The organism is Bacillus cereus group sp. BfR-BA-01356, assembly GCF_022663635.1.
In the GTDB taxonomy this organism is placed as follows: domain Bacteria; phylum Bacillota; class Bacilli; order Bacillales; family Bacillaceae_G; genus Bacillus_A; species Bacillus_A cereus.
In genome coordinates this window covers 57672-115342 of sequence record NZ_JAKUFX010000003.1, presented here as the reverse complement: position 1 = coordinate 115342, position 57671 = coordinate 57672, and the positions used below count along the sequence as shown (strand labels likewise).

Here is a 57671-nt window from a genome sequence, read left to right as displayed (position 1 = left end):
CACATATATTCCAAATTACATCAAACATTTCTAAACCGATTTCTCTTTTGGCATCTTGTATTGTATCACGCTTTAATATGACTTCCGCTAATTCACCTAATTCCGCCATCGTATATATCGTACGCTCTTCAATTGTTGTATCTTGAAACCCTTTTTCTTTACTAAAATTTGATACATATCTCTGGAATTCCACAATATTCATACCTAATCTCCCCTTATCACAAATACTCTATTTTTCTATTAAACTTAAAATCAAAATTGCATTTTGTTAAATTATAACATTCAGACTATAATTTATTTATAGCCCATTAACGGAGGTATTTGCAATGACTCTCTTCGCTTCACCAACATTATTTATAGTAGCAATCATTTCATTTGCACTAGCTTATTTCATCGGAGTAAAGCAGTACACTTGGCTCTTATCAGGATTCAACGAACGCCGCGTGCCTGATAAAGTGAAACTATCAAAAATAGTAGGTCTTTATAATTTAATTGCTGGTGTCATTGCGACAATCGGTAGTGTCTTCACTACGCCTAATGTCACAATCGTTATTCCTATCATTCTAATTGGACACTTTATAATCGCGGCTTATGTAAATACACGCATGGTGCAGTGAAAAAGATCACCCAAATGGATGATCTTTTTTATAATTTATCAACATATTGCTTCGCTTCTAGTAAAGAAAACCCAAAAGCTTCTCTTACTCTCTTAACTGCTGTAACTTTTTTGCCTTCTTCTACAAGCTGGCGTAGTTCTTTATTAATTTCAGGTTCTCTTTCTATAATTCCCATTTCTTTCGTAATTAATTGTAATCTATCTTCAATTCTCTTTAAACGCGCATCATTTTTCTTTTCAATTGTAGCTAATTTTTCAGCGATATAAATGAAACCAACGGCTACTATCAGTATAACCATCCAGAATTCCATGAATGTTCCCCCTTACTAACTTTCATTTGCTTTATTCCACTGACTTATCAGCTTTAGTTATTGAAATCATTCATTCCTTACAAGGAAAGGGCAAACTAAAACTTTCTCAAAAATTAGTACTAGACATGATTTCTCCTCAAGGTTGCTCAAAATGGACTGGACTAGGTGTTTTTCTAGATGATTCAAATGAAGACTTACAAATATATTCACTTGGATGGGGCGTTGGATTTCAATGTATGATGGTTTGTTATCCATACTGCGGGAATGGTGCTGTTATTATGACTAATTCCGATTTAGGTGTTCATCAAATGGAAGGGATCATTGGTGAGGTTGTAAAAACGTTATCCTTATAATGAAAATAAAGAAGCTGTTCCTTCCAGCTTCTTTATTTATATAACATTTTTCGCAACAATTTTTATATGTTCTGGTGCGATAATCTCCGTTATACTTTCTTGGAAATCTTCCCGCAACATTTCTTCCAAATGTTCTAACTGCACTTCAACATGTGTGCATTCTAAATTATGTATATTTAATAGTGCATAATGATCTTTTTTCTTAATTACTAAATATTGATTTTCCTCTGTCACAAGCACAGAACCTAATCGTACTCCTAGTAAGCGTTGATCATCAAACTTCATAATTACTTCTCCTTCCCTCATATAAACAAAACTAAAATGAAAATAATTACATTTATGGAAAAACACGATTATTTAGACTATATCATAATTTACTAAAATAGAAATATCTTTTTCTGTTTTAATAAAAATCCCTATTTTTTCATATATTTCGATACAAAAAACTTTCTCAACATGAAATTTGAATTTTCAGTTTTTAATTCTATGAAAATCTATTATAATAAAGTTAATAAATGTTTGACCTCTCCTAATTCATGTACATATGGATGATCAGTAGTTATCGCTACTGATCTATTTTTTTGATTTCAGAAAGTACATACGCTGCATCCTTTCCTACACCACAAATAAGTGCGGAACCTCTTTGAGACTGCCACGGTAAACCGATATAATACAATCCTCCTACTGGACTTATCCCCTTCACATGATTGGGAAGTCCATTCTCATTCACTGCCTTTTCAATTTCAATCCAGTTATAATTCTGAATAAAGCCTGTTGACCATATAATACTTTCTGCACTATATGTTTCACCGTTCTGAAACATAATGTTATTTTCTGATGCACTTACTACTTTTTCCTGTAGTTGTATTGCTCCATTACGAATGAGTTCCTTACCTTCAAATCCAAAAATAGGATCTTTTCTCTTCTGAAACCATTTCCCCCTCTTGGTACTAACTTCAGCATACAATACACCCAATTTTTCTAACCAATTAAAAATACTTTTTCTAAAAAAATGTAACGGTAAAAACGTTAAAGGATGACTGATAGACATCATAACTTCATGCGTTTTTGCAAGTTCTACTGCTATTTGCATCCCTGAATTCCCACCACCTACTACTAGTACTTTTCCCTTAGGAATTTGTGATGGTGATTTATATTGTGATGAATGTATTTGAAAAACATGTGATGATAGATTTGCTGAAACTGAGGGAATAAACGGTTGCTGAAAACCACCTGTTGCGATAATAACTTTTTTCGTTTGTAAAATTTCTGTAGGAGTATATAATTCAAATATTTCTTTTTCTTTCTTTATTTTTAGAACTTCCGTTTGTAATTGTACCGGTAATTGAAAATGTCTTGCATATTTTTCTAAATAAGTTGCAATTTCATCTTTATATGGAAATTCATTTTTTTCACCTATTAACGCCATACCCGGCAAGCTACTGTAAGACCTTGGGGTAAAAAGCTGCAAAGAATCATATCGATTTCTCCATGAATCACCAACTCGTTTTCCTGCCTCAAGTAATAAAAAATTATACCCTTCTTGCTTCAAGTAATATCCCATTGTTAATCCAGCTTGACCCGCCCCAATAATAATTAGATCTTTCATTCTAATCCCTCCTCTTCTTAAACGTATGAATACTTGTTCATATATTCATACGTTTCCGTAATCATAACATTTTCTTTTTATATGATTCAATATCTACTCAAAATAAAAAAGAGCAGTTCACTGCTCTATGAACTACTCTTCATTCCATTTCTACAATTTTTCCTCGTACAGTGTAATTCTATTTGAAAACGGATCAATTACAGTTAATTCAATTGTACCCCAAGGTGTTTTTTCTATATTCGGCTTCGAATAAGCATATTCTTTACTTAATAATACAGAATGATAATCCTTTACATCATCTATTTTGATCCGAATCGCACCACCTGGTGAGGCATCACCATGATGTTCTGATAAATGTATCACAGCATCCTGTAACGAAATTTGCAAATATAATGGCATATTTTCCTCATACCGATGTTCCCAATCCAGTTTAAATCCTAAAAAACCTAAGTAAAATAGTTTTGCTTTTTCAATATCAAAAATTCTAAATATAGGTGTTATCATTTATACTCTCCTCCTATTTATAAACATCTGCTGCCAATTCTCTCAAAACATCCACGTTTACTACTTCATAGCATCCATCGTTCTTCTTTATTATCTCTTTATCACAAAAAATATTTAATGTTCGCAACAAATGCCGATAGCTCGTTCCTAACAATTCCGCTATTTCCGTTAAATTCCCACTAAATACAATTCTATTTTCATGCTGAACTGCTCGTTCCCCTGCTGCTAACATGTAACTCGCAAGTCTATTTTCAAGCGGATACAATAAATTAATTGTACTATTTTTTGAAAGTCGATTTAACTTATGTGCTAACGATCCACAAATACATCTTAAAAATTTCGCATCATGAAATAGCTGATTTCTCACTTTTCCTAATGGTAAAGCAACACAATATGAATCTGCCATTACTTGTACATTTGAAGTTATCCTTTGGGAATGAATTAACTCCACATCTCCAAGTAACTGCAAACTATCATAAAAACACAGTAATACGGATTTCCCGTTACTTAATGTGTTAAACGCTTTCGCTTTTCCTTCAACAAAGAAATATAAATAATCTATCTCTTCATTTTCTCTACAAATAAACTCATTCTTTTTAAAAAATATAAGTTCCATATATGGCTTCATATCATGACTAAAAAATGAATCAATATTATTTTTCTTCATATACTCTGCTAATTTAATAGAATTACATACTTTCTTCATAGTCCCCCACCTTTACAACTCATCCCCATTGTAATCAAAATTTTCTTCTTCCACTATGACATATGTCATAGTAATACACAATTTCAGCATGATACAGTCATTACAAATATGAAATACAAAGGGGATATTGCATTGTATAACTTTCTTTCTGTCTTTATTGGTGTGCTCATCGCCGTTATGCTTCCATTGAATGGGATTTTATCTGAGTTAATTGGCAAGTATACAGCAAGCGTGGTCATTCACCTTGTCGGTTTAATTGCAGTTATTTTCGTTTTAATCTTAAACAAACATAAAATTCATTTCGATAAAGGTATTCCGCTTTTTTTATATAGCGCTGGAGCGATTGGAGTATTCACTGTTCTTTTTAATAATATAAGTTTCTCCGTCCTTGGTGCCTCTATTACGATCGCATTAAGTTTACTCGGCCAATCCATTGCTTCCATCATTATCGATCATTTCGGCTTATTAGGAATGAAAGTTGCAAAGTTTGAAAAGAAAAAACTAGTTGGATTAGTATTTATCTCTTCTGGGATTATTATCATGACAATATATTAATGGGGGCAAAAATATGTTATATATTACTATCGCTATTTTAGCTGGTGTTTCTATCGTCGTTGCTAGAATTATTAACGCGAATTTAGCAAAGGAAATTGGAAACTGGGAAGGCACGTTTTTCAATTATATTACTGGATTATTTTTCTCTATGTTATTTTTAATTTTCAGTTCAGATTCATTGTATATCCCTATTCATAAATTGCAATCTATTCCTATCGCCGTATACTTAGGCGGATTAGTAGGCGTTATCGTTATTTCATTATCCAACTATATTACTCCTAAAATATCAGCCTTTTATTTAACATTACTCATCTTTATCGGACAATTATTTGCGGGGACTATTATTGATTTCTTCCTAACAAATGAACTCTCAATTGGTAAAGTTATCGGTGGCATTTTCGTATTAATTGGGCTCACTTACAATTTACTCATAGATCGCCCGATAAAAACTGTGAAGCATAACCAAGTTCAACTATAATACTTTACGCTTACCTATCATATATTAATAGAAAAGCTCTTCACACGAAGTAATAGAGAGGAGAAAATCCTATTAAAAAAATTATTTTATTGCTAGGTAGTGTATTGATTATTTGTGGAATTGTATGGTTTATAAACTCGGGAAAATCTATTCAAGATCTCTATACTGCAAATAAACCGAAAAAGAAAGCTACTATTATTTCAAGCTCGCGAGATCCAAATGAGCCTCCTGTTTTTTTAGGTAAACAGGAAATAAAAGATATACATGTCGAATCAATTAAAACAAAACAGGATATCTTTCTCACAAAAACAGATGAATTAAAAACATTTATTAACAGTATGAATACCGCAAAAAAAGGCAAATTAACATTGGATGAAGAAGGATCAGATTTAATAGATTGTGATATGTGGATTACTTTCGAGGATGGAACTTATAAAAAATATTTCATATGGATAGTTGATCATCACAGCAGCGAAGTGATGATTGCTCAGCAAGATACTCCTGATGATGTAAACCTTACGTACTATCAGTTAAACGAAGATAGTTCAAAAAAAGTTTATAATTTATTTAAAAAAATTATTTAAACGAAAAAGTCATGAGCACGCGAACTCATGACTTTTTGCACTATATATACTCAGGGAACACTCTACAACCCTTTTCCTGCTCTATATCATGACCAAAGAAAACAATTGGTTTCTCTTTCGCCACAACTCCTTTTAAACGTTTAATTGAAGATAAAGCTAATTCTGGATCAAATCCCGCGAACGGCACTTCATCTTCAAAATTCTCTTTCGTGTACGATGCATCAATCGTTAATAATACAGGACCGGATTTCTCCGTCTCAATGAATAGCGACTGATGGCCTGGAGAATGACCTGGCGTATACAATAATTGAACACCTGGTACCACTTCATAATCCCCTTCAATAATTTTATAGTTCAAATGCGGTAATATACATTCTTTCATATATTCTTCTCTATGAAGTGCTGCCTCATATTCCGTTCGCTGCACAATAATCGGTGTATTTGTAAAAGCACCGTTTCCTCCTGCATGATCGAAATGTAAGTGAGAACTAATAATATATAAAAGGTCGTCCGGCTCATACCCTACACGCTTTAATATATTCACGATTCTATCTTCTTCAGTCATTTTCGGTAAAATCTGTCCTTCAACAAATGTACCGTTAAAAAGCCCTTCATTATTAACTGCACTTTCTGGCATACCTGTATCTACTAAAATAGGACCTTCTTCTGTCTCCAAAAGATAACACCATACCGGCAAGTTTAATAATTTTCCCGGTGTTAACGTACTGTTAAGAGACGAATGATCCAACATACAACGACCTGCTGGGATGAAATAAAGTTTCTTTACTGTCATTATGTATCCACCTTTACATTTAGTTTGGGATAAAGTAATACAGTAAAAAATTCTTCTTTTTAGAAATAAACTCCTTCTAGACTATCAGTACAGCTTACATAAAAATGAAACATTAACACCGATTAACGCTGAAAACTTAATGAAAGTACATGCACTACTTGAAAGCGGGCACACCATTGGGAAAATCGTATTAGAGAAATTTTAATCATGATAGTGACAGATAGTATGTGAAGTTATATTAACGATTTTTCGAATATATCTATCATAACGTACAATATATCAACGATTTTTCAAATATATCTATCATAACGTACAATATATCAACGATTTTTCAAATATATCTATCATAAATCAAATTATATCGATTTATCGACAAATAACAACAATAAGAAAAGGCTGTTCCAGATGAACAGCCTTTTCTTTATTTACTTGAAATCTCTTTATTATTTTGAACGTCTAACGGAGCTCGCTTTCCTATTCCGAAAGCATAGAAACTAATTGTAACGATAGCTAAGAAAATAATACCTACAACTAATGAAATACGAGTATCATCGTTAAACCACATTCCGATTAATACCATAATTAAAAAGGCAATTGTTAAATAGTTTGTAACAGGAGCAAATGGCATTTTGAACGGATGATCTTTCATCTCTGCTCCCTTTTCTTTTCTAAAATTAATTTGACTAATTAAAATGACAAACCATGGTACCATTCCAGGAAGTACACTCGCACTATATACATATACGAATAAGTTTTTCGGTGCGATGTAACTTAAAACAACACCAACCGCCAGACCGATAATTACGCCAACTGTACCAAATAAAGGTACACCATTTCCAGAAAGTTTCGTGAAATATTTCGGTGCTTGTCCATTTACACCTAACGTATAAAGCATACGACCAGCACTATAAATACCACTATTACAACCAGACATTGCTGCTGTAATTACAACGAAGTTAATAAGTCCAGCAGCTGCCGTAATACCAACTTTCGCAAAAGTTGCTACGAACGGACTACCAATTGTACTTAATTGATCCCACGGATACACAGTTACAATAACGAAAATAGCACCAATATAGAAAATTAAGATACGCCAAATTGTACTTTGAATCGCTCTTGTAAGTGTCTTCTTTGGATTCTTCGCTTCACCAGCAGTAATACCGATTAATTCCACACCTTGGTATGCACCAACTACAAGTGATAAAGCAAAGAAGAATCCTGAGAAACCACCTGTAAAGAAACCGCCATTTGACCAAAGATTAGATATGCCAACCGCTTCTCCGCCGTTACCAATTCCAAAGAAAATAAGGCCAAATCCTGCAATAATCATTAATAGAATCGTAACGATTTTAATCATCGCAAACCAAAATTCAAATTCACCAAATGACTTAACAGAAATTAAATTAGCTGCACCAAGAATAACCATTGCAATTATACCTGGTATCCAAGCTGGTAAATCTGGGAACCAATATTGCATATACGCTCCAACCGCGATAATTTCTGACATCCCAACGATAACCCACTGGAACCAGTTACTCCACGCTGTCATATAACCAGCTAGTGGATGAATATACTTATGACCGAATGTCGCAAATGAGCCTGTACTTGGCTCCATATACAACATTTCTCCCATGGCACGCATGATGAAGAAGATGAAAATACCTGCAATTGCATAAGCAAGCATTACTGACGGACCTGTCCATTTAATTGTGCTGGCTGACCCCATAAACAAACCAACACCAATCGTTCCGCCTAAAGCAATCATTTGAATATGACGTGCTTCTAAACCTCTTTTCAATTCTTTGTTTGCCACTTCACTTCCCCCTCTTAGATGATTCATAGCCGCATTTTAACACAAGATGCTTTCCTCTAATTCCTTTCGGCCCTGAAAATGATGAAGCAAACGTCATTTTACACTAGCTTTAAAGCTATCCTAAAATCGTTTTGTGCTCCTAATAAAATTCTCAAAACCTTTCATCTTCCAATATTCTATAAATCTTAAAATTACTTACCTTATATTAATTCATTAATCTGAAAAATTCAATTATTTTTTCAATAAATTATTATACATAAGTCTGATTAATTTTTAACTAAATTAACAATAAAATACATCTATTCAATATGATTCCGGCATGTATATTATTACAATATAAATAACAGAGGAGAGCATTTCTTTCTCGGTTTCATATGTCAAATACTTCAACCTTTATAGTTGATAACGTAATTTCCCACACATTCGATTTATATACCAATGAGAAATTTAATATATTAATAAACTACTAACTTCTTTACCCCAGCCAAAATATAAAAGAGTCTCATTAAAAAATGAGACTCTTTTACAATTTCATATTTAAATCGATTTCGAAGTTTGCTTACCAAAGATAAATACCCTAGTAAACACTACCATTATAACTACAATAACCAGAAAATAAAGTGGCATCACTAGTAACGAGCCTGTATGCAGCTGACTCATTCCCAAAATTGTCATCGTTACAATTACATAGTACCCTAAACTAAACAATGCACCTGCTGTACCAATGACATCTTGAAAATCTACTAACGCTAAACTTAAACAGTTAGGTAACACTACTCCAATCCCTAATAACAATATAAACATTGCTATTAAAAATACAACCATATATATTACATTCGGATTTGATCCAATAAACGTAATAACAGATAAAAGGATAGCTCCCCCTGTCATTACGAGACAACCGATATATATAATTTTCTCTGGTTTATAAGTAGCAAGTAAACGTTTTGAAATTTTCGCTCCAACAATAGAAGCAGATGCAACAACAATTCCTAGAAATCCATACATACTAGGCGATAATTGAAAGTATTCAATAAAGATAAACGGCGCTTCTGCATAATAGCTAAATAAAACACCATTTGCTCCTCCAATTAATAGCCCATATGTTACCACTTTCGGATTTGTAATTAGCCTCTTCAAGACTGAAAACACATTTATTTTATTCGTTACTGATCCCGTCTTTGTTTCGGGAAGAGAAACAAACGTATACAGAAAAATTCCGACACTCATAACTACTAAACTTAAAAATACTATTTTAAAACCAAACATTTGATCAAGAAAGCCCCCAATTAACGGTCCTATCGCTGGTGTAAAAGCAATGACTGCCGAGATTTGAGCAAACATAACATGCCTCTTATGCCCTTCTACACTTTCACGAAGAATCGTTTGTGTCACAACGGATCCTGCACTTGCTCCAAACGCTTGAATAAAACGACTTACCAATAAAACTTCAATGGAATTTGCAATATAGCATAAGAAACTCCCAGCGCCATATATGACAATTCCAAGTAACATCGCTCGGCGACGACCAATTATATCTGATAACCACCCAATAAAAAATACACCTAACGCAAATCCAGCAAAATACACACTAAGTGTTAACTGCACCTCATTATTACTTACATGTAACGCCTTTGAAATGTCCGGTAAAGACGGTGTGTAAATCGTTTCACTAATTTGCGGAAATGCGACAAGAATAATCATTAACAAAAGTGATGGTACTGAGACTTTTTTCATTTTTCATACCCTCCTATAACTTTGAAAATCTCAGAAATAAAAAGACTTTCCTTAGCTACGGAACAGGAGGGGCCATTATAGAAATCCGGTCATAAAACAACAAAGAAAACACCTCAATTACGTATGTTAATACTTATAGGAGGGTAATATTAACATTGATTTTTAAATATACTTTTTCAATTATATTACATATTGCGTTTCTTTTACTAGTGCTCGGCCTTGGAGGATTGTTAAAAAGATAACTTGATGCAGCCACCTTTTTATGGAATAATTAGAAATAGTTTGAATTCGTAAGTTTAATTATTAAACGATAGACTAGCATATTTTAATGTCACAAGCTTACAAACAGGAGGACTTTCGTAATGATTGAAATTTTAAGGACAGTAGTAAACTTTCTAATTTCTCTATTCTCAGGAGAATTACCAATTGTATATTATGTATGGATTATTAGCCTATTCCTAATTCAAATAACCCAATCTACTCTGAACTATAAGCTTTTTAACAAGAAAGATAATTTCAGCACTTATATATCGGAAGGATTACTTGCTTTTATTATTTTATTGTTTGGAGGAATATTAGTATCTAAGTTACTTGCTTACATAATAGACGATCCTACTATTAGTATGACGAATTTAACACATTATTTTGTTTCTCTTATCATATTAACTATATTTGTCGTAATAACCTGTGTTAAAGACTCTATAGAAACATCTATAAAGAATAAAAATATCTCTCTTTTTAGCTTTTTAGTAATTTCCTTCATAACAAGTATACTTTCATTCAAGTTTTTATCACCTTTAATTGAAGGTTCTTTTTCTCTTTCTAAATCTTTTATAACTACTTTAATCATTCTAGTAACCGTATCCATTCCTCTATTAATTTCTTTAGAGGAAAAATATGCAGGTGAAGAGGAAACGGAAAATTTATAGCTTCTCATTTATATAAAAGAAAGAGGGAGCTCCCCTCTTTCTTTTATATCGTTCTATTTCACAAGACTAAATCATTCCTTTTAATATTAATCCTAAAACTGACATTATTATCGCACTAATAATAATTCGTAAAATCCAAGTTGTGTTTGTACTTATTTTTTCTAATTGCTTATTGATTGTTGCTATATCTTTCTCATTAATAGTAGTACGCGTTTCTAAAGCACGAATGTCTCTCATAATTTCTTTTTGCTCCGCCTTGAGACTGTCAATTTTAGCGTAAACATCTTCCATATATTCACACCCTCTGTTCATCTTAATAGAAAAATCTATATATATTATGAGACAACCCTCTTACCTGTGAATACATTGCGTATATCCGCGTACCAAATTATTTGTACAATCTAATTGAATTATTCACATATTTCCTATCTTCTATATAAATCAGCGTTAAGATAAATTAAAAAAGGAATCCCTTGTTTATTTAACAACAAACAAGGTGCAATCCAACATTCGGGAGCACCTACGATAATTTCTATTGTTTTCATATTTACAACTCCATATAATCAGTATGATTTTCTGAAGAAGCCACTTTTTGAACTGCTTAAAGTATACTAATATGAATACGAAATAGCTGTATTGATAAACTCTCTAGAACAATAAATATACTGGCTGAAACGGATCTATATCCAATATTTTTTCCAGTAACATGAATGGTTATTTCTGATAAATACGTTTGTATATCATTGTTTTCAAAAATTCCATCCTCAACCTTTACAATATCTGCTTCACAATCTACTTCTTTAAAAGTTTTCAATAATTTTGTTTCCAATAAACTACAATCAAAGCTCTCATCTTTTATTACGGCAAATTTAACCTTCATATCGATTTCCCCATTTTTAACAAACTAAAATCACTAAATCAATATAAATATATATTATTCTATTGAATAATTCAAAATATATGCTTCTTATAAACCATTACTAAATCCCAGTTCTAAGGCTTTATATAAAAAAGAAAACAAATAAAGTGAAACTTTAATCAGCCCTCACCAATCGGACTTTTACAAGATTAAAAAATTACTCTTTCAATTGCTAAACTAATTAATATATAATCCCTCTGTGCTCAGTAGTTCGAAATTTTTTTATTTTTAATTCATAGATTCTGAGAACTTTTTGCTTTAATATTAACAAGTCACTTCTTAAATTCTGTAATATTGGAAATAACTATATAGTGAAACAAATTAACTATTAGGAGTGCTATTGATGTTTGATATACTTCGTCTCTTAATTATTTTTTTCATTGCTATCTTTTTATTTTTCTCCATAATAATGGAGTTTAAAAAACCTCAAAAAAGTGTATTTTGGTTTTCAATTGAAGTCTTATCTCTTCTAGGGATTATAATGCTTTTTAAAGATTTTTTATCAAAAATATAACTTAATCCACGAATAATAACGTGTTTCAAATACAATACCTTTATCTTTTGAACGACCTTATCTCTTCTTAAAGATTCTTGTTTTTATCCTATTTCTTAACAAGACCTCTACCTTAAGTTGTCTTTTCTTTATAAAAAATAGCCCGCCTATTTCTGTAGGCGGACTATATCTTTATTACACCATACAAAAGTATAATTTCTTCTCCACTCAAACTTTATGTAATGATACAAATTCTAAATAAATTATTATCTTTTCTACATTCTTATTATTGATTTTTTGTTCATAAATTCGTAACACATATATATAAGTTATCATGCTAAAATTAGTTTATTCAATAGAAGTTATTCTTAATGAATCGATAATTTTTAATACCCTGTTTAAAGCCTCGCCCCCCTGCGAGGCTTTTTCCTATTTAACTAGAGTAATGGTTATCAACTGTTACTATGCTGCTACGGATCCTACTTTTAGCTATTCAGTATCAGCACACGTAAAATTCTTTCCTCCATCATTTGATTTACAAACTGTATTTATCGATTTTTCGGTTATTTTTTCACTTTCATTAGAGACTTGATCTAAATTCATTCGATATACTTGTTCCGGATTTTCTTTTGAATTTCCTTCAATATGAATTGTACGATTGAACATCTCAGCCGTGAAGCTGCTAGATGTATTTATCATTTTTACTCCATTATTTTCACCTACATAGCGTTCAACTACTCTTTCGGCTTCTTTAAGTTGTTGAGATGTAGGATACGGTATAGATTCCGCTAAAATAACTACACCTACTAAATATGTAATATACAAACCACCTGCAATCAAGATAACTTTCTTTACTGTTTTATTAATCATGCTCTAACTCCCTTTTCTTATTTCACTATTAAAATATATAATTTTCCTAATTTACATCAATTTCTTTTTAATACATAACATTCGTTTTACATTTTATAAAAAGCACCTCTCTTACTAATTTTCAATTTGATAATATCATTTTATTTATCGTTTTTCAATAAATAATTATTATTAAACGTTTTATTTTTACTGTTTTTATTTTTGATTCAATTTAAAAACAAGTGACTTATTTAAGTCCACTACATCATCAGCAAGTTTGAAAATTTGTTAATTACTAAAATAAAAAAGAGCAATTATATGTAAATCCCCCTCGTTATACCTATGTAGGTCAGTAGTTTAGCTTCAGCACTCACTCTATTCGAGAATACTTTACCAAATATTCAATCTAATGATAAAATTGACCAAATTAATATTTTAGCCCATCACTGTATCAAAAAGTACAATAAAGTGAGACTTTAATCAGTGGAGGTTTTGTTCCCCCCCACTGATTATTAGCCCTCACCTAATGTCTTTGCTTCCGCTGAATTTTGAGGTGAGGGTCTTACTGCCTGGCAAATAGCGGGATAAAGAAAAAATAGCACTCTCACGATTAAGTAAACGCGAGCTTTTTCTTCTATCTACTTACTATTTAAGGTTAATAGTTTAGTAACAAGATTTAAAAATTCGACTTAAATTCATTGATGAATGGAGAGGTTTATATGAAATTAAAAGACAAAGTGGCAATCATAACTGGTGGTGCAAGTGGAATTGGCGAATCTACTGTTCGTCTTTTTATCGAAGAAGGTGCAAAAGTAGTTATTGCTGACTTTTCTGAACGTGGAAAAGAACTATCAGATGAATTGAATGCACATGGATACAATACGTTATTTATTAAAACTGATGTAACAAAAGAGGCAGATATTAAACAGCTAATTCATGAGACAGTAAGTACATACGGTAAATTAGATATTATGTATGCCAATGCCGGCGTTGCTGATGATGCACCGGCAAACGAATTATCCTATGAAAAATGGAAAAGAACTATTGATATTAATTTGTCTGGGGTATTCCTTTCTGATAAATATTCGATTGAACAATTTCTTAAACAAGGTACAGGTGGTGTCATCGTTAACGCTGGTTCGATTCATAGTTTTGTTTCATTACCTACCCCAACAGCATACTCCTCTGCAAAAGGTGGTGTGAAACTATTAACTCAAAATTTATGTACTGCCTACGCTAAATATGGAATACGTATTAATGCGGTGTGCCCTGGTTATATTGACACCCCTTTACTGGGTAGTGTTAATCCTCAACAGAAAGAATATTTAGCTTCACTTCATCCGCAAGGCAGACTTGGAACACCAGAAGAAGTCGCTAAAGCTGTCTTATTTTTAGCAAGTGATGATGCTAGTTTTGTTAACGGTACAACACTTCTTGTTGATGGAGGCTATACTGCACGTTAATTTAAAAATTTTGAAGCACCCTAAAAAATGTATAGTCTTCAACAAGAAAAAGCGCCATCACAAGTGACGGCGCTTTTTCTATGTAAGAGCAACTAGAAGGTATCCTTCTAGCCTACTCCCATTTATAAGTCCAAAACTGTTCAAGTTGCAGCCATTTTAATGTTGCTGCATCTTTGTTTTTTATTTTTGCATGCGTGTCTTCAAGCATTGCTTCTGTTTGTGAACGGTGCGCACCTAATGCAGTTAATTTATGATCAAATACTTCACTAATGTTATTTACAACATCCGGTTCTCCTAATACTGCTTCACGATTTTTCGTAATCGCAACAGCATGAATAACTGGGCGCTCTTCTTTTGGCATACGTGATACAGCGCGAACGACAGCGCGGCCAAATGCATTATGATCTGGATGTACACCGTGCTCTGGATAAAATGTAATAATTCGAGATGGATTTACTTCTTGAATGATTGCTTCAATTTTGTCAGCAACGAAATCAACATCTTCAAATTCTAACGTTTTATCATGGAAGCCAAGCATTCTTAAATCTTTAATACCCATCGCTTCACAAGCATCTTTCAATTCTTTCTTACGGATATGTGGAATCGTTTCACGGTTAGCGAATACGTTCTTACCCATGTTACGTCCCATTTGTCCTAGAGTACCACATGCATATGTTACAGGTACTCCTTGATCTGTTAATAAGCGAATTGTTCCTCCCGCAGCATATGCTTCATCATCTGGATGCGGAAATACAACAAGTACATGTCTCTCCATAAGTTTCCCTCCTTCTTACTTAAATGGTGTTAAGCTTAACTCAAGTGCAACTGCTAGACGACCTAAATTATCATGTCCAGCTAATAATAAACGCTCTTGATCGTCTACTTCCCAGTGCGTAATACCTTCAGCATATACCCAACCGTGATCCATTTTCAGACCAACTCGGTATGGATTTGTTCCAGTTATCTTCCCGCGTTCAAAACGGATAATCGCATTTCGAATGAAAGCACCAACTGTCATCATCTTTTCATTTATGTGTGATGCATACGCTCCGTTTGTCGTTTCTAAATGAATATATACATCTTTATTTACAAAACGTTCAATTTCATTTTGAATAAGAGAACTATCTTTTACTATTTCCATCGGAATTCACCTCTTTAAACCATTTTACGCAAAAATAATGTAAATTGCTATCTCTATATTAGAGGACAACGCTCACTTTTCCTAATAATTTGCACTGTGTTTTTTATATTTTTTATATGATATGTAAAAAATACATTTTTTCCTTCACTTTGTTAAATAGTTTTCTTTCTTTTTTGAATTTGCTACAATATATTTTATCCCGTATTATTGCAGCGAGATACATTTCGACAATTGAATACATAATTTAAAGAAGGTGACATGATTGGAACAGTCAGCACATGAAGTAGCAAATTGGCAATATTATTTTGCAATTGCCGTATTTTTAATCACGTACGGATTTATTATTTCTGAGAAATTGAATCGTGCTGTAATCGCACTATTCGGTGCTGCTATTATGATTATTTTTGGAGTTGTAGATTTACATACTGCTTTCACATCACATATTCAATGGGAAACGATTACCCTTTTAATTGGGATGATGATTCTCGTACATATTACGAGTCAATCAGGCGTCTTTGAATTTGTGGCCATTAAAGCGGCAAAAGCAGCTGGCGGAAAACCGATTCGCATTTTATTATTACTATCCCTATTAACTGCTGTCGGATCAGCATTTTTGGACAATGTAACGACTGTTTTATTAATCGTTCCTGTTACATTATCCATTACACGTATTTTAAAAGTAAATCCTGTGCCTTATTTGATTTCAGAAGTGCTGTTTTCAAATATAGGCGGAACAGCAACATTAATCGGTGATCCACCTAATATTATGATTGGATCAGCAAACAAGCATTTAGACTTTAACGCCTTTTTACTTAACTTAGCTCCAATCGTAATTATTATTTCTATCGTGACACTTGGCATTATTTACTTCATGTATCGTAACAAACTAAAAACAACACCTGAACAAATCGAAAAACTAATGGCATTAAACGAAAAAGATTACATTAAAGATCAAAGCCTCCTTTTAAAATCTATTTCGATTTTAGGACTCACTATTTTAGGCTTCGTACTTCATTCGATTATTCATGTAGACGCTGCTGTTATCGCGATGACAGGCGCTACACTTCTTATGTTAATCGGCGTGAAAGAACATGATATTGAAGATGTATTTGCCCACGTTGAATGGGTTACCATTTTCTTCTTCGCCGGATTATTTGTTCTCGTTGGCGGGTTAATTGATATCGGACTTATCTCTTCACTTGCAAAAGAAGTAATCGACGTAACAAACGGTGACATCGGATTCGCAGCTATACTTATTTTATGGGTATCTGGCATCGCATCTGCGACAATCGACAACATCCCATTTGTCGCAACGATGATTCCTCTTATTCAAGACTTAGCTACAGGACTCGGACTATCTGTCGATTCTCCGCAAATCGAAGTACTCTGGTGGGCGTTATCCCTTGGAGCTTGCTTAGGAGGAAATGGAACACTAATCGGAGCATCTGCAAACGTAGTCGTTGCTGGTATTGCAAAACGTGAAGGACATGCTTTCTCTTATATGGACTTCTTAAAAATTGGTTTACCATTAACTATTGTTGCACTCTTGTTATCACATGCTTATATATATTTACGTTATTTAATGTAAAAGTTGTATTGCATGACATTATATCGTCAAATACAAAAGGTTTGCAGCATCGTGCTGCAAACCTTTTTTCATCACCAAAATATACCGATAATTGCTAACCCACCTAAAATCATACCACCAATTTGTCCGACAATTGTTGGTGATAATTGAACACCTTTTCTCACTTCAACAACTGGTCTTTCGTGCCTTAGTTGCTGCACTTCACTTTGAAGTTGGTGCACACTTCCGTGTAACTCTTTAATTAGTTCTTTTAATTCGGCGACCTCTTCATTTACTGGTTTTGCTTTTTCCAAATTCATTTTGCATGACTCCTTATAAATTCAATCAATACACTGTAAATTTTCGCCAATTACTATTATATCTCCTGCATACTACATATATAATTTCGAATGTACTTTCTAACCTTGGAGCTCTATCCATTCATCCCGCAATATCCCCATAATGATACGGTCAAAACACTTCCCATCTCTTTGAATCGCTTCTCTCATACAGCCTTCCATTTGAAAACCCATCTTTTTATACAATGCAATGGCAGGTTTATTATACGAAATTACATCGAGACCGATGCGGTGTAAATTCAATTCATAGAAAGCATACTTTAGAATAAGATGTATTGTTTCTTTCCCATATCCTTTTCCTCTATCATTCGCATCTCCTATACCAATAGCTAATAAACCTGTTCTGTTATTCCACTCTATACTATGAATCGCCACAAAACCAATTAAGCGATCTTCTTGAACTGTCCTTACCATGAAAGAAACACTATTCGATCTCCGTCCTTTTAATAGCCCATCACTTGCTATTTCATTTAAAGATTGCGGGAATGCTACATCTGTATCTACATTTCTTAAATATTCACTATCCTCTTGCCACATAGCCATTACTTCAGCATCTGTTTCTCTCATAGCTAATAATTTAATCGTTTTATTTCGAAAAAGATTCATTGTCATTTCAAACTCCCCCTTTTAAATAACAGGGATACTTATTTTAGCCTATTTATCCCCTTGTTCCATAAACTGTTTCATAAACGGGATACTTACAATAAGCACTGACATTGGCACATCTCCTCCATATTGAATTAACTTCATTGTATAATTTTTTATTTATTCTAACAATAATAGAAAGGCCCTTCAAATTTAGAGGGCCTTTCCTAATAACAAAACTATATTATTTCGTAAACATTTTCTCCGCTTCATCCATTGCCATTTTGTTTCCTAAAGCAGAATAGTCAAGCCATGGTTGATCATTGATAATGTATACATGCTTGCCTTTAACTGCTTTTAAGTCTTTCCAAATTGGCGTTTCTTGAAGTTGTTTAAATGCTGCTTTTGCTTTATCATCTCTATTTACAACAACGAAAATCGCATCTGCATCAAAGTCAGGTAATACTTCTTGTGAAATGACTTCGAAAGGGCGGTTTCCATCAATTTTCTCTACACCATTTGCAGGCTGTAACTCTAAGTCTTGGAATAAAATTGGTCCCATCGGTCTTTTCGTACTAAATACACGCAATTCTTTTGCAGTAACGCGAATTGCCATTACTTTTTCGTTATTACCTAGCTCTTTATCTATTAAACCTTTTACTCGTTTTGATTGCTCTTCGTAATCTTGAATATATTTATCTGCTTCTTTCTCACGGTTTACAAGTTTACCAACTTGTTTTAAATGCTCTCTCCACGTACCTTCATCTAAATTGAAAGAATGTGTTTTTGCAATTTTTTCGTATTTCGCTACATCTTTACCAGCATATTTTTCATCAACATAAATGTCAGTTGGCTTTAATTGAAGTAACGCTTCCATATTCGGATCTGTTACAACACCAAGCTTCTTCGTATCTTTCAACTTCTCTTTAGCGTGCGGTAAGAAATCTTTTAAATCTCCACCAATAACAGAACCTACTGGTGTAATTCCTAATGCAAGTAAATCATTTGTTAAATGAATAGACATTGAAGCAATTTTTGGATCATTACTTTTTTCCGTTTTTTTCGTTGCCTCTTCATTAGCTTTCGTTTGACCACATGCTGCTAATACTAAAATACACATCATGCTAAATAAAATAGTAAGTTTCTTTTTCATATGTTCTCCTCTTTGAAGTATTTATTTTGTTTTTGTAAGTAAATAAAGAAAATACGGTGCTCCTAAAGCTGCCACTACTACACCAGCCGGAATAGAGTTTGGCTCAAATATAGAACGACCTATCGTATCTGCTAGTACTAAAATAATCATTCCGATAATGCCAGCTAAAGGAAGAAAGTGTTGATATGTAGTACCTACTAACTTCCTTGCGATATGCGGAGCAACTAAACCGATAAAACCAATTCCTCCTGCCATCGATACACTTGTGCAAGATAATCCAACCGCTGTAGCTAAAAGTAATAACCGTTCTTTTTGAACAGAAACACCAAGTCCTGCTGCTACACTATCACCTAGTGACAATGCATTTAACGTTTTAGATTTTAGCCACGCATAAGGGGTTAGTATGAAAATCCAAGGTAATAATGCAAAGACATGAATCCAATCCCTTCCCCACACGTTACCAACTAGCCATCTAGAAGCGAATGTATACGTCTCATCATTTAACTTGAGAGAGAAAAATAACGAAATTGCACTAAAGCCAGCTGAAACTGCAATACCAACGAGAATAAGTCTAATGGGAAGTAAACCTTTTGACCGATCACTCGCAAGTAAAATAATAAGAAATGCAGCTAATACTCCTCCGCCAAATGTAAATAACGGTATTAAAATGGATGCACTCTCATTAATAGAATGAAAGAGAGTAACAAATACGATAAGACCGAAAGATGCACCTGAATGCAACCCTAAAATACCAGGATCTGCAAGTGTATTACGTGATAACCCTTGCAAAATCGCACCGGAAATACCAAGACCAATACCGGCTAACATCGTGATTATTATTCTTGGCATACGATAATCATATAGCACGGTTGCACTCTCAAAATTACCATAACCCAAAAGTGTTTCAATTACTCTAAGTGGCGCTATACTCAGTGTCCCTGTATTTAAACTAATTAAAATTACAGCGATACTTATACATCCGAAGATTGTAGTTACAGTAATAGCTCTCTTTTTATCCGTGTTAAAAAGATCTTTCACTTATAACTCCCTCCCAACTTTACGTGCTATATAGAGGAAGAACGGAACTCCAACAAGAGCTACCATAATCCCTATCGCAAGTTCCTTAGGAGGATTTACTGTTCTTGCCCCTAAATCAGCTACAACTAATAACATAGCTCCTAATAATGCTGCCATAGGAATAATGAGTCTATAATTAACACCAACTAATTTTCTAGCAATGTGTGGGATAACTAGTCCCACAAATCCAATAGAACCAACAGCTGAAACAGAAACACCTGCCAGAATAACTACTATAATCATCCCTAGTATTCTCGTTCGGTTCGTTTTCACTCCTAAATTTGTAGCAACATCATCCCCCATTGATATGAGTGAAATAGATTTCCCTAACACTATTGCAAAAATAATCGTTATAAGAATAATAGGGACTAAAAATTTCAAGTGTTCCCACTTAACCCCTGCAACACCACCAGCATACCAAAACGCTAAATCTTGGCTTAAATCATAATAAATCGCAACACCTGAACTTAATGAATGTAAAAGCGCTGCCATAACAGCTCCAGCAATCGTTAACCTCATTGGTGTTAACCCACCTGATGTTGCTGATCCAATAACAAAAATAAGTACTGTACTTAAGACTGCTCCAATAAAGGAAACAATCATTAAATAGGAATACGGCATATGCGGAAAAAAAGCAAAACTAAGTGCTACTACAAACATCGCACCTGCATTTATTCCGAGTACACCTGCATCAGCTAAAGGGTTTCGTGTTACACCTTGCATAACAGCACCAGCAACCGCAAAAGCTGCCCCTACAACTGCTGCTCCAATTACTCTCGGGAGCCTTAATTCATAAATAATTTGGTGCTGTGTTAATTTCGGATCGTAATTCAAAACCGCTGCCCACACCGTTTGTAAATGAATATCCTTTGCACCAAATGAAATGGCTAAAAATATAGATCCAATTAAACATAAAATTGTTAAGCTCATGAAACATATGAACTTAATATGTATCCAGCGGTTACTACCAGCATGTACAGTAGACTTATGTAACATGTTTCATTTCATCCTTTATATTCAGTTGTTTTTTATAATTATTTTTTATTTGTAATTATTATTGATAATAATTATCATTTTCATTTAGATATTATATCCCCACTTTTTTTAAATAGCAAACTATTTTTTCACTTCGCTAAATATTAAAATACTCATTACAATTCCCTTCCAAGACTTACAAATACACGCAAAATAGACTACTGAATTATTTTTTAAATTGTAGTATACTTATTAATTATTTTGATTTTTCTAATAAAAATCCCAAAGGTGACACAATGTTCTATATAAAACAACTACTACACTTCACTTACGAGCAAGCATTATCTTGCTTATTCCCAGTCGTTATTTTCTTAACACTAGCCCTTTCAAAAATCGTTTCTATTCCAGGGTTATATCGCTATGATTTCATACTCATCGCATGTCTTCTTATGCAGTGGATTATGTACAAGACTGGACTTGAGACGAAAGACGAATTAAAAGTAATTACTGTCTTTCACCTCATCGGCCTTTTACTAGAAATATATAAAGTTCATTTCGGTTCATGGAGTTATCCTGAAGAGGCGTATTCAAAGATTTTTGGAGTTCCGCTTTACAGCGGCTTTATGTACGCAAGTGTCGCAAGTTACATATGTCAAGCGTGGAGAAGGTTGCATTTACAAATGCATTATTGGCCGAAAGCTATTTTTACCGTGCCATTAGGAGCAATGATTTACTTCAATTTTTTTACGCATCATTTTCTATACGATTTTAGATGGTTCTTAACTTTACTTCTATTCATCGTTTTCTTTCAGACATTTGTGGAATTTTCATTACGAGGCGTTACATATAAAATACCACTCGTTCTCTCCTTTTTCCTTATCGGATTTTTCATTTGGATTGCAGAGAACATCGCAACATTTTTCGGTGCATGGCAATATCCAAATCAACGGGAAGCATGGAACCTCGTTCACTTAAGCAAAATTAGCTCATGGTTTTTATTAGTTGTTATTAGCATTATGATTGTCACGCAGCTCAAACATTTGAAGGAATCAAAAAGATAATGCTGATTATGTAAAATCAATTAGCCCATCACTCATTAGAGAGTGATGGGCTTTTTTTAGTAATATTTTTTAAACCGACCTTATCAAAGGAGTTATAATTTACAAGAGCATAAGCAGTTGCACATTATGAACCACTACTAGCAGAAGATGTTGCTGCAGATGAAGCAGCAATCGTTGCCATCATGGCTGCCTGTTGTGCTTGTATGAGGACTTCTATCATTGTTTGTAAACCTGTGTTGGTAGCTTTACTTTCCTCACCTTTCTGACTTACGAACAGTTGAATAGCAATAAGAATATTTGTATCTGTATGCCAACGGAACAATTTATCCCCCTGCAATTTTTCAATAAATGCTCGAATAGAATGAATCTCTTTTTCTCCGTCCTCGAGTAACGCTAGTAGCCCGATAGCTGGGTAATGCATCTGTTTTACTTTTACCTTTTCTTGCTTTAACAAATTCCATATATTTGTGCATTTTGCAACTAATAGTTCTTCCCTGACCTCCTTCTTTAATGAAAGAATATGACTCAAGAATTGAAGATCATTCCCTTTACGCAAACCAGCTGTCGCTAGTTTCTGATAAAGACGTTCCACTCGGTCCATAAGTGTTTCTACATGCTCTGATTGTCCTGCTAATAAAACTGCGAGCGGATAATCATTTGTACTTGTAAGAAAGAGATGATCCTTTTTCATGCGTTTATATACTTGCATCGAACGCTGAATGTGCGCGCCATGCTGTTCATCTTCTTCTGTCAAAAGCACAGCTGCTGCGAGATAAGTAAATATACTCCGGCTAAAGCCACCCGTGACCAATTGTTCATATAAATCTAAAAACGTCCGAAAAGCTTTCTTGTAATCTGTAAAGTGAATATCTAATGTTGCGGCCACTACAAAACGATGATAAGACTTTAAGTATGAAAACATCCCTACCTGATTCTTAATATAACTACTAATTTCTAAAAAACGTCCGAGATCAAACAATTTATCACTACCTGCATACATAGCAGCAATCATCATTCCTGTTCGAGAATCACTCGTTTTCCATTTTAGTTCTCCCTTTAACTGTACATATGTATGTTTATATTGCTCCAACTTTTTCTCTAATGTAATCATAGTATTCACCCCTATTTCTAGTTCTTCTCTATCATTATACGTATATTCCATATTTAGGAATACTATAATTAATAATCACCACATAAAAAATTATAAAATTCTCTAATCCTTCAAGAAGTTATACAAAAAAGGTAGATAATAATTTATCTACCTTTTTTGTATATATTATTTAACATTACAACTGTATTGCTTGTTATATGCAATTAAGACTAAAGAGCTTTAATAATACGTTCCATCGCCTTCATTTGCCCAATATGATCAGCTTCATGATAAAGCATCATACCGTAAAGCTCCCCTACTGTTTCCAATCCTAGGAATGGCTCTGGCAGTTTATTTTCAAATGCTTCTGCTGGAATTTCGTTAATACGTTTTGCTTGTTCTTTTAATTGAGCCGTTAACACTTCTAACGATGGTCCTTCTGTCGTCCATTTAGATGGTCTTGATCCATATCCAAACATACCTGGATATTCAGTTGGCAATTGTTTAAATTCTCTTCCGAACATGAAAGTCTCTGCTGCTGTTAACACGTGTCCAATATGCCAACGAATTGTATTGTTAAAACCCTCTGGCTGCGTATCCACAGTTTTATCATCTAACGTTTCCATAAATTTAAGTAACGCCCCGCGCGTTATTTCAAATTGTTTTAAACCCACTAGTCTATTCATTTTATCGTTCCCCTTCTTGATGTACAATTTATTATGAACTAAGAATGTTCAACTTATTAAAGTTTCACCTTGTTTAATCTATCAGAAACAAATAAGAAATACATCTAATATGCTTATTAAAAATAATAAAAAGGTTCACTCCTCGTAAATATAGAATTACTTACTATGTTAATAAAAGAGGAGTGTACTTGCATGTTACATATTTTAAAACAACAATATAATCTTATTAGTGCTACAAGAGAAACTCTATTTTCGTTTTTGGAAGAAATCCCAGTAGAAAAATTACATAGCACAGTTTCTAATTTCGGAAGCGGTAGCATTATAAAGACTCATATTCATGTAGCCGATTGCTATCGATACTGGCTTGGATCATTCGCATTCAAGCAAAAAAGAGCAGATTTTTCATTTGCTAGCGATTACGAAATTGAGCATGCAGATGTGGAAAAAGTTCGCGCTAGATTTAAGTTAGTAGATGAGACTGTACAACGTTTTTTAGATGAATACAATGACCGTTGGCTCGAAAATATAGCAAATGAAGTGAAATGGCAAAAAGAACCTTGGAGCACAACTCCGCTATGGCTTTTAACTCATACGGAGACGCATGAATTTCACCATAAAGGACAAATTGTATCTATGGCTCGTCACCTTGGATATACTCCTCCTGATACAGACCTTAGTTAATACATTCGTGTTCATTTAAAAGCGGAATGAGCAGCAAGAATAATAGTATGATCAAAAAACTCGTTGATACATTTTGTTGTGTATAAAACTTTTATTATTTGTTTTAGGTATACCATACCATTATAAAATTCATGTAACATCGAATTAAGATTCATATTTTTTATGTAACTCATTGAAGAAAGTTTAAGTATTTATACATTCAATTACTAACTAAAGGAGAAAATTATAATGAGATTAGAGAGCGAAAGAATTTATTTAAGGCCTCTTTGTCAGCTAGATGCTCCTATTATATTAGAAAGTACAATGGATGATGAAATAAGATATATGACTGGAACTAAGTCCACTTTTTCATTGGAGCAAATTACGAAACATATAGATCATATAAATAATGATTCAAGTCGCTATGATTTCGCTATTTGTTTACAAAGTACTGACGAGATGATTGGAGAGTTGTCGATTTTAGATATCGATGAGGAGAACAAAAGAGCAGGATTCAGAATATCAATGATTTCAATAGCATTAACAGGACAAGGCTATGGAACTGAAGCTATTAAAATAGTTTTAAGTTTTGCTTTTGAACAACTATCATTAAATCGTTTACAGTTAGAAGTATTTAGCCATAATTTACGCGGAATTAAAGCTTATGAAAAAGTTGGTTTTGTAAAAGAAGGAACCTTACGTCAATCTTTATTTTATAACGATACATACTCAGATGAAATTATTATGGCCATACTTAAAAGCGATTATATAGACAGACCTTTGTAAATGGATGTACTTAATCTATTAAACAATTTTAAAGAACCTTACCACAATAAAATGCAGTAAGGCTCTTTCTTTTTTTATATCAAATAACAGCTCTTAAAACATGTATAATCGTATCAATACCAAATAGTCTCCGCATAATTATATGCATCACTATTCGGAATGGCATGTTTCCCTTGTGCTTGTGCCTTTCTTGGATCTAAATCATATACCATTGGCGTATAGCATGATGTTTGCCCTTTATTTACAACACCATTTCCTCCAGCACTTCCGCAAGTGTATGCCTTTCCATCTGTTTTTCTAACAATCCTTGCATCAGCTTCATTATTATAAATTGCCAGGCGAGTTACAGTAACTTTCGCCCATGCTGTCTTACATGTCGTGCTAAATTTTAATTCTACATAAGAATTTGAATCAATCCACTTCTTTTCTTTCGTTACTGCGGATTGATCACAGCTATTATAATAAGGACTTTTCCCATCATATGAATGGTCTTCTGCGTATGCTTTATCATTGTTGGTCGTACTAAACACACTAGTTACGATGAGCAATGCCAGACAAAGACATGCGCTTACCTTTTTAAAAAGCTTCATAGAATTCCACTCCTTTATTAATAACGTCCAGTTTTCCCGTAGCCGTTATTAATCGTCACCGCTTCGGCATCAGCTGTATAACCAAAATCAGCAGTTAAATCAAACACCATTCCTGTATACGTACTCGTTTGTCCTGTTTTTATTGCTCCATTGCCACTATTAGAGTCTACTGATTTTTGGAATACACCATTTTTATATTTATTAATAACAGCGTAAGCATATACCCCTCCAGAAACAGAAGGAGCTGGTTGATCTAAAACAAGCTTAGACCATGCTGCATGACATTTATTACTGTAACGTAAATACACTGTCCCTACTTTTTTACTACCTTCATAAACTGCTGTAGACTTTGCATTAAATCCATCTGCATCACACGTCGTACTTCCCCCGTATACTTTCGTTGTTGCTGGATTTTTCCCGTCATAATAACTGCTTAAATCAGTAGCTGCAAATGTACTTCCTTGGAAACTAAATAATACACCTATACTTGCCGCACTTAACACGCATACTTTCATTAACTTTTTAAACATTTTAAATTCCCCCTCAAAATGATTATATATACTAAAGACAACCTATACTGCTATGTAAGCCCTCCTTTCACGCTTCCTAGATGCATCTTACAGAAACGAATAAATGTTGTAAATTCCCTTATGATTATTGGAATATACGAAGGGCTTTACTTATCCTTGTAAGAAAAAAAGTTGAGAAATACAAATTTTATAGCATCCTTTATTTAAAACATAAAAGAACCGATACTTGTTATATTCAAGCATCGGTTCTTTATACAAAATTGCCATTGTTTCTTTTATATAAAATAAATATTTCTCCACTTAATCCGTTGTAAAAAATCCCCTCGTTACATCAATAAATTGCTGCAGTGGCACTGTCATCCATTTGTCTTTATGCCAAGCGATTTGCGTATAAATCGGAGAGATTGTATTTTCTAAATGTAACTCTTTTATCGTCCCCTCTCGTATATCTTTTTCTACTACTATTGCTGGTAAAACGGCTATGCCTAAATCTGCAATAACACATTGTTTAATTGCTTCAACACTAACAAACTCAATTTTATTTGCTGGATATACATCTTCCCCGCGAAATAGCTCTTCAAATAAAGTCCGATACGAGCAGCCTAATTCTGTTAGTAAAAGTGTTTCACTCTCTAAATCTTTTATAGAAACTGAAGATTGTTCAAGTAAACGATGCCCTGGAGCAGCTACTACTTTTAATTCTTCTTTCATAAGTGGTTCCACATGTAAAACATCTTCTGTTTTACACTCATCCAAAATAAATGCAAGATCTACTTTTCCCTCCATCAATTGTTCCTTCGCATCTTTATTGGAATGTGCTGGTTTAAGTATAAGTTTTATTTTTGGGAATTGTATTTTAAACCTCTTTAATATAGAAGGCAGTCTGTATGTACATTGACTTTCTTGTGCACCAATTATTAACGTACCTGCTATTTCTTCATCATCTTTCACAGCCATTTTCGCTTCGTTACTGAGTGCAATCATCTTGTCGGCATATAGTTGAAACTTCCTACCTGCTTCAGTTAAGAAAAGACGTTTTCCTAATCTTTCAAATAACGGTGTACCAAGCTCAGCTTCTAACGTTTTAATTTGCGCTGTCACGCTCGATTGAGCAAAGTTTAATTTCTGCGCAGTTTGTGTAAAGTTCAAAGTATGTGCCGCTACTTTAAATGTAATTAACTGTTTTATTTCCATTTATCATCCCTCTTTTCAATCGATATTTCCGATTGATTCCATCGAAATAATCCTCTTTGTCTATTGATATTTGTATTGTATGATAAAGAGCATCGACAAACAATAAAATGGAGGTATTTCATATGAAAGCACTTTGTTTCGAACAGTTTGGAAGTCCAGATGTACTACAATATAAAGAAATACACGATCCAACCATAAACCCAAATGAAATTCTAGTACGCACGAAAGCAATCGGATTAAACTTCGCTGATATTTATAGACGCCGCGGCGATTATCATCTTGCTGGCAATCCGCCTTATGTATTAGGTTATGAAGGAGCTGGAATTGTTGAAAAAGTAGGAGCTGACGTTACTACTATCAACCTAGGAGACCGTATTGCATTTGCGGACGTCCCATTTGCAAATGCAGAACTAGTTGCCGTTCCATCAGAAAAAGCCATCCTACTTCCGGATTCTATTTCTTTTGAAACAGCCGCTTCTGTCTTATTACAAGGATTAACTGCACATTATTTAACGCAAGATAGCTATCAACTAAAACAAGGTGATATAGCTTTAGTACACGCTGCAGCTGGTGGCGTCGGTCAACTTCTCGTTCAAATGATTAAACTATATGGCGGAAAAGTAATTGGTTTAACGTCATCAAAAGAGAAAGCAAAGATAGCTACATTAGCTGGTGCCGATCACGTATTTTTATATACCGAAGAATGGCATACGAAAGTACTTGAAATGACTAATGGAACTGGAGTAAATATTGTATATGAATCAGTAGGTTCTACATTAGAGGAAAGTTTTAACGCTACTAAAATTGGCGGTACTGTCGTATTTTACGGAATGGCTGGTGGTAATCCTGCTCCAGTTGATCCGCGTATGCTTATGGATACTTCAAAAACTTTAACTGGCGGAGACCTTTGGAACGTGCTTACTACTTTTGAAGAACGTAAGCAGCGCTCTACTCAATTATTTGATTGGATCACTAGCGGAAAAGTAAACATCGCGAGTCCTACTACATTCGCCTTACAAGATGGTGCTCTTGCACATAAATTATTAGAGAGCAGAAAAAGTACTGGGAAGATTTTATTGATTCCATAATCGTTCCAATAAGAAAAGGAAGCTAGATTTCTCTACCTTCCTTTTCTTATATCTATTGGAGATTTAATTATATTTCAACACTTTCTTTCCCTTTTGCAACATAACTCATATCTCCAACAGACTCGACTGTGTATGTTCCATCTTGATATACAATTTTTGTCACACTAGCATTTTCCACTCCAAGTTTTGTTTTGCTACTGTCTAACATTTCTATTAAGGTAGTAATCAAAAGCCCATGAACGACAACTAAAACGTTACCGCCACCATTTCCAGCAGCTTCTTCACTAATTTTATCTATCTCTGTTTTTATACGAGTAGAAAATAATTCCCAATCTTCCGCCTGTTTCGTAGGATCTGCTACTCTAATAAGATTAATCACTTCTTGAATAGAAAACTTCATAAGTTCTTCTGGTGATGCAACGCCTGCAGCTTTTCCAACCACATCCCACATATTCTCAAGTTTTTCACCTTCAAAAATACCGAAATTTAATTCTCGCAAATCTTTTCTTTGCTCAAGTTTTAATTTTGATTGCTCACTATATTTTAATACTAAATTAGCAGTTTCAATTGCGCGGCCGCTATCACTACTATATGCATTCATAAAATGAATATCTTTTAATCCTGTTCCTAAATTTGTGGCAACTTCAACACCTTTTTCTACTAAAGGAGAATCTGCCCAACCTTGCGCGCGATGATTCGTATTTAATATTGTTTTACCGTGTCTTGTAACATATAACGTCACTACATTCTCATTGCTATCTGTTTCTCGCTTATTCATTTCATTCTCTCCCTTTACGTTTCTATATCAATTTTACCACCTCAATTATTCATTGAGCAAAATATACGTCAGTAGATCCGCTTAATAAAAAAAGCTATCTTTCTGTATATCCATACAAAAAGATAGCACCTTTTATGATTACATTTCTTAACCGGTACTCCTACTCAGCAAAAGCACTCGAATATTGTACAATTCCTTCTACACCTCGAAGGGCATTTTCTGTTAATTCCATTATCATAAATACCTCTTCAGGCACTTCAAACGGTGCATTTACATTCCACTCACTTGCTTTCTTAAAACCAAATTTCGGGTAGTACTCTGGATGTCCTAATACTACAACTGATCCGTATCCAAGTTCTTTCGCTTTTTCTAAAGCAGCCGTGATCAGTTTTCCGCCAATGCCTTTCTTCTGATGGCCCCTAGCAACTGAAACTGGTGCAAGCGCTAACGATTCTACAGAAGTTCCATCTTGTTCTATTGTAATTTTCGATAACATAATGTGACCAACTATATCTTCATCTACCGCAACAATTGATAACTCCGGAACAAACGCGTCACATTCTCTAATACGTTTTACAAGTTCATGTTCTGTTTTATCACTAAATTCTTCCTTTAAAAATGCTTCTTTTACGACTTCTTCTGTTTTTCTATAATCATTTTTTTGTTCTTGTCTAATCGTTACCATTTTAACTTATCCTCTATTCTTTCTTATTTCTTTTTGAATTTTACGCAGTGCTTTTTTCGATCCGCGCTCAATATCGTGTTGCATTTTTCTTTCTTTATAATCAACAAATAGTGTATTTAAATCGTATCCTTCTGGATATAACTCCTTCGCTGCTACTTCTAAAGTAATACGTTTTACATTTACTTCAACGAATTCACCGTTATAATATACAACAACGTTATAAAAATTATCTTTTTCCTTATAGATGATACCAAAATCATCATGATCCAATAAATTAACACGATCACCGATTTTGTACTCATAATGAGATTCTCTTTTTTCTTGTACGAATTTCGGTTTTCTAATTTTACTTTCATTCACTTTTTCTAAAGCGTACTCTTTATTTCCCATGTACTCTTTCGCCCTTTTCAGTACATGTTCTTTTACGTTCATTTTATTCGCAATCCAAAGTGCATTACTTTCTCCTGATTTTCCGATAACTAATTTATAAAGCGGCTCTAACGTTTCACTATTAAATTGCATCGCTGCATTCATAAAGTCATCATGCATTTCTGAGAATCGTTTAATTTCTCCGTAATGCGTACTCGCAACGGTAATACATCCCGCAAAGTACAACTCTTCTAAAATAGAAATTGCAAGTGCTGCACCTTCATTTGGTTCTGTACCGCTCCCTATTTCATCAAATAAAAGTAACGTATTATTATTTGACATCCTCATAATCTCAGAAAGATTTTTCATATGAGACGAAAATGTACTTAGTGCATTTTCAATACTTTGATTATCACCAATATCTACGAATACATTTTCGAAAATAGCGATTTCTGTACCTTTATCTCCTGCAATATGAAGACCTGACATTGTAGCTAATGTTAACAATCCAATTGTTTTTAACACAATTGTCTTTCCGCCCGCATTCGGCCCTGTAATAATTAAACTACGATACTCTTGACCAATTTTAAAATGTAACGGTACAACTTGCCCTGTTAAAAGCGGATGCTTACAATTCACTAAATGAATGTAGCCATGATCGTTTAACTTCGGTTCTATTCCGTCAATCGATTTACTAAACTTCGCTTTCGCAAATACCATATCATACTGACTAATTAGCTCCATGTTAATCTTTATACTATAAATGTTTTCTAACACCATTCCTGATAAAGTCGCTAAAATCTGATACTCTTCAACCGCTTCTTCTGCTTTCAAACCTGCTAATTCTGCATTCAATTTCGTAACCGTATGCGGTTCTATAAATACAGTAGAACCTTTTGCCGAGGCTTCAATAATACTTCCAGCAACTTGATTTTTATAGGAAGATTTAATTGGAATCGTATAACGGTCATCCTTTTTACTAATAAAGAATTCCTGAATGAATTTCTTATTTGCACTACTATTTAAAAACTTCGTTAAACGTTCTTTTATTTTCCCATCTACAGAATCGATATTATTTCGAATTCGTTTTAACTCTTTACTTGCAGCTGCATCAATACTATTTCCTTTAATTGAAAAGTTAATTTCCTCTTCAATACTTTTATATTCAGTCATTGAATTTGCATAAGAAGCTAATACTGGTGCAAAAAATTCTTTATCTAACATAAACTTTTTAATCTTTCTACATCCACGTAAAAAGTCTGAAACACTCACTAATTCTTCTGGATCTAAAATCATACCTTTTTCTAATTTTTGAATTGTACTAGCAATATTAGAAATGCCGAAGAAAGGAACATGCCCTTCTGCATCTAATATAGCTCGTGCTTCTGTCGTTTCATTCAACCGATTTCTCACTACTTTTATACTCGTACTCGGCTCTAATTTGTTTAATAATTCCTTACCTAATCCACTTACACAATAAGATTTCACTATATCCTTTAATTCGTTATATTGTAACTTTTCAAAAGTCATCGTATTCATTTTGTTTCTCCTCACTATGATTGATTTTTATCATAAATGAAGATACCTACTCATTAGATTCCAATGAGTCATATATAAAATTCCATAATTATACAATAAAAACATATACAAAAAAGCTGCGGGGATACCGCAGCTTTTACATTTACAAGGCATGTGTAATAACGTATGAGGAAATAAGCCATAAAAAATAGATGGCAGTCCCTTATTACACGCTTTATAAAGTATTGTAGGTATCTTCATAGGTTTTGAAATAAATGCATGACAAAATTAGGGGTATGATGTACATAAAAATCCCCTGGTCTTATCCGATTTATTTCATTAAATTTTTCCTATTTAATACCTACCGCACTCACAAAAAGCACCTCTCATTAAGTTATATTATAGTCATTGAAATCTAATTTATTGAAATCATCATACTATATGTTACGTGAGAAGTAAAGGTGTCATACTTTTATAACTATACAGAATGTAAAAAGGAAGAGGAAAACTTATATTTCAGTCTACCTCTTCTTTTTCATCACCAAATTACTGCTGAACATATATGGAAACTGATCCTCCACTTACTTGGAATTGCCCCCATCCGTCCTTATTAATTGTTACAGTATTTGTTTGATTACCCGTAATATCGTACCATACTTCCCCTGCGTTATTCTTTCCAACATCCATCCACTTCGCCCCTCCTGGTCCATCAGAGATTAATGTTGCTAAACCAGAATTAGCATGTACACTATCACCTTCTCTTGTCCAGCCAATCACATCTGGATGATCAAAATAATCCCGCTGCGTACCATATGCAAAGTTTTTTCGTGCCGTCAAAATCGGATCAATTTTGTCCTTTAACGCTGGAATTTCATAGTTACTATTTCCTTTTGTACCATAGTAATCACCATAGAAAACAGAAGGATACCCCTCTGCACGCGTTAAAATAAATGCATATGCCAACGGTTTGAACCAAGGGCTCACTACAGATTCCAATGACTGACCAGGCTGTGAATCATGATTTTCAACTAGAGTAACCGCAAGTGTAGGATGATTCGCAACTACCGTTCCTTTTAAAATATTTCTCATATCATAATTCCCATTTCCTGTTGAAGCATAGTGAAAATTATAATGAAGTGGTGCATCAAACACAGATTGATTATAATTAACCTTCGCTAAATAATTATTTAAAGTCTGGATATCATTTTGCCAATATTCAGCTACTGTAAACATTTCTTTCCCTGTTTGCTGTCTAACGTGATTTACCCAATCGCGCAAATATTCATGATCAATATGTTTAACAGCATCTAAACGAAAACCATCTAAATTTAATTCATTCGCATACCACGTTCCCCATTTTTTCATTTCATTCGCAACATCTGGATGATCAAAATCAAGATCCGCATACATCAAATAATCATAATTCCCATTCTCGCTAGACACTTCCCAGTCCCATGCTTTACCTATGCCCCTAAATTTATAAATTCGGTTTAATTTCCTTCCTTCATCCCAATCCGTTCCGTCAAAATGATACCATTTCCATTTGAAATTAGAATAAGAATCTCCACGCCCTGGAAAGTTAAATCCCGTCCACGCACTAATTTCATAATCACCTGATACTTCATTATTTCGATTGCTCGGGTCTACCTCAACTGCTGTGACAGTTTCTGTATAATCAGCCCCACCTTTATGATTCATAACTACATCACCGTATACATCGATGTTTTTCTTATGTAAAGCGTCAATTGCAGATTTCAATTGTGCTTTCGTCCCATATTTCGTCCGCACTGTGCCCTTTTGATTGAATTCCCCCAGATCATATAAATCATATGCTCCATATCCTACGTCATTTTGCATAGTTCCTTTATATGCAGGTGGTATCCAAACAGATGTAATTCCTTTTTCCGCTAAATTTTCAGCATCAGTACGCAAACGATTCCAATGATTCCCATCATTCGGAGAATACCACTCAAAATACTGCATTAACGTTCCATTGTTAACTGTGTCTGCATATGCCTTACTCCCCTCATATATACTAGGTAAAAACATAACAACTGACAATCCGACTATTGTTATTCTTTTAAACATCTGTACACCATCCCCTTCCAAGAAAGCGTTTGCATAGTTTATCAGAATTATTATAATATTCGTCCCACCGTTAGTAAAGTAGCAATCTCTCACTCTCCCATATTATTTTTAATCTAATTTCAAATATTCAACGTAGTTTTCATTTCACATCCTATTCAAGATTGTTTACAATTTACCTATAAAAGCATAACGGAGGGATTTCGATGACAGACTTTCAAAAACAATTTTTCGCACGATTACATATAGAAGAAAAAGACACAGTTTCATTTGAAGATTTATCTAACATTATGTACGCAATGGCACAAACTGTTCCTTTTGAAAACTTAAATATTCTCGAAAAGAATTTTAAAGAAATATCAAAAGAAAATTTGAAAGAGAAAATTTTAGTAAATAACCGTGGCGGTCTTTGTTATGAACTCAATCCTACTATGTATTACTTCCTGAAAGATTCTGGATTCGATGTTCATCTCGTTTCAGGAACAGTTTATAACGCTGCAAACTCCATATGGGCTGTTGATTCTGGCCATATCGCAACCGTTTTAACACATCATAATGAACTTTATTTAATTGAAGTAGGATTCGGATCATACTTACCTCTTGCCCCTGTCCCTTTCTCAGGTGAAGTCATTCACTCTGTTACAGGAGATTATCGTATTCGTAAAGAAATGACCGAAAAGGGAAACTACATTTTAGAGATGCGGAAAAACAATGAGTTCTTGGATCAATCTTCTGCTGATGATTGGACGTTAGGCTATGCATTTTATATAGAAGAAGTGGATGAAGAAAAAGCAAATATAGCACAAAAAATTATCGTTGAACATGAAGGATCACCCTTTAATAAAGTACCTCTTATTGTAAAACTAACTGAAGATGGGCATGCCTCTTTAACGAAAGATAGCCTTACAGTAGCGAAAAATGGTAAAAAAACGAAAGAAACCGTTACAGACATGCAATATACAAACCTTTTACATTCAAAATTCGGAATTACACTATAAGTATGTAAGCCTTGTTATTTTAGCAAGGCTTTTCAATTTTCAGCAGGGATTTTTTGCAATTTGTTGTATTTCATAGTTATATAGAAATATAACTACATGTTTAGAAAGGAAATGATTATGACAGAACTTAAAGATCGATTACAAGTAGCTGATATAGAAAAATGGGATTTAACAGACATTTACCATACAATTGAAGATTGGGAAAGTGATTTTCATAAAATTGAAGTATTAACGAAGGAATTACACGAGTTTAATGGCAATATTCACGATGGCAATAGTTTATTAGCTTATTTAACGAAGAGTGAAGAAATTTCTAGCATAATATCTTTAATGTTCGCTTATGCACGATTACAATCTGACCTTGATACACGCGATACTGACGCGCAATCTCTTGTCGATAAAGTATCACAATTACACGTGAAAGTAAGTGCAGCGAAATCTTTCTTTTCCCCCTTCTTACTTAGCATAGACGAAAACACATTACATTCTTACATAGAAGATACAGAAGGCTTACAATATTATAAAGAAGACTTATTTGAATTATATCGTTATAAAAAACACGTATTGAATAAGGACCAAGAAGCAATTTTATCACAAATGGGTGAAGCTCTTTCTTCTCCACAGCACACATTTGGTATGTTAAATAATGCAGATATATTATTTGGTGAAGTGACGACTGACGATGGAGAAAAAGTGAACTTAACACGCGGAATGTATGCAAAGTTAATAGAAGATACGAATCGTGAAAAGCGTAAAGAAGCTTATAAAGCATATTACAAACCATATGTTCAGTTAAAGAATTCCATCGCATCTACTTTATCCGCTGCTATTAAAAATAATGTTACTGTTTCGAAATTAAGAAACTATCCATCAGCGCTAGAGAAATCATTATTTGGCGATATGGTTCCGAAAGAAGTATACGAAAACCTAATTGATACAACGAAAAAAAACATTCAAACATTACATACATACAATGAAATTCGAAAAAAAAAATTAAACGTAGATGAACTAAGACAATACGACTTAGGCGTCGATTTAGTAGAAGGTGCAAAACAAGACATCCCATATAGTGAAGCATTTGACATTATGATTGCATCACTAGCTCCTTTAGGAGAAGAATATATTGAGACATTAAAAAGTTTTAAAGATAAAAGATATATAGACGTAAGAGAAACACCAGGAAAACGTTCTGGTGCTTATAACTTTGGTGTATACGGCGTTCATCCTTTCATTCTTTTAAATCATCACGATGATTTAAACAGCCTGTTCACTCTTACTCATGAATGCGGTCACGGTATGCATACGCACTATTCACATGGATACCAACCAAGAATTTCTGCACATTATTCTATCTTTGTCGCAGAAGTCGCTTCTACAGTAAATGAAGTGTTATTAATTCACTATTTATTAAAAGAAGCAAAAGATACGGACGTGCGTAACCATTTAATTAACCATTTTATTGAGAAATTTAAAGGTACTTTCTTTACACAAATTATGTTTGCAGAATTTGAAAAAATCACACATGAAATGGCTGAACAAGGTAAACCATTAAATGCACAAGTCTTCAGTGAAATTTATGAAAAGCTATTTAAAGAATATAACGGTGATTCACTTGTATTTGATGAAGAAGTAAAATACGGATGGGCTAGAATCCCTCATTTCTATCGCCCGTTTTACGTATACAAATATGCAACTGGATTCGCATCTGCCATTCAAATCGCTGATAAACTATTAAGTGATGATCCGAATGCTCAGAAAAATTATATTGAATTCCTGAAAGGTGGAAGTTCTGACTATCCACTAAACCTATTGAAAAAAGCTGGTGTTGATTTAACTACGCCAGAACCGATTGAAAGTGCATTGAAACAATTCACTCAACTTGTTGAGGAGTTTTCAACATTATAAAAAGCATGCAGAGTATATGCTCTGCATGCTTTTTATTTGAATTACTCTATTCTATATGCTGCTGCGTCACACAATGAATCATACCACCGTATGCATACAATTCGTTAACATATATACCGACAATTCTTCTCCCTGGAAATTGACCTTCAATGATTTGAAGCCCTAATTTATCATGTTCATCACCGTATATAGGTACCAATACAACTTCATTACCAATGTAAAAATTTAAGTACGATCCTTTACAATCTGCTTCTTTTACCAATTTTCTTGTTACTGGTACTGGAATGAGCTGAAATGGCTTGCCATCTATATTTCTTGCTTGTCGCAATTCTTGATAATGCTTTTCGTACGCCTCCAAAAGATATGACTCTCCTTCACCGAAAGGATCATATTCATACAGTATCGTATTTTCATTTACAAACCGTGCTGCGCCATCAATATGATAATCCGTATCTTCATCATAATTATCTTCTCCACGTATACCAGTTATCCATATAAAATTTGTTACTCCTAAATATTTCGTTAACTCCATTTCAATTTCTTTCTGACTTAGTGTAGGATTTCGATTTTCATTTATAATAGACGTTTCCGCCGCCATTAAGGTCCCGTTTCCGTTTATCTCAATTCCCCCGCCCTCTAAACAGACACTAGATTCAACTTTTGGAATGCGATACATTTCACTTATTTTATTCGGAATATTAGCGTCGTTTTCGTACGGATATTTATCTCCCCAACCATTAAATATCCAGTGCGTTAGATAGCGGTTCCCTTCTTTATCTTTTACAAAGATTGGTCCGTTATCTCTTATCCAAATATCATCAGTTTCTTGAATTAAGAAATCAATTTTATTCATATTCACGTTAGCTTCCATTAACTTCGATTGGACATGTATTTTTTCTTCTTCATCACATACAACAATATGGACATTTTCTCCATAGTGAAGCTCCTTTGCCATCGATATCCAAATATCATCTAACTTAGCTCTGTAACCTTCACCCCTATGTGTTTTATCATGTGGCCATTGGAGCCATGTACCTTCATGTTTCTCCCATTCCGCAGGCATATAATACAAACTATTTTCTATATTTCTCATACGTGTTCACCCCTTATATGAATGTATGTCCAGTCTATACTTTGACATCGTGTTAAGGTCAACAGGAATATATTCATTTACTTGTAGCAACTTTATAAGGTGACTCTTTATTTCTCCTTGTGATACACTACTTCTCCTTGTAAAACCGTCACTAAAACTTTCGCATTCGGAATCTTATCGGCACTCATTTTAGTAATATCTTCATTTAGTAATACCATATCAGCTGATTTGCCTACTTCAATCGAACCTGTAATGTTATCAAGACCTAGCGCTTTAGCTGGCTTAATTGTATAGGCATCAATAGCTGCGTATACATCAGACAAGCCCTTTTCATCAATGCTTAATGCATTTGAAATCGTCACAAGTGGATTCAGTTCGTTTACATCCCAATCACTACTAAGTGATACATTCGCACCGGTTTTCCAAATTCGCCCTAACGGCATAATTCGTTTCATTTGCTGATTTGTAAAATACGTACTTGCCCAGCTTTGTTTTGGATCTTCCGCAAAATCATGACCTACTTGAAAATCAGCGCTAATACCTAACTTAGCAAAACGATCTATATCACTATCTTCTACCATTTCCACATGCGTAAGTGTATAAGGCTGGTTTGCACCTTCTTTTTTCGCTGCTTCAATCGCATTTAAACTCTCTCTTACCCCAGCATCTCCAATTGTATGAATAAGTGCACCGTAACCAATTTTATTTAATTCGGTTAACCACCATTTCATTTTTTCTTCTGGAATATAATTCAACCCATACGGAGTTCCTGTAAACCATTCAAATTTATATTTTTCTAGTGTTTTAGCAGTGCTATTAATACTAATTCCATCACTATACATTTTCACTTGATTAATAAGCATACGGGATGACACATCATCACGCTTAATTTTTTTGAAATACTCCATTTGTTCTGCTTCGTTTAAATTTGGATATACCCATGGTCGAAGTACTACGCGTGACGTTAGCTTTTTTTCGTCATTTACTTTATTCCAAACGTCTAACCAGCCTCGCTTCCAATAAAGACGTCCATCACCAACTGTAGTAATACCATTCTTTGCAACCTCATCTAAACCGTCTAATAAACCTTCATAATTTTTTTCAAACAGATTTGGTTGAGAATTCCATGCTTTTTCCATCACGATATCTCCTGCTGTATCATAAAGAATACCAAACGGTTCTCCTGTCTCGGAATCCCGAATAATCCTTCCACCTTGTGGATCTTTTGTATCTTTATTTATTCCAGCTAACTCGAGTGCCTTTGAATTAACCCATACAGAATGGGAGGTTCTTTCCATAATTAATACTGGATTATTAGGAAATAACTCATCAAGAACTTGTAATGGGGTTTGTTGCTCTGATTTTTCGTCCATATCTTTTAACAACGCTTCCAAACTGAACCCCGTTCCACTTATCCATTCGCCATCTTTCACACCTTTTTTACAAGCCTTTAAATACGAGCGTTGTTTTTGCAGAGAAGCATCTGGTGAGACACTACAATTTCCTGCTGCTGGTGATTTTGCTTCAAATATATGATTATGATTGTCCACAAAACCAGGAAGGATAAAACGTCCTTGTAAATCCACCACTTTCGTATCTTCATTTATAAATTCCTCTACATCCTTGTTTGAACCAACAAATATAATTTTCCCCTCTTTAACGGCTACAGCCTCTACGATGTCTTGCTTTTCATTTGAAGTATAGATTGTACCATTTTTAAACACTACATTTTTAGGTAGCTGATTAGGTAGAACAGCGCTACCACTCTCACCTTCTCCTACTCCAGCAGTACATGCGGAAATCCATACCATACTTAGAATCAGACAAATAATCATGATTATTCTTCTCATATTCTCTCTCCTTTTTATTATGATAAATTGCTTTCATACATAGAATAAGGATTGACATAATGTTAATGTCAATCCTTATTCTCATTCTATTTTCGTAACTAAAAAACAAATTTGTGTCACATACTCTTCTGCTAAACAATCACATTCAGGTCCCTTTATATAAACCTCATATGGCGAATTAATTATCACATACCCATTTCTTTCAATCCATTCTTCTAACGCTATATAAGCGTAACCTATATAGTCGTAACTTCCATAATGCATAGTAGTAACGATATGATGTGGACTTAGTTGTTTCATTTCATACTCTTGTGCTACGTCTTCATCATTCCCCTGCATAACCGGGATTCTTAATTCAATATCACTGTTACTTGGAATATATTCTTCATCATAAAAGACTGCAGATGGAGAACCGACTATTTGAAAGTTATTTTTTTGTACCTCTTTATATAAGTCATAAAAATAATCATCCATATCATCTATATCTATTTTTACTCTTTGAGTAATTATCGTTACTTCATTCCTCATTCCCATTAATATATCGTAATTTCTATGACGAGCAATATTTAGACTACTATTCACCTTTACCATTTCATTCATTTCTGAAATAACCTGTAAATTTTGCTTCACTTCATGAGACAACTCGATAATTTGTGATTGTATATGTTGAACAAACGAATCTTGATCTGATGACTGCAAAACAATTTTAATTTTGGGAAGAGGAAATTTATACTCCCTTAGCTTTTTTATTTTCAACGCTACTTCCAGCTGCTCTTGTTCATAATACCTATACCCATTAACCGGATTCACATATGCCGGTTTTAATATCTCCTCTTTGTCATAATGTCTTAACATCCGCGTACTCATTTTACAAATCCGAGAAAATTCAGCGATGGTATACATATTAATACTCCTTTAATATATTTTCTTTTCATTACTTATTTCTTAAAACCAATCAAAAATCTTCTTCATTGAAAAATTCCCATTCTGATTTTTCAATCTTCTCATTTTTGAAGGTAACAAATGACTTGGACAATACCATGTTAAACAATTCATTGCGCCTCCCATTGTTGATATTTCTCCTACATGAATTTGAATAACTTGTTTCTCCGTATACTCTTGAATATAACGTAAAACTTCCTCATCTTTAGCTAGTCCAAACTTAGGAACATAAAGAGCATCACATGATTCTAACATATTTATATACAACCCTTTTGCCGATGCTATCTCTTGATCATATTGTCCTTTCTCTGTATATGATGAGGGAACAACTATAAATTCAGCTTCTGGCATTTGTTCTTGAATAATCTCTTGAACACTATATCTAAATTCATGATCCCCTAAAAAATCACTAATAAACATTGTATGTTCAGCAATAAATTTAACCATTCCGTCTGCGTGTGCTAGTACATCCCCTTCTTCAGCAGGAATAATAATAACTCGGCTCACATCTAAATCCCATTCTAACTGCTCAATAATTTCCTCTTCTGTCCAATCATCGTTATCATCAAATATGCGTTCTGTTAATATTACAGTATCTTTTTTATTCCAAATAAGATTACCGCCATCTAATATTAATGGGGATTTTTCATATTCAAAGTCATTCTTTTTCAACCATTTATTAAATTGTTGATCTAAATATCGCCCTTGATCATCTGGTAAATAATTTGGTCGATATTTAAATTTAACTAGATGATTTGTGACAACCGGTGCAACATCTCTTAGCCAAATATCATCATACTCAAAACAGCTCGTATGAAAGTCTTGTTCTTCAGCAGATAAAGATATAAGTTGATCCGCAATTGATTTCTTTTCATTTAAACATTCATTAAAGTAAATCAAGTCTTCATAAAATGGTTGATAATATTCATTTGATTCGTCTGGTATTGCAGTAAAAATAATGCCATTATGTTTTTGTTCCATATTATTTACCTCGCTTTTTAGTAGTAGTTACATAACTGATTTTACAAAGCCAACTATTCCTAAATTTATGTCTTTTTTCATTACAACTCATGCAACATGTACATTTCATGAATGGATTATAGCATGGAGGAATATTATATATTTATATAAAAAATATAAAGCTGACGTTAAGCCTTAAATTGACTCTTGACAAGTTTTTAAATAACCTATTTTAAAACAACAATAAATGATTAAATGATTTTTTTATCAAGATTCAAACCCATTACTTCTAATAGATCATTTTGATTATATAGATTCACCAAATGCGCTTCTACTCCTATACAAATTCCTTCTAGCGGAAGATCATTTGGATCCTGACCAAAGGGATCTTCAATTTCAACCCCTATTGCTTCAATACCTATGAATGCAAAACTTATAAACGTAGTCGCAAGTACTGTAAACCATCCGAGACTATCAACAAGACCAATCGGTAAAGTTGCACAAAATATAATCAATAAAATTTTTATATGAGCAAAATATGCAAAAGGAATAGGTGTTGTTTTGATACGATCACATCCACCCACAGATGTAAGTAACGTATTCAAATCTGTTTCCATACTAATTATCGCATTTGGATGAATTTGCCCCGTTTTCAAACCTTTTGATAGTATAGTTTTCAACATAAAAACTATACTAATCGGTAAATGATTGGACTCAACCAAAAATGCTTTTTCCTTCTCAGAACAGACAGCAAGCAATGATTTCACTTCAGATAAATCTTTTTCCTCTCTCAAGTGTCCTTTCGCTAACTTTGGAAATGCAATTAATAGATGTAAAAATTTTATTTTTTCCTGCTCCATACTCTTCCCTTTAGAATCCCAATGACACAAAAAACTAATTGCTAAATTTCTAGTACAAGCACCAATCGTGCCAAACAGCTTTCTACCTTCCCAGTACCGATCATAGGCAGTATTCGTACGAAACACTAATAGTAATCCTAAAGCTCCTCCGACGATTACCCAAGGAGTCTGATTTATATTTATTTCTGTATAGTAATAATTAATCACAGCTACTATCGTTGAAATACACGTATATAATACGATTTTTGGGAAAATATCTCTTATAATTGTCCCTTTTAATGTAAATATTTGATGTAAACTATTTTGATTATTGTAATGAACCATATTTACAAAAACCTCTTTCTCTATTAACCTTTTATTCTTTTAAATCATGAAAGTATACAATTAAATAATAGAATCATAAACCCTATCATTATGAGGCTGGTTAAGATTATTTCTTTCAATACCGTTACTCCTTTTTTGCAAAAAGATAAAATATCTTATTTAATTCAACAACAAATGTCACTATTCTAAATCCCGACGCATCATTTTAGAATTCGCAATGAACAATGCACTAATTAATACAAAGATTGCACAGGCATATAACAATAAATCTAACGGACTATCGTGATCTATAATGATGAGACGCACAATAGCTGTTATACCTATATATATAAAATATCGTAATGGAAAATGAAAATTCATTTGAAAATACTTTATAATCATTACGATGAATTCAAAGTACAAAAAGAATACAACGATACTATCAATTAAATGATAACTAGATTCATTACTATCCAATTTCATTTCTTGTATAAACTGAATGACTTCTTTCATAAGAAACACACTTAGAACAATCCCTAAGCAAATTAAAGCTACATTTAAAATGTACTGCAAAACGATAGGGAAATACGAAAACACTATTTTAAAATTCTTTAACACAAACATTTTTCTCCTTTACCATATAAAACGAAAAGCGAACATACACTACAATTCATTTATCATTATATTGAAATTTTATTATTACAAATAATAAGGAACGACAAAATAGGTAATAAGATTCCACCTATTTTGTCTATATAGCAGCACAACGAAATTAAAATTAATTACTTCAATGCAATTGGTTGTTGTTGTGTCACACAATGAATCATACCGCCGTTTTTATACAACTCTCTCACATCAATATCGACTACTTTACGATCTGGGTATAACTTCTGAATCGTATCGTTTGCAATTTTATCATTCGGATCATTATAATTAGGCACTAATACAACTGTATTTCCGATATAATAATTGATATACGACCCCTTATAATCGAGAGTTTTTCCATTTTCTAAAGCAACCTTTTCTTTACTAAGCGGCAAGTATTCATACTTATATTTCTGTCCTGAAGCATTTTTTGCATCTAACAATGTATCCATATCTTTATTAGATAAACCCCATTCGGCTAGGTCATCTTCTTTCATCGTTACAATGGTAGATTTATTATGGAATTTAGCAAATCCATCAATATGAAAGTCCGTAATATCTAAATTAGGTACTCCGTCTAACCAAATAAAGTTTGATACCCCAAGGTCACTTATATATTTTTCAATTTCCTTTTCTGATAAATCAGGATTTCTATTTTTATTCGTTACTGCACTTCGAGTTAATAAAGCAGTCCCATTGCTGTCTAATTCAATTGCGCCGCCTTCAAGGACAAATTCCCCCCAATCAACTCTTTCAATTCCTGATTGTTTACTAACATTCTTACGTATTTGAGCATCATTTTTATAAGGTGTTTTCTTCCCCCAACCATTAAATGCTGGATCTAATATTTTGAGATTTTTATTGCTGTCATAAACAAAAATTGGTCCACTGTCCCTTGCCCATACATCATCAGTAGGCGCGATAAAGAAATCAATCTTCTCCATATTTAACCCTTCATCTGTTAAAAGGTTATTGATTCTTTCTTTTTCTTCCTGGTCATATGCAACAATGTGGACTTTCTCACCCTCAGTTAAAGCACTTGCCATCTTAACCCAAATAGGTTCAACTTCCTTCTTATACTCTTCACCATATGTGTATTCATGTGGCCATTGCAGCCATGTACCTTCATGTTTATCTTTTTCATCTGGCATCGTATATTTCCCAGCATTTTTCTGTACCTCTACTTTTTCCCCTTCTTTCCCTTTAACATTTTCATTGTTACCCTCAAAAGAGCATCCACTAATAATTGTTGTAGATAATGTAGCTATTAAACAAAACTTTATTGCTTTTTTCATTTTTTCAACCTCCTGTTCTTGTCTCCAATAATATAAAGCTTCACATAGTGTGAAGCTCAAGCTTTTTTATCAATGTAAAAATTACCAATTGTTCTTTGCATTACTTAGCATTTAACTACCTATTTAGATTTATTCATATGCCAATCACCTTTCTTACCTATTTATCCCGCTATTTGTGGGCAGTAAGACCCTCACCTCAAAATTCAGCGCAAGCAAAAAAGTTAGGTGGGGGCCCTGCTGCCCGTAAAAGCCCGATTGATGAGGGCTTCTACTCAGTGGGGATGAACAAAGCCCCTCCACTGAATAAAGTTTCACTTTATTCAGTAAGTAAAACTTTACAAAATAAAAAAATCGGTATTGATAATTACATATCCATACCGATTTTTTATAATTATTTTCCTTCTATTAAATCATTCGCCATTTTCCTAAATTCTTGATTAAATGCGTCATTCATACCATTTTGGACGTTAGAAAATAATATGACAAACGTTCGTTTATCCCAGTTAAAATTATTAAAAGTGTTCCAGCCAGCTAATACACCGTGGTTATGATAATAATCTGGGTAAATATAGAAACTAAATCCATATTTTCTTGCAGGTGATGCAGAAAACATATCTGATACACTTTGTTTAGAAAGTAGTTTACCATCCATAATAGCTTCATCTAACTTTTTCATATCTTCAACAGTCGTATACATTTCACCACAACCATACAGCCAGTTCATTTTTAAGCGCGGCGTGGCTATTAACTTATTATCTTTTTTCGTATACCCTTCTGCTAAGAAAATATCTTCTGGAAGTGTTGCGCCCATTCCAGATTCATTCATTTCAACGGGAGTCAAAATATTTTCTTTCACATATTCAGCAAGTGGTTTATTCGATATTTTTTCTACAATATATGCAAGCACCATATAATTATAATCTGTATATTTCCATCCTGTCCCTGCTGGAAATTGTAACGTTTGTGCCCCAATCCACGTTACTAATTTTAACCGTGATGCTGCGTCAACACTACCTTGTCCCTGTTCTGGTAATCCAGACGTATGTGTTAACAAGTTTCGTAACGTAATGTTTTTATCTGCCGGAAACGATGGGATATATTTATTTACATTGTCTTCAATGTTCAACTTCCCTTTTTCTTTTAGTTGCATAATAGATATTGCAACAACTGTTTTCGTAATAGAACCAATGCGATATTTCGTTCTTGGCGTTGTTAATACTTGATCTTTCACATTCGCATAACCGTAGCCTTTTCGTAAAATTACATGACCTTTACTTGCTACAAGAACACTCCCATTAAATCCTTTATCTTTTAAGTACTGATCTAGTTTTCCAGCTGCAATTTCATAACGCTTTTTCTCATTCGCATCAATTTCCTGCTTAACATCTTTTTGCTTACTATTTACATTAGAAAATGCCTTTGCATCATATTTTTTCCCTTTATTTGCATGTATTAGTGTAACAATACTTCCACAAAAAACTGCAAAAATAAAGAAAACGATTAACCATTTCTTTAACATACTAGGAACCCTCTTTTATCTAGTTTCACTTAACGTACATCCATTCTATTTTATATCTTTTAATTATCAAGTATATTATAATATTATTTAATATTCACTCTGTTAAAACTAGATTCCTTTTTCTCATTTTCAATTTTGACTACTCTCTATTGTATTTCTTTCTTGCAAAATTTCCAACATACAATCGGATGCATTACACTATAATTTCAAATTCTTTTGTAACATTTGTTACATACTAAAAAGAATGGAGATGTAATATGAAAAACACCGATAAACGCAATCGTTTAGATGATAAGATGTTTCATTATCGGATAACAAAAAATAACATGGTATTAATTGAATATTACGGAAAACAGATTATGGTATTAAAAGGAAATGATGCTGAAAAATTTTTAAATAAAATAAATCATGCAAATAACGATAAAGAAAAACAGCTAATTATGGCTAAAATTACAGGTAATTTCAAAAGAGGTAATGAACGAAATTGAAAACGAATCTCATTTACATTTTGATTATACAACAAATAAAAAAAGAAATGTCGCTCATTCAACATTTCTTTAGACTTTCTTCATAAAAAATTTACATTGCTAACATTCCTTCATTTTCTATAATTCCTATATAAGCTAACCGCTGAAATAGTTAGTAATACAACTATGCATAACCACGCATACGTATATCCCTTCTTATCTACAATATAACCAAATAAAGCAGGCGCAGCAATAATGGCAATTTGATTTAATGTAAGTGCAAAACTCACTGTCATCCCTACCGATTCTTCACTTGCTGATTCCGCAACTTCAGTTATAAAAAGACTAAACCATCCAATTGAAAAGAATCCTAACAACGCACTTACACCATACAATACATTCGTTATTGTATGTATGCTCATTACTAATATTAGAATGAAGAAAATAGAAATACAAACAGTTATAAATAAGAGGGTACGCCTATTCCCCTTATAAAATAAATCACTAGTAGCTGCTAATATAACCCTACCAACCATTCCAGAAAAGAACATAACGGAAAATACTTTTCCAGCTAAAATTGGCGTGATTGATTGTTCCAATACTAAAAATTTTATAAAGTGCGCAACTAACACCATTTGCAATGAAATCATACAAATGCCAGTTATATAAATTGCATACAACTCTTTTTTACACATCACTTCTTTTAACTGCATCCAAAAAGAAAGTTTACTACGTTCTTGTTTAACTTTCTCTTGAATATATGGTTCCTTATAAAATATAAAAAATAAAAACCCTCCAATTATACAAATACATGCAATACTATTTACCGCATAGGCCATATTATATTTTATTGTAAGAAACGGGATCAATACTCCCGCTAATGTACCACCAATCGGTATACCGGCTTGTCTAATCCCCATCGCTAACCCGCGATTTTCTTTTGAGAACCACTTCATTATCACCTTACTTCCTCCTGGCTGCGAAACACTATAAAACGTTCCTACTAATAAAAGTACAAAGAGTAACCCATTAAATCCATTGACCATATTAGTCAGTAAAAACGAACCTCCTAGTAAAAATGAACCTATCGAAATTAACAACTTTTCATTGTATTGATCAAGTAACCGCCCGACAAAAAGCATACAAAATAGCGGTCCTATATTTACAACACTTACTAACAATCCAATCTCCGTATTCGTAAGTGCATATTCTTCTTTCCAAAATAAAGCAAACGCTCCAACACCATACGTTATAAGTGTCGCTGTTGTTTGAGCAACCGTCGCAAAAATTAACATAACCCACTTATAAGTACTATTCACCCTTTCTTCCATTAACACAATAATCCCTCCATCCCCTTCCATTGTATGAAAGTTCTGATATCATATAAAATAAAGATTTATCATGTAATTCATCAAAAAAAATGATACCTTTTCTGGAGGGATGATATTTGGATATAAAAGATTTAACTGTATTTTACGAAGTTGCGAAAGAAAAAAACATATCTCACGCAGCTAAAAATTTAAACTATGTACAGTCTGGCGTAACAATGCGTATGAAACAACTAGAAAACGAATTAGGTGTGCCTTTATTTTACCGAAACGGAAAAGGTGTAACTTTAACTTCTAACGGTGAGATTTTATTAACATACGCCAAACAAATTATCTACTTAATGGATCAATCTGTTAAAGCAGTTCAAAGTAATGGGATCGAACCAAGAGGCACTTTAAAAATTGGATGTACAGAATCTACAACCGCTGTAAGACTTCCATCTATATTAACGGCCTATTATGAGAAATACTCAAAAGTCGAATTGATTTTAGAATCAAATACGACGGAACAATTGATTAGGCTTGTACTAGAACGAAAACTGGACGGAGCGTTTATAGCTGGCTCTACTCAGCATGCTGAACTTCATACAAATATATTTCGTGAAGAAGAATTAGTTCTCATTAGCAAAAAGCCTTTATCTTCCTTTAAAGACATAGGAGACATGAATTTACTTGCATTTAGTCATGGGTGCTATTATAGAAATTTATTAGAAGATTGGCTTCAAGAAGAAGGAATTTCACCTAAGCGAGTATTAGAGTTTGGAACAATTGAAGCGATTCTCGCATGTGTAAAATCAGGTATGGGCATAGCAATTATGATGAAGTCTATTTTAAGTGGTCATAAACATGACATATCATTCAATCCTTTACCAAATAGCTTCAAAAAAGTTCCTACTACTTTTATTACTAGAAAAGATATATATCACTCTGCTGCATTACAAAAATTTATGGAGATGACTCACAATGCGTGAAAAGAAAATACGTGGTATGAACCGAAAAACAAACACTATGATAAAGCGAATTGAGGAACATACAAAAACGTTCCCTTCTACTTTCTATAACGATGAATATTGGAATATGCTATTGCCAGTTTCGCAAGCTTTTATTGACTCTCGTAAAACACCTAGAAAAGTAAAACGGTTATGTATTCAAACCTTATTAAATCAAGCAAATCATTTAATAAATATGAAACCGAGCGATACACATACATATCGAGTTGTTGTTTTGATTTCTATAAATAATTTGTGGGATTCGCAAATCATTATATTTAAAAATGAGGACTACTTTCATAATTTCTTTAATAGAGATAGTGAATTTCAAAAATGGATTCTTCTTTCAAATGAAATTGATTTTTGGGAGACATGGGAAATGTCAGTTTGTCATTCCTTCAAAACGCTTCACTTTCAAGAAATTATTTATGATGCAGATGAATGCTATAAAAAAGAGATTCTGTTTATCGGAGAGTTAGATTAAAAAGGGTATACCTAAAACACTGGTATACCCTGTTCCACTTATTTTTCCTTCAATACACTATGTAATCGATCCGGATAATTTGTAAACATTCCTGTAGCACCCCATTTGATTAACAATCTCATATCTGGTTTCTCATTAATTGTATAAGGGTGAATTAACAGTCCATTTTTCCTAGCCATTTTCATATAGGACTCATCAATAATTAGTTCCCCGTTATCATTACGTAAGTTTGGTCCAATACCCGCTGCATACTTTTTAATTTCTTGAAAATCATCATTTGTTACACTTTTCGGTTCATGTGTAATGCCAGACCATTCAACAATTTCATTGTTTTCATTTGGATAATACCAAAGCAATTGAACTAACGGAATATTTTCATTCATACTATGAATCTTTTTCAAACTATCTTTACTAAATGATTGAATCATAACACGACTAGAAGACATGTTTTGGCCTACTAAATTATATTTTTGTAACAACGCCAACAATTTCTCTTCCATTCCTGGATACACATCTGGTGATTTTGTTTCAATATAATACTTCATACTTCTTCCATACTTTTGGAAGATTTCTTCAAGAGTTGGAACCTTTTGCCCAACATACTCTTGCTTAGCCTTTTCTGGATACGCTTTATTAAACCATGATCCAGCATCTAAACTCTTTATTTCGCTTAACGTTTTATCGCGTACTTCGCCTGTTCCATTTGTAGTGCGATCAACTGCTGTATCATGCATTGCAATTAATTGGCCATCCTTTGTTAATTGAATATCTAATTCTAAATAATCCGCTTTCATTTTTTTCACTAAATCATAAGAAGCAAAAGTATGCTCAGGTGCATGCCCACTTGCTCCGCGATGTGCAATATTTAAAAACTTATTCGTATTCCATTCATGCTTTCCTTCTGCTTTCGCATGAACAGCTCCCCCAGCAAACATACTTCCAGTCATAAAGAAAATAACTAAAACGCTAATAATCTTTCTCATTCTTCTAACCCTTCCTACGTTGCAAATTTCAACAAGCTAATGAGATTTACACGAAACAGAAGACACACTTTCATTATTTTTATAAACCTATATTAAAATTCCAATCTTACAAATGTTTTCTATATTATTAATATAGAAAACTAGTATTATCCTATTTAATTTCTATAACCCTCCTTTTCACATGTAACTCCCTATTTTGTACGGTTCATTCAATAAAAAAAGCCATAAATTATTTAGGCTACACTCCTGTGTCCCTAAATAATTTTATGGCTTTTCTCAAATATCTCCGGCCTCTATTAACTTGTCGAATTTAATCATATCAAACCTATTGAAATTTGTGAATATTTTTTTCAGTAGAGTGAAGCACATAAAACAATATTTCTGTAGTTACTTAAAAATCACATAATAAATTTCTCATTACCTCTTCCAATACTATATCTGGATTTACTACCTTTTTTTCCGAACGCCATCCGATAAAGCCATCTGGTCTAATTAATACAGCACCTCCATTCTCTATACCATATAATTTGCTAAAAATATCTTCTGGAACAACAAAGTCTCCACTTAAGCCAACACGATACCCTTTTATATGTATTCCTAATTTAGCTGAAACAGCATGTGCTGCCTCAGCCCAAGAACTATTTTCTACTCCTGTAAGTAATACAAAACTGTTACCGAATAAGTCTAATGTAGAAACTTTCTTCCCTTCATACGTTCCCCATAAATGTGGCGCTCGCGTTCCAGGTCTTCCGTTCAACTCTATGCTATCCATTCTATGCGGAGTGACTGAATCATCTATAATTGCCTCTGAACAATACTGATATCCAACTGTAACAGCTAAACCATCCATATTATTCAAACTGCCTTCCTCTCTATTCGCAGCACGAAACAGTAAACTACTTGCATAAGCTGTCGTTAATTTTGCAACAGAGTGTCTCTCCTCATGATATGTTTCTAACAGTTTTGGTTTTGCCTTCCCTTTTATAACAGCCGCTAATTTCCAAGCTAAGTTATGCGCATCTTGTATTCCTGTATTTGAACCAAATCCTCCTGTTGGCGGCATAATATGTGCTGAATCTCCAACTAAAAAGGTTCGATTCCCTTGAAATTTCACCGCTGTACTTTCGGCCGCTTCCCACGGTAAAACACTTAATATTTTTGATTCAACATTTGTACTTCCAATTGCTATTTGAATAATTTGTTTACAACGTTCTATAGTGAAGTCCTCTAGCCCCTCTCCTTTTAATGGATCGTAGGCTACATGATAAATCCATTTTTTTACGTTATCAACCGGGATAAGTGCACCAAGAACCTCCGGATGAAGTACCATCGAAAAACCGAATGCGTCTCCTTGTATAAACTCTCTTAAATCAGCTTCAAAATAAATATTCATATAATAGCCACCAATGGTTCCACGACCCTCAGTTTTAATCCCTAACTGCTCACGTATTTTACTTTTCGCTCCATCCGCTGCAATTACATAGTCACAATGTATGACACTTTCTTTTTCTGTTTCACGATTTCGAATCTTTGCTTTTACCCCGTTTTCACTTTGTTCAAATGAAACTAATTCATGATAAAAAGATAGTTGCCCGCCTAGCGTTTTTGCCTCTTGTAACATCATCTCTTCTAAAATAATTTGATAACATGCAGTTTGTTTTGATAGACTAATCTTTTCTATTTTTTGAAGTAACTCTTCATCGTTTCTGTATTGCGTCGCTCTCATTTGTTCCAAGTCTTCTTTATTCGCTTCAGCTATTGTATGAACCGCTATTCTTCCTCGGCAGTTCTCTAATGCTTTACCTGCCAATTTAATTCTTTGTTCCAAGCCTAATTCTCGAAATAACTCCATTGTACGTAAAGTAAGACCACCTGCTTTCGGATGAATGGCAGTAGACGGATGCCTTTCAATAAGTAAGTACTCAATGTTATGTTTTGCAAGAAATAACGCAGACGCTAACCCAGATAATCCCCCTCCAACAATTAAAACTGGTACATAATTCGATTTCATATATTTACCCTCCACATCATTGTTCTGAGCTCAGTGACATAAATATAATCAAAAAAAACATTAAAATATAGACTTATATTTCATTTTGAATTATCATATAGATAGATTACGCCCCAAAATTCCTTTTACCTTTTCATACATCTATAATCCACCTGAATTGTGTCTGTATGAAAGTGTAAAACAAAAGAACTTACTTTACGTTGAACCATGTTCTATCGTAAAAATCAAAAATAATATAAACATTATAAGCGGTCGTAACCTTATGGATTATACAAGGTTACGACCGCTTATTTTATTGTTACATCATTTTTTGTTTTTAAAACTTCATCTATTGTGTTATGTAATCCTTCCAATCCCTTTTCTATCTCCCTATAATTTTCAACAATAAAAAATTCATTCGTCTCGATTTTCTTTCTCAATATTGCACCTCATGCAACAATCATGTAGCATTACCGTATCGAAGTAATGGTTTATCATCTTAAACCTTTCGACTAATTACCTGGAGGCAAAGTGATTGAAATGAATAAACAAGAACAATTAAATATTATAAAAAAAGATTTTATTGATTCTCAAAAAGTATTATTGGCAATTGGTGATGAAACACGTCAAGCTATTTTATTAGTGCTAATGGAAACAGAATGTCAAACAGGATTACGTGTAGGAGAAATCACGAAGCAAACACACCTTTCCCGTCCAGCAGTATCACATCACCTTAAGATTTTACGAGAAGCTGGCATTATTTTAATGAGAAAAGAAGGTACAAAGAATTTTTATTATATTGATATACGTACAAAATTAGGTTTATTAAAAAATCTTGTATTAGATATTGAGAAGCTATTGCAAAACTTTTATTAAAACTTGGAGGTATAAGATATGAAAGCAATGATAATTGATAGATATGGAAAAGTCCCAATGCGTATGGCAGAGGTACCTACTCCTGATATTAATGAGTATGAAGTGCTCGCAGAAATTCATGCAGCTAGTATTAACCCAATTGATTTTAAAATACGTGATGGAAAAGTTAAAATGTTACTGAAATATGAAATGCCTCTAATCCTTGGGAATGACTTTTCCGGTGTCATCACGAAGGTTGGATCAAAAGTGACTCGTTTTAAAGTCGGTGATGAAATATATGCTCGTCCAAGAAAAAATAAGATTGGTACTTTCGCGGAGTATATAGCCATTCATGAAGATGATATTGCTTTAAAACCAAAAAATCTAAGTTTTGAGGAAGCGGCTTCGATTCCACTCGTTGGCTTAACTTCCTATCAAGCTTTACATGACATCATGCAATTACAAAAAGGACAAAAGATTTTAATTCACGCTGGATCCGGTGGTGTTGGTACTTTCGCTATTCAGTTAGCAAAAATAATGGGTGCTACTGTTACAACGACTGCTAGTGAAGCTGGTGCAAATTTAGTAACGTCTCTTGGCGCAGATGAAATTATTAATTACAAAACAGAAAAATTTGAAGATATACTAAAAAATTATGATGCGGTATTTGATACAATCGGCGGTGCAACACTTGAAAAATCATTCAATATTATAAAAAGCGGAGGAAACATTGTTTCCGTTTCAGGTATGCCGAATGCTCGCTTCGGTAAAGAATTTGGTTCAGGATTCTTTAAAACTCTCTTATTTTCATTAGCCAGCAAAAAACTTACTGCACTTGAAAAAAAGCATAATGCTCAATATTCATTTTTATTTATGAAGCCAAGCGGGGATCAATTACGTACTATTGCAAACTATATTGAAGCCGGAAAAATTAAACCGGTAATCGATCGAGTTTTCCCTTTTGAAGATGCGCAAAAAGCAATGGAATATTCAGAGTCTGGAAGAGCAAAAGGAAAAATAATTGTAAAAATTAAATAATAATAAAACCTCCATTTTCTTAAAATGGAGGTTTTAAATTTGCTGTTAAATAGACATAGTGCAATGAAGTCCTTACAATAGATTGCAAGGGGAAATATTATATTATACTTTTAGTTAACTTTACAAAGAATACATACGTACAAATACATAACTTAAAATACAAAAAGGAGGAGATACAATGACTAAAAATAATGAAACAGGTTGGAATTTAGATAATAGTTATACGACTTTACCACAATCATTTTATACAGAAATCCCCCCTACTCCCGTAAGTTCACCGGAGTTAGTTAAACTAAACCATTCATTAGCGATATCTCTTGGCTTGACCCCTGAAGAACTGAAAAAGGAAGCTGAAATTGCTATTTTCGCTGGTAATGCACTCCCAGAAGGAGCTCATCCATTAGCTCAAGCATATGCTGGTCATCAATTCGGACATTTTAATATGTTAGGCGACGGTCGTGCTCTTTTAATTGGCGAACAAATTACTCCTTCAGGTGAGCGTTTCGATATTCAACTGAAAGGTTCTGGCCCTACTCCCTATTCACGCCGAGGAGATGGCCGTGCTGCACTCGGTCCGATGCTACGTGAATATATTATTAGCGAAGCAATGTATGCACTCGATATTCCAACTACCCGCAGTTTAGCAGTTGTCACAACCGGTGAACCAACCTATCGTGAAACAAAGTTACCTGGAGCAATTTTAACTAGAGTAGCTAGTAGCCATATTCGCGTCGGTACATTTCAATATGCTGCATTACTACAAGAAGTCATTAAAAGACAAGCCAGTCTTATCGCAAAATGGCAACTTGTTGGATTTATTCACGGCGTAATGAACACTGACAATATAACGATCAGTGGCGAAACAATTGATTACGGTCCTTGTGCATTTATGGACAATTACGACCAAGGAACTGTATTTAGCTCTATTGACACACAAGGTCGTTATGCATATGGAAATCAACCATATATGGCCGCATGGGATCTAGCACGACTAGCTGAATCTTTAATACCAATTCTGCACGAAGATGAAGAAGAAGCATTAAAAATCGCTCAAGACGAAATTTCGAAATTTAGCGTACAGTATGAAAAACAGTGGTTCCTTGGAATGAAAAAGAAATTAGGACTATTTAGCAACGAAGAACAAGATCACTCACTTATTGAGCAACTTTTAAAAATGATGGAGAAATATAAAGCGGATTACACAAATACATTCCGTTCATTAACTCTTGATGCTATCGAAAATACAGCTCTATTTGAAAGTCCTGAATTTAAAGAATGGTACAAACTGTGGCAATCTCGATTAGACAGACAAGAACAATTGAAAGAAAACGCCTACGAGATGATGAAAAATAATAACCCATCAATCATCCCGAGGAACCACCGTGTAGAAGAAGCATTAGAAGCAGCTGTTACAAATGACGACTATAGCGTAATGGAGAAACTTCTTGAAGCTTTATCAAACCCTTATGCGTATTCTACAGATCAAGAAGAATACTGCGCTCCGCCTGCACCGACGAATCGCCCTTATCGTACTTTTTGTGGCACTTGATTAAAAATTTGTTTTTATTTTAACCCAAAAATTTATTAAGTTAACTATTAATCACAAACTTAAAAGTTGCTTTCAATATTGAAAGCAACACATTTAGTATCCAACCTTAAACAAGTCACAAATTATAATTTGTGACTTGTTTAATTACCCACGTTCAATAGAAGATTTGTTTTGCAGGCATCGTTGTATCTTCAGAGACAGCATATGGATTTTCATTAGGTTTTATAATTATAAACGTTCCACCATATCCACTTTGAGCTAATTTATTACAAAGACCTTCTACCATAAAACCCCATAACTCCAGCTGCTATTCCCATTATAGATAATCCAAGTTTTTTCTTTATTTCAATGCTTCTTTTTCAAGTATTCTCTTTTTTATTTCATAACTCATAAAAAAATACTTTTCTGCTTTTTCTATATTACCTACTTTATGAAACTCTAATGCCAGACTTTCAGTATATTCGTGAATATACTCCGATAAATTTTTTCTTTCAAAGTAAGAAAAACCTTCGAGAATAATTTTTTCTATTTTTTCTACCTCTAAATGCTGACAAAATCCCTTTAGAATTAAAAAGTGATATCTATATTCATCATTTTTTAATTCCTCACAAACCTTCAATCCACTTTCAATTAATTCCTTCGCTTTTTCTATTTCACCTAATTTATAATATTCTCTTGCCTCTAAAAAGATTGCCTTATAATGAGTAGGCATTTTTTTAGAAACCTCAGATAAGTGTCTAATTGCTAAAACTGAAAGATTTTGACTCGCATACAATAAACCTAAATTATGTCTGATTCTTAATACTAACATTTCAGCATCATTTTTTTGTAAAATGTTTATTGCTGACGCAATATATTCCTCACCTTTATCATGCTGCTTTAATTCCGAAAAAGATAATCCTAATATATTTTCGCACAGCGCTATGTTC

The 57671-nt window shown here is 33.6% G+C and carries 61 protein-coding genes and 1 pseudogene (2 of these 62 cut by a window edge); 20 read left to right on the top strand and 42 right to left on the bottom strand.

The window, feature by feature from the left end:
• Positions 1-202, bottom strand: partial view of a MazG nucleotide pyrophosphohydrolase domain-containing protein gene (locus MR168_RS02455; RefSeq protein ID WP_001028131.1) — the 5' portion only. Its footprint begins 80 nt before the window's first position; 202 of the gene's 282 nt are visible here — the first part of the coding sequence; it begins with the start codon at positions 200-202; its stop codon lies beyond the left edge, outside the window.
• Positions 203-326: 124 nt separating this feature from the next.
• On the opposite strand from MR168_RS02455, the gene MR168_RS02450 reads away from it, so the two are divergent.
• Positions 327-617 carry a DUF3784 domain-containing protein gene (locus tag MR168_RS02450; RefSeq protein WP_086385115.1) on the top strand — a complete coding sequence of 97 codons (291 nt, stop codon included), beginning with the start codon at positions 327-329 and terminating at the stop codon, positions 615-617.
• A 28-nt stretch (positions 618-645) separates the two neighbouring features.
• On the opposite strand, the gene MR168_RS02445 is transcribed toward MR168_RS02450, so the two are convergent.
• Positions 646-927, bottom strand: coding sequence for a hypothetical protein (locus MR168_RS02445; protein WP_000397722.1), 282 nt, complete (start codon positions 925-927; stop codon positions 646-648).
• Positions 928-965: 38 nt separating this feature from the next.
• Between MR168_RS02445 and MR168_RS02440 the strand changes: the two are divergent.
• Positions 966-1280 (top strand): annotated as a pseudogene (locus MR168_RS02440) (serine hydrolase domain-containing protein); the annotation flags it as partial.
• A 36-nt stretch (positions 1281-1316) separates the two neighbouring features.
• Here the strand turns inward: MR168_RS02440 and MR168_RS02435 are convergent.
• From MR168_RS02435 to yeiL, 4 genes are all read right to left on the bottom strand, one after another.
• The gene (locus MR168_RS02435; RefSeq protein ID WP_000666948.1) at positions 1317-1565 is read right to left on the bottom strand and encodes a hypothetical protein; all 249 of its coding nucleotides are present in this window, start codon (positions 1563-1565) and stop codon (positions 1317-1319) included.
• A gap of 280 nt (positions 1566-1845) precedes the next feature.
• The gene (locus MR168_RS02430; protein ID WP_086412736.1) at positions 1846-2889 is read right to left on the bottom strand and encodes a flavin-containing monooxygenase; all 1044 of its coding nucleotides are present in this window, start codon (positions 2887-2889) and stop codon (positions 1846-1848) included.
• 150 nt (positions 2890-3039) lie between these two features.
• Positions 3040-3393, bottom strand: coding sequence for a glyoxalase superfamily protein (locus tag MR168_RS02425; RefSeq protein ID WP_000632403.1), 354 nt, complete (start codon positions 3391-3393; stop codon positions 3040-3042).
• 13 nt (positions 3394-3406) lie between these two features.
• Positions 3407-4099 carry a transcriptional regulator YeiL gene (gene yeiL / locus MR168_RS02420; protein ID WP_086412737.1) on the bottom strand — a complete coding sequence of 231 codons (693 nt, stop codon included), beginning with the start codon at positions 4097-4099 and terminating at the stop codon, positions 3407-3409.
• A gap of 108 nt (positions 4100-4207) precedes the next feature.
• On the opposite strand from yeiL, the gene MR168_RS02415 reads away from it, so the two are divergent.
• From MR168_RS02415 to MR168_RS02405, 3 genes are all read left to right on the top strand, one after another.
• Positions 4208-4654 (top strand): DMT family transporter, encoded by a 447-nt coding sequence (locus MR168_RS02415; protein ID WP_002024519.1) that lies wholly within the window; start codon positions 4208-4210, stop codon positions 4652-4654.
• A gap of 13 nt (positions 4655-4667) precedes the next feature.
• Positions 4668-5132, top strand: coding sequence for a DMT family transporter (locus MR168_RS02410; RefSeq protein ID WP_000965811.1), 465 nt, complete (start codon positions 4668-4670; stop codon positions 5130-5132).
• A gap of 89 nt (positions 5133-5221) precedes the next feature.
• Positions 5222-5716, top strand: coding sequence for a YhfM domain-containing protein (locus MR168_RS02405; RefSeq protein WP_000901692.1), 495 nt, complete (start codon positions 5222-5224; stop codon positions 5714-5716).
• Between the two features lie 40 nt (positions 5717-5756).
• Here MR168_RS02405 and aiiA read toward each other — a convergent pair whose 3' ends face one another.
• The 3 genes from aiiA to MR168_RS02390 all read right to left on the bottom strand — a co-directional run bounded on the left by aiiA (position 5757) and on the right by MR168_RS02390 (position 10059).
• Positions 5757-6509, bottom strand: a complete 753-nt coding sequence (gene aiiA / locus MR168_RS02400; protein WP_000216572.1) for a quorum-quenching N-acyl homoserine lactonase AiiA — start codon at positions 6507-6509, stop codon at positions 5757-5759.
• Positions 6510-6930: 421 nt separating this feature from the next.
• Complete coding sequence (locus MR168_RS02395; RefSeq protein ID WP_001284412.1) at positions 6931-8322, bottom strand: amino acid permease; 1392 nt, start codon at positions 8320-8322, stop codon at positions 6931-6933.
• A 537-nt stretch (positions 8323-8859) separates the two neighbouring features.
• Positions 8860-10059, bottom strand: coding sequence for a multidrug effflux MFS transporter (locus MR168_RS02390; RefSeq protein ID WP_086412738.1), 1200 nt, complete (start codon positions 10057-10059; stop codon positions 8860-8862).
• Between the two features lie 362 nt (positions 10060-10421).
• Between MR168_RS02390 and MR168_RS02385 the strand changes: the two genes are divergently transcribed.
• Positions 10422-10988 carry a DUF5823 family protein gene (locus MR168_RS02385; RefSeq protein ID WP_000570047.1) on the top strand — a complete coding sequence of 189 codons (567 nt, stop codon included), beginning with the start codon at positions 10422-10424 and terminating at the stop codon, positions 10986-10988.
• 66 nt (positions 10989-11054) lie between these two features.
• On the opposite strand, the gene MR168_RS02380 is transcribed toward MR168_RS02385, so the two are convergent.
• The 3 genes from MR168_RS02380 to MR168_RS02370 all read right to left on the bottom strand — a co-directional run bounded on the left by MR168_RS02380 (position 11055) and on the right by MR168_RS02370 (position 13270).
• Entirely contained in the window at positions 11055-11279 is a 225-nt protein-coding gene (locus tag MR168_RS02380; RefSeq protein ID WP_000390461.1) for a hemolysin XhlA family protein, read from the bottom strand.
• Positions 11280-11589: 310 nt separating this feature from the next.
• Entirely contained in the window at positions 11590-11868 is a 279-nt protein-coding gene (locus MR168_RS02375; RefSeq protein WP_000865019.1) for a hypothetical protein, read from the bottom strand.
• A gap of 1021 nt (positions 11869-12889) precedes the next feature.
• Entirely contained in the window at positions 12890-13270 is a 381-nt protein-coding gene (locus MR168_RS02370; protein ID WP_000608951.1) for a hypothetical protein, read from the bottom strand.
• 698 nt (positions 13271-13968) lie between these two features.
• Here MR168_RS02370 and MR168_RS02365 point away from each other — a divergent pair.
• The gene (locus MR168_RS02365; RefSeq protein WP_000768018.1) at positions 13969-14712 is read left to right on the top strand and encodes an SDR family NAD(P)-dependent oxidoreductase; all 744 of its coding nucleotides are present in this window, start codon (positions 13969-13971) and stop codon (positions 14710-14712) included.
• A gap of 112 nt (positions 14713-14824) precedes the next feature.
• Here the strand turns inward: MR168_RS02365 and bshB2 are convergent, their stop codons facing one another.
• Positions 14825-15487, bottom strand: a complete 663-nt coding sequence (gene bshB2, locus MR168_RS02360) for a bacillithiol biosynthesis deacetylase BshB2 (protein ID WP_000439483.1) — start codon at positions 15485-15487, stop codon at positions 14825-14827.
• 15 nt (positions 15488-15502) lie between these two features.
• Complete coding sequence (locus MR168_RS02355) at positions 15503-15853, bottom strand: YojF family protein (RefSeq protein WP_000407045.1); 351 nt, start codon at positions 15851-15853, stop codon at positions 15503-15505.
• Between the two features lie 262 nt (positions 15854-16115).
• Between MR168_RS02355 and MR168_RS02350 the strand changes: the two genes are divergently transcribed.
• Complete coding sequence (locus MR168_RS02350; protein WP_043936322.1) at positions 16116-17441, top strand: ArsB/NhaD family transporter; 1326 nt, start codon at positions 16116-16118, stop codon at positions 17439-17441.
• A gap of 71 nt (positions 17442-17512) precedes the next feature.
• Here the strand turns inward: MR168_RS02350 and MR168_RS02345 are convergent, their stop codons facing one another.
• The 5 genes from MR168_RS02345 to MR168_RS02325 all read right to left on the bottom strand — a co-directional run bounded on the left by MR168_RS02345 (position 17513) and on the right by MR168_RS02325 (position 21590).
• Positions 17513-17740 (bottom strand): coiled-coil domain-containing protein, encoded by a 228-nt coding sequence (locus MR168_RS02345; RefSeq protein ID WP_001047304.1) that lies wholly within the window; start codon positions 17738-17740, stop codon positions 17513-17515.
• Positions 17741-17839: 99 nt separating this feature from the next.
• Positions 17840-18391, bottom strand: a complete 552-nt coding sequence (locus MR168_RS02340) for a GNAT family N-acetyltransferase (protein WP_086412740.1) — start codon at positions 18389-18391, stop codon at positions 17840-17842.
• A gap of 217 nt (positions 18392-18608) precedes the next feature.
• Positions 18609-19517, bottom strand: a complete 909-nt coding sequence (locus MR168_RS02335; protein ID WP_000728217.1) for an iron-hydroxamate ABC transporter substrate-binding protein — start codon at positions 19515-19517, stop codon at positions 18609-18611.
• Positions 19518-19538: 21 nt separating this feature from the next.
• Positions 19539-20555: a FecCD family ABC transporter permease gene (locus tag MR168_RS02330; RefSeq protein WP_000653823.1), complete on the bottom strand. Its 1017-nt coding sequence runs from the start codon at positions 20553-20555 to the stop codon at positions 19539-19541.
• The gene (locus MR168_RS02325) at positions 20556-21590 is read right to left on the bottom strand and encodes a FecCD family ABC transporter permease (RefSeq protein ID WP_000902738.1); all 1035 of its coding nucleotides are present in this window, start codon (positions 21588-21590) and stop codon (positions 20556-20558) included.
• Positions 21591-21865: 275 nt separating this feature from the next.
• On the opposite strand from MR168_RS02325, the gene MR168_RS02320 reads away from it, so the two are divergent.
• Complete coding sequence (locus tag MR168_RS02320; protein ID WP_000499387.1) at positions 21866-22630, top strand: DUF817 domain-containing protein; 765 nt, start codon at positions 21866-21868, stop codon at positions 22628-22630.
• 124 nt (positions 22631-22754) lie between these two features.
• On the opposite strand, the gene MR168_RS02315 is transcribed toward MR168_RS02320, so the two are convergent.
• Positions 22755-23792 (bottom strand): DUF4003 domain-containing protein, encoded by a 1038-nt coding sequence (locus MR168_RS02315; RefSeq protein ID WP_069604011.1) that lies wholly within the window; start codon positions 23790-23792, stop codon positions 22755-22757.
• A 158-nt stretch (positions 23793-23950) separates the two neighbouring features.
• Positions 23951-24406, bottom strand: a complete 456-nt coding sequence (locus tag MR168_RS02310; RefSeq protein WP_001081123.1) for a DinB family protein — start codon at positions 24404-24406, stop codon at positions 23951-23953.
• A gap of 192 nt (positions 24407-24598) precedes the next feature.
• Between MR168_RS02310 and MR168_RS02305 the strand changes: the two genes are divergently transcribed.
• Positions 24599-25087 carry a DinB family protein gene (locus MR168_RS02305; RefSeq protein ID WP_006925360.1) on the top strand — a complete coding sequence of 163 codons (489 nt, stop codon included), beginning with the start codon at positions 24599-24601 and terminating at the stop codon, positions 25085-25087.
• A gap of 228 nt (positions 25088-25315) precedes the next feature.
• Entirely contained in the window at positions 25316-25852 is a 537-nt protein-coding gene (locus tag MR168_RS02300; protein WP_086388730.1) for a GNAT family N-acetyltransferase, read from the top strand.
• A 113-nt stretch (positions 25853-25965) separates the two neighbouring features.
• Here MR168_RS02300 and MR168_RS02295 read toward each other — a convergent pair whose 3' ends face one another.
• The 3 genes from MR168_RS02295 to MR168_RS02285 all read right to left on the bottom strand — a co-directional run bounded on the left by MR168_RS02295 (position 25966) and on the right by MR168_RS02285 (position 28166).
• Positions 25966-26442, bottom strand: coding sequence for a DUF2690 domain-containing protein (locus MR168_RS02295; protein WP_016123103.1), 477 nt, complete (start codon positions 26440-26442; stop codon positions 25966-25968).
• 17 nt (positions 26443-26459) lie between these two features.
• Positions 26460-26972 (bottom strand): DUF2690 domain-containing protein, encoded by a 513-nt coding sequence (locus MR168_RS02290; RefSeq protein ID WP_044307094.1) that lies wholly within the window; start codon positions 26970-26972, stop codon positions 26460-26462.
• Positions 26973-27272: 300 nt separating this feature from the next.
• Entirely contained in the window at positions 27273-28166 is an 894-nt protein-coding gene (locus MR168_RS02285; protein ID WP_242291184.1) for a LysR family transcriptional regulator, read from the bottom strand.
• Between the two features lie 122 nt (positions 28167-28288).
• Here MR168_RS02285 and MR168_RS02280 point away from each other — a divergent pair, with 122 nt between their 5' ends.
• Positions 28289-29254, top strand: coding sequence for a quinone oxidoreductase family protein (locus MR168_RS02280; protein WP_049107840.1), 966 nt, complete (start codon positions 28289-28291; stop codon positions 29252-29254).
• 67 nt (positions 29255-29321) lie between these two features.
• Here MR168_RS02280 and MR168_RS02275 read toward each other — a convergent pair whose 3' ends face one another.
• The 4 genes from MR168_RS02275 to amyS form a co-directional block, all read right to left on the bottom strand.
• Complete coding sequence (locus MR168_RS02275; RefSeq protein ID WP_049107839.1) at positions 29322-30032, bottom strand: histidine phosphatase family protein; 711 nt, start codon at positions 30030-30032, stop codon at positions 29322-29324.
• Between the two features lie 160 nt (positions 30033-30192).
• The gene (locus MR168_RS02270; RefSeq protein WP_016123108.1) at positions 30193-30717 is read right to left on the bottom strand and encodes a GNAT family N-acetyltransferase; all 525 of its coding nucleotides are present in this window, start codon (positions 30715-30717) and stop codon (positions 30193-30195) included.
• Between the two features lie 6 nt (positions 30718-30723).
• Positions 30724-32625 (bottom strand): endonuclease MutS2, encoded by a 1902-nt coding sequence (locus tag MR168_RS02265; protein ID WP_016123109.1) that lies wholly within the window; start codon positions 32623-32625, stop codon positions 30724-30726.
• 525 nt (positions 32626-33150) lie between these two features.
• On the bottom strand, positions 33151-34692 hold the full coding sequence (gene amyS / locus MR168_RS02260; protein ID WP_000476409.1) for an alpha-amylase: 1542 nt from the start codon (positions 34690-34692) through the stop codon (positions 33151-33153).
• A gap of 203 nt (positions 34693-34895) precedes the next feature.
• On the opposite strand from amyS, the gene MR168_RS02255 reads away from it, so the two are divergent.
• The gene (locus MR168_RS02255; protein ID WP_069604012.1) at positions 34896-35687 is read left to right on the top strand and encodes an arylamine N-acetyltransferase family protein; all 792 of its coding nucleotides are present in this window, start codon (positions 34896-34898) and stop codon (positions 35685-35687) included.
• A 117-nt stretch (positions 35688-35804) separates the two neighbouring features.
• Entirely contained in the window at positions 35805-37592 is a 1788-nt protein-coding gene (gene pepF, locus MR168_RS02250; RefSeq protein WP_086412741.1) for an oligoendopeptidase F, read from the top strand.
• A 46-nt stretch (positions 37593-37638) separates the two neighbouring features.
• Here pepF and MR168_RS02245 read toward each other — a convergent pair whose 3' ends face one another.
• The 8 genes from MR168_RS02245 to MR168_RS02210 all read right to left on the bottom strand — a co-directional run bounded on the left by MR168_RS02245 (position 37639) and on the right by MR168_RS02210 (position 47059).
• A complete protein-coding gene (locus MR168_RS02245) occupies positions 37639-38685 on the bottom strand; it encodes an agmatine deiminase family protein (RefSeq protein ID WP_017673133.1) in 1047 nt (348 codons plus the stop codon).
• Positions 38686-38792: 107 nt separating this feature from the next.
• Complete coding sequence (locus MR168_RS02240; protein ID WP_086412742.1) at positions 38793-40535, bottom strand: amidohydrolase; 1743 nt, start codon at positions 40533-40535, stop codon at positions 38793-38795.
• Between the two features lie 81 nt (positions 40536-40616).
• On the bottom strand, positions 40617-41438 hold the full coding sequence (locus MR168_RS02235) for a MerR family transcriptional regulator (RefSeq protein ID WP_086412743.1): 822 nt from the start codon (positions 41436-41438) through the stop codon (positions 40617-40619).
• 42 nt (positions 41439-41480) lie between these two features.
• A complete protein-coding gene (locus tag MR168_RS02230; protein ID WP_086412744.1) occupies positions 41481-42458 on the bottom strand; it encodes an agmatine deiminase family protein in 978 nt (325 codons plus the stop codon).
• A gap of 230 nt (positions 42459-42688) precedes the next feature.
• On the bottom strand, positions 42689-43621 hold the full coding sequence (locus MR168_RS02225) for a bestrophin family protein (protein WP_086412746.1): 933 nt from the start codon (positions 43619-43621) through the stop codon (positions 42689-42691).
• 180 nt (positions 43622-43801) lie between these two features.
• Positions 43802-44218: a phosphate-starvation-inducible protein PsiE gene (psiE, locus tag MR168_RS02220; RefSeq protein WP_140159429.1), complete on the bottom strand. Its 417-nt coding sequence runs from the start codon at positions 44216-44218 to the stop codon at positions 43802-43804.
• Positions 44219-44382: 164 nt separating this feature from the next.
• Positions 44383-45540, bottom strand: a complete 1158-nt coding sequence (locus MR168_RS02215) for an agmatine deiminase family protein (RefSeq protein ID WP_140159430.1) — start codon at positions 45538-45540, stop codon at positions 44383-44385.
• 391 nt (positions 45541-45931) lie between these two features.
• Positions 45932-47059, bottom strand: coding sequence for a serine hydrolase domain-containing protein (locus MR168_RS02210; protein WP_000915192.1), 1128 nt, complete (start codon positions 47057-47059; stop codon positions 45932-45934).
• 257 nt (positions 47060-47316) lie between these two features.
• Here MR168_RS02210 and MR168_RS02205 point away from each other — a divergent pair, with 257 nt between their 5' ends.
• The gene (locus MR168_RS02205) at positions 47317-47547 is read left to right on the top strand and encodes a hypothetical protein (RefSeq protein ID WP_000798794.1); all 231 of its coding nucleotides are present in this window, start codon (positions 47317-47319) and stop codon (positions 47545-47547) included.
• Between the two features lie 110 nt (positions 47548-47657).
• Here MR168_RS02205 and MR168_RS02200 read toward each other — a convergent pair whose 3' ends face one another.
• Positions 47658-48887 (bottom strand): MFS transporter, encoded by a 1230-nt coding sequence (locus MR168_RS02200; RefSeq protein ID WP_048558158.1) that lies wholly within the window; start codon positions 48885-48887, stop codon positions 47658-47660.
• A gap of 86 nt (positions 48888-48973) precedes the next feature.
• Here MR168_RS02200 and MR168_RS02195 point away from each other — a divergent pair, with 86 nt between their 5' ends.
• Positions 48974-49825 (top strand): LysR family transcriptional regulator, encoded by an 852-nt coding sequence (locus MR168_RS02195; RefSeq protein WP_000351691.1) that lies wholly within the window; start codon positions 48974-48976, stop codon positions 49823-49825.
• Positions 49818-50327: a DUF3916 domain-containing protein gene (locus MR168_RS02190; protein WP_086412749.1), complete on the top strand. Its 510-nt coding sequence runs from the start codon at positions 49818-49820 to the stop codon at positions 50325-50327. The genes MR168_RS02195 and MR168_RS02190 overlap by 8 nt, the downstream gene beginning before the upstream one ends.
• A 38-nt stretch (positions 50328-50365) precedes the next feature.
• Here the strand turns inward: MR168_RS02190 and MR168_RS02185 are convergent, their stop codons facing one another.
• The 3 genes from MR168_RS02185 to MR168_RS33285 all read right to left on the bottom strand — a co-directional run bounded on the left by MR168_RS02185 (position 50366) and on the right by MR168_RS33285 (position 53740).
• Positions 50366-51310 carry a glycerophosphodiester phosphodiesterase gene (locus MR168_RS02185; protein WP_046392928.1) on the bottom strand — a complete coding sequence of 315 codons (945 nt, stop codon included), beginning with the start codon at positions 51308-51310 and terminating at the stop codon, positions 50366-50368.
• Between the two features lie 391 nt (positions 51311-51701).
• Positions 51702-53321: an FAD-dependent oxidoreductase gene (locus MR168_RS02180; RefSeq protein ID WP_086412750.1), complete on the bottom strand. Its 1620-nt coding sequence runs from the start codon at positions 53319-53321 to the stop codon at positions 51702-51704.
• 287 nt (positions 53322-53608) lie between these two features.
• Positions 53609-53740 carry a hypothetical protein gene (locus tag MR168_RS33285; RefSeq protein WP_001227549.1) on the bottom strand — a complete coding sequence of 44 codons (132 nt, stop codon included), beginning with the start codon at positions 53738-53740 and terminating at the stop codon, positions 53609-53611.
• 91 nt (positions 53741-53831) lie between these two features.
• Here MR168_RS33285 and MR168_RS02175 point away from each other — a divergent pair, with 91 nt between their 5' ends.
• The 3 genes from MR168_RS02175 to MR168_RS02165 all read left to right on the top strand — a co-directional run bounded on the left by MR168_RS02175 (position 53832) and on the right by MR168_RS02165 (position 56742).
• The gene (locus MR168_RS02175) at positions 53832-54176 is read left to right on the top strand and encodes an ArsR/SmtB family transcription factor (protein WP_000571870.1); all 345 of its coding nucleotides are present in this window, start codon (positions 53832-53834) and stop codon (positions 54174-54176) included.
• Positions 54177-54194: 18 nt separating this feature from the next.
• Positions 54195-55193, top strand: coding sequence for an NADP-dependent oxidoreductase (locus MR168_RS02170; protein ID WP_242291183.1), 999 nt, complete (start codon positions 54195-54197; stop codon positions 55191-55193).
• A gap of 178 nt (positions 55194-55371) precedes the next feature.
• Positions 55372-56742, top strand: a complete 1371-nt coding sequence (locus MR168_RS02165; protein ID WP_086412752.1) for a protein adenylyltransferase SelO — start codon at positions 55372-55374, stop codon at positions 56740-56742.
• A gap of 154 nt (positions 56743-56896) precedes the next feature.
• Here MR168_RS02165 and MR168_RS33280 read toward each other — a convergent pair whose 3' ends face one another.
• The gene (locus MR168_RS33280; protein WP_000229167.1) at positions 56897-57028 is read right to left on the bottom strand and encodes a hypothetical protein; all 132 of its coding nucleotides are present in this window, start codon (positions 57026-57028) and stop codon (positions 56897-56899) included.
• Between the two features lie 54 nt (positions 57029-57082).
• Positions 57083-57671 carry the 3' portion of a response regulator aspartate phosphatase gene (locus tag MR168_RS02160; protein ID WP_001025508.1) on the bottom strand. The gene runs 506 nt beyond the window's last position, so the window shows 589 of its 1095 coding nt (coding positions 507-1095); its start codon lies beyond the right edge, outside the window; its stop codon occupies positions 57083-57085.

Excerpts from the sequence above, each read along its gene's own strand:
- MR168_RS02450 (WP_086385115.1), top strand. The coding sequence starts at position 327 with ATGACTCTCTTCGCTTCACCAACATTATTTATAGTAGCAATCATTTCA.
- MR168_RS02445 (WP_000397722.1), bottom strand. The coding sequence starts at position 927 with ATGGAATTCTGGATGGTTATACTGATAGTAGCCGTTGGTTTCATTTAT.
- MR168_RS02435 (WP_000666948.1), bottom strand. The coding sequence starts at position 1,565 with ATGAAGTTTGATGATCAACGCTTACTAGGAGTACGATTAGGTTCTGTG.
- MR168_RS02430 (WP_086412736.1), bottom strand. The coding sequence starts at position 2,889 with ATGAAAGATCTAATTATTATTGGGGCGGGTCAAGCTGGATTAACAATG.
- MR168_RS02425 (WP_000632403.1), bottom strand. The coding sequence starts at position 3,393 with ATGATAACACCTATATTTAGAATTTTTGATATTGAAAAAGCAAAACTA.
- yeiL (WP_086412737.1), bottom strand. The coding sequence starts at position 4,099 with ATGAAGAAAGTATGTAATTCTATTAAATTAGCAGAGTATATGAAGAAA.
- MR168_RS02415 (WP_002024519.1), top strand. The coding sequence starts at position 4,208 with ATGAAATACAAAGGGGATATTGCATTGTATAACTTTCTTTCTGTCTTT.
- MR168_RS02410 (WP_000965811.1), top strand. The coding sequence starts at position 4,668 with ATGTTATATATTACTATCGCTATTTTAGCTGGTGTTTCTATCGTCGTT.
- aiiA (WP_000216572.1), bottom strand. The coding sequence starts at position 6,509 with ATGACAGTAAAGAAACTTTATTTCATCCCAGCAGGTCGTTGTATGTTG.
- MR168_RS02390 (WP_086412738.1), bottom strand. The coding sequence starts at position 10,059 with ATGAAAAAAGTCTCAGTACCATCACTTTTGTTAATGATTATTCTTGTC.
- MR168_RS02385 (WP_000570047.1), top strand. The coding sequence starts at position 10,422 with ATGATTGAAATTTTAAGGACAGTAGTAAACTTTCTAATTTCTCTATTC.
- MR168_RS02380 (WP_000390461.1), bottom strand. The coding sequence starts at position 11,279 with ATGGAAGATGTTTACGCTAAAATTGACAGTCTCAAGGCGGAGCAAAAA.
- MR168_RS02375 (WP_000865019.1), bottom strand. The coding sequence starts at position 11,868 with ATGAAGGTTAAATTTGCCGTAATAAAAGATGAGAGCTTTGATTGTAGT.
- MR168_RS02370 (WP_000608951.1), bottom strand. The coding sequence starts at position 13,270 with ATGATTAATAAAACAGTAAAGAAAGTTATCTTGATTGCAGGTGGTTTG.
- MR168_RS02365 (WP_000768018.1), top strand. The coding sequence starts at position 13,969 with ATGAAATTAAAAGACAAAGTGGCAATCATAACTGGTGGTGCAAGTGGA.
- bshB2 (WP_000439483.1), bottom strand. The coding sequence starts at position 15,487 with ATGGAGAGACATGTACTTGTTGTATTTCCGCATCCAGATGATGAAGCA.
- MR168_RS02355 (WP_000407045.1), bottom strand. The coding sequence starts at position 15,853 with ATGGAAATAGTAAAAGATAGTTCTCTTATTCAAAATGAAATTGAACGT.
- MR168_RS02345 (WP_001047304.1), bottom strand. The coding sequence starts at position 17,740 with ATGAATTTGGAAAAAGCAAAACCAGTAAATGAAGAGGTCGCCGAATTA.
- MR168_RS02340 (WP_086412740.1), bottom strand. The coding sequence starts at position 18,391 with ATGACAATGAATCTTTTTCGAAATAAAACGATTAAATTATTAGCTATG.
- MR168_RS02335 (WP_000728217.1), bottom strand. The coding sequence starts at position 19,517 with ATGAAAAAGAAACTTACTATTTTATTTAGCATGATGTGTATTTTAGTA.
- MR168_RS02325 (WP_000902738.1), bottom strand. The coding sequence starts at position 21,590 with ATGTTACATAAGTCTACTGTACATGCTGGTAGTAACCGCTGGATACAT.
- MR168_RS02320 (WP_000499387.1), top strand. The coding sequence starts at position 21,866 with ATGTTCTATATAAAACAACTACTACACTTCACTTACGAGCAAGCATTA.
- MR168_RS02315 (WP_069604011.1), bottom strand. The coding sequence starts at position 23,792 with ATGGAATATACGTATAATGATAGAGAAGAACTAGAAATAGGGGTGAAT.
- MR168_RS02310 (WP_001081123.1), bottom strand. The coding sequence starts at position 24,406 with ATGAATAGACTAGTGGGTTTAAAACAATTTGAAATAACGCGCGGGGCG.
- MR168_RS02305 (WP_006925360.1), top strand. The coding sequence starts at position 24,599 with ATGTTACATATTTTAAAACAACAATATAATCTTATTAGTGCTACAAGA.
- MR168_RS02300 (WP_086388730.1), top strand. The coding sequence starts at position 25,316 with ATGAGATTAGAGAGCGAAAGAATTTATTTAAGGCCTCTTTGTCAGCTA.
- MR168_RS02295 (WP_016123103.1), bottom strand. The coding sequence starts at position 26,442 with ATGAAGCTTTTTAAAAAGGTAAGCGCATGTCTTTGTCTGGCATTGCTC.
- MR168_RS02290 (WP_044307094.1), bottom strand. The coding sequence starts at position 26,972 with ATGTTTAAAAAGTTAATGAAAGTATGCGTGTTAAGTGCGGCAAGTATA.
- MR168_RS02285 (WP_242291184.1), bottom strand. The coding sequence starts at position 28,166 with ATGGAAATAAAACAGTTAATTACATTTAAAGTAGCGGCACATACTTTG.
- MR168_RS02280 (WP_049107840.1), top strand. The coding sequence starts at position 28,289 with ATGAAAGCACTTTGTTTCGAACAGTTTGGAAGTCCAGATGTACTACAA.
- MR168_RS02275 (WP_049107839.1), bottom strand. The coding sequence starts at position 30,032 with ATGAATAAGCGAGAAACAGATAGCAATGAGAATGTAGTGACGTTATAT.
- MR168_RS02270 (WP_016123108.1), bottom strand. The coding sequence starts at position 30,717 with ATGGTAACGATTAGACAAGAACAAAAAAATGATTATAGAAAAACAGAA.
- MR168_RS02265 (WP_016123109.1), bottom strand. The coding sequence starts at position 32,625 with ATGAATACGATGACTTTTGAAAAGTTACAATATAACGAATTAAAGGAT.
- amyS (WP_000476409.1), bottom strand. The coding sequence starts at position 34,692 with ATGTTTAAAAGAATAACAATAGTCGGATTGTCAGTTGTTATGTTTTTA.
- MR168_RS02255 (WP_069604012.1), top strand. The coding sequence starts at position 34,896 with ATGACAGACTTTCAAAAACAATTTTTCGCACGATTACATATAGAAGAA.
- pepF (WP_086412741.1), top strand. The coding sequence starts at position 35,805 with ATGACAGAACTTAAAGATCGATTACAAGTAGCTGATATAGAAAAATGG.
- MR168_RS02245 (WP_017673133.1), bottom strand. The coding sequence starts at position 38,685 with ATGAGAAATATAGAAAATAGTTTGTATTATATGCCTGCGGAATGGGAG.
- MR168_RS02240 (WP_086412742.1), bottom strand. The coding sequence starts at position 40,535 with ATGAGAAGAATAATCATGATTATTTGTCTGATTCTAAGTATGGTATGG.
- MR168_RS02235 (WP_086412743.1), bottom strand. The coding sequence starts at position 41,438 with ATGTATACCATCGCTGAATTTTCTCGGATTTGTAAAATGAGTACGCGG.
- MR168_RS02230 (WP_086412744.1), bottom strand. The coding sequence starts at position 42,458 with ATGGAACAAAAACATAATGGCATTATTTTTACTGCAATACCAGACGAA.
- MR168_RS02225 (WP_086412746.1), bottom strand. The coding sequence starts at position 43,621 with ATGGTTCATTACAATAATCAAAATAGTTTACATCAAATATTTACATTA.
- MR168_RS02215 (WP_140159430.1), bottom strand. The coding sequence starts at position 45,540 with ATGAAAAAAGCAATAAAGTTTTGTTTAATAGCTACATTATCTACAACA.
- MR168_RS02210 (WP_000915192.1), bottom strand. The coding sequence starts at position 47,059 with ATGTTAAAGAAATGGTTAATCGTTTTCTTTATTTTTGCAGTTTTTTGT.
- MR168_RS02205 (WP_000798794.1), top strand. The coding sequence starts at position 47,317 with ATGAAAAACACCGATAAACGCAATCGTTTAGATGATAAGATGTTTCAT.
- MR168_RS02200 (WP_048558158.1), bottom strand. The coding sequence starts at position 48,887 with ATGGAAGGGGATGGAGGGATTATTGTGTTAATGGAAGAAAGGGTGAAT.
- MR168_RS02190 (WP_086412749.1), top strand. The coding sequence starts at position 49,818 with ATGCGTGAAAAGAAAATACGTGGTATGAACCGAAAAACAAACACTATG.
- MR168_RS02185 (WP_046392928.1), bottom strand. The coding sequence starts at position 51,310 with ATGAGAAAGATTATTAGCGTTTTAGTTATTTTCTTTATGACTGGAAGT.
- MR168_RS02180 (WP_086412750.1), bottom strand. The coding sequence starts at position 53,321 with ATGAAATCGAATTATGTACCAGTTTTAATTGTTGGAGGGGGATTATCT.
- MR168_RS02170 (WP_242291183.1), top strand. The coding sequence starts at position 54,195 with ATGAAAGCAATGATAATTGATAGATATGGAAAAGTCCCAATGCGTATG.
- MR168_RS02165 (WP_086412752.1), top strand. The coding sequence starts at position 55,372 with ATGACTAAAAATAATGAAACAGGTTGGAATTTAGATAATAGTTATACG.
- MR168_RS33280 (WP_000229167.1), bottom strand. The coding sequence starts at position 57,028 with ATGGTAGAAGGTCTTTGTAATAAATTAGCTCAAAGTGGATATGGTGGA.